Source organism: Streptomyces sp. NPDC051576, assembly GCF_040681835.1.
Lineage (GTDB): Bacteria > Actinomycetota > Actinomycetes > Streptomycetales > Streptomycetaceae > Streptomyces.
In genome coordinates, this window is the sequence record NZ_JBFAZO010000014.1 from 56,954 (window position 1) to 113,083 (window position 56,130).

Sequence of the window (56,130 nt, forward strand, 5' to 3'; positions counted from 1 at the left end):
CGACGGGTGGACCGTGCACGTCCCGGGCCACCCGGACGAGGCCGAGACCCTGCTGCGGCACGCGGTCGCCGCGGGCGACGACAAGGTGTACGTACGACTGTCCGTCCAGTCGAACACGGAGGCCCTCCCGGTCGACGGCGCCCGCTTCCGCACCGTCCGCGAGGGCAGCTGCGGTGTGGTCGTCGCCGTCGGTCCGATGCTCGACGCCGTACTGGCCGCGACAGAGGATCTCGATCTCACCGTCCTGTACGCCACGACCGTACGGCCCTTCGACGCGACCGCACTGCGTCACGCCACGCGGTCGGCCGGCACGGACGTCGTCCTCGTCGAGCCGTACCTGGCCGGCACCTCGACGACGGCCGCGAACGACGCGCTCGCCGACGCGCCGCACCGCGTGCTCGGCCTGGGCGTGGGCCGCGCCGAACTCCGGCGCTACGGCACCCTCGCGGAACACATCACCGCACACGGCCTCGACCCCCGGACGCTGCGCGAGCGGATCGTCGGCTTCGTCGGGAGCGGGCGGGTGGCTGCGACCGCGACATGAGCCTGATACCTCCGCACGGGCGCTCAACTCTCCTGCGGGCACGCCCGCTCACCCATCACCGCGTCGCCCGGGTCGCTCACGCCGACCGCGTCGGCGCGTATCAGCCCCCGTACGGCAGGTATCAGGAGCAGAGCGGTCGGCACGACGAAGCTCATCGCCCCCGCGACAAGGAGCACATGGTCGGTGCCGAGGGCCCCGGCTGCCGGGCCCGCCAGGGCCTGGCCGACCGGCATCATCGCGAGGGAGCCCGCCACGTCGTAGGCGTGGATGCGGTTGAGGACGTCCGGTGGGACCTGTGTCTGGACGGAGGTCGCCCACATCACGCCCCAGAACGACATGCCCGCCCCGGCGACTGCGGCGCCGGTCGCCATGGCCGGTACGCCGAGCCCCGCTCCGACGGTCGCCGGGAAACCGGCGAAGGCGAAGAGGGCGATCGCGCCGGCGCGCAGCATCCGGCGGGGGCGCAGTCGCAGGGCCAGCAGTCCGCCTACGACGGTGCCCGCGCCGAGGGCCGAGTTGATCAGGCCGTAGGCGCGCGGGCCGTGTTGTTGCACCACCTGGGTCGCCACGAGCGGGACGGTCGGGCCCCAGACGGCGATCATGTAGAGGCACCAGACGGCGATGACTCCCCAGAGCCAGGTGCGGGAGCTGAACTCCCGCCATCCCTCGACCAGATCGGCCTTGAAGGCTCCCGTCCCGTGCCCGGGTTCGCGGCTGCCCGGGGCGAGCGGGGGCAGTCGGAGCAGCAGCAGGCAGAGGGCGCTCACGGCGTAGGTGGCGGCGTGGGCCGCAAACACGCCTCCGGGCGAGGCGAATCCGACGAGCACGCCCGCCACGGCCGGACCCGCGAGTTGGGCGGCGGACTCTGCGGTTCGTATCGCGCCGTTCGCGCCCTGGATGTCGGAGGCGAGTCGCGGCACCGTGCTCGCCACGCCGGGCTGGAAGACCGCGCCCGCCACGCCGTTGACGAAGCCGATCGCGCAGATCTCCCAGAGCACGACATGGCCGGTGAAGAAGAGGACGGCGGCGAGGGACTGGGTGCCGAGGCGCACCAGGTCGGCGCCGATCATCAGCTTGCGGGTGCTGAAGCGGTCCGCGATCACACCGCCGAAGACGACAAGTCCCGCGAAGGCGGCGGCCGTCGAGGCCATGGCGAGGCCGACCGCGCCCGCGCCGTACCCGTGTTCCAGCAGGCCGGCGGCGAGGGCCACGGGCAGCATGGTGTCTCCGAGCCGGGCGACCGCGCGCGCCACGAAGAACAGCGCGAAGTCCCTTGACCAGACCGGCCGTTCACCGCTGCCGACGCTCCCCGTCATGCCCCACCGCCCCCTCCCCTGAAGCGCGCCTCCGGCTCCCCCGCGGATGGGAGCCGGATCCCCCTCCGTCCCGGCTCCCACTCCCGTCTCCGGATGATGCCACGCACCACTGACAACGCCCGAAGGAGTTTCGGTCAGTCGCCGGACGGAAGGCCCAACTCCGGGTAGGCCTCAAGGAGTCGGGGCGGGGCCGCCTGGCGCCAGGAGTCGGCGAGGATGTCGCGCAGTTCGTCCTCGCTCTCCAGCGCGGCGAGGCGGGCCCGGACCCAGGCGAAGCCCGCCTCGTGGTCGGCGATCCAGAACTTCCCGGGCTCGGCCAGGACCAGTTCGTCGCGCTCCTCCTTGGGGCAGCGCACGGCGATGGAGGTCTCCTCCTCGGGCACGGTGACGAACATCTTCCCGGCGACCCGGAACGTGGGCATGTTCCAGGCGACCTTCTCCGTCGTGTCCGGGAGGGAGAGGGCGATACGGCGTACGTCTTCGGCATCCGGCATGAGACGCAACATAGTGGCTGCCACTGACAATCACCTGGTGGGAGTGGCTGCCCGCACGGTCTCCCCCACGCGCTTGTAGTACAGCGTCGTAGGCCGCAGCACCCCGGCCGGGCTCGTCGCGTAGTCCGGGATCACACCGGCCCGGGTCCAGCCTGCGGAACGGTAGAGGTGCTCGGCGGGACTGTCCGTCTCGGTGTCCAGATGGAGCAGGGTGATGCCGACGGCGACGGCCGCGTCCTCGGCGACGGTCAGGAGGCGGCGGCCGAGGCCCTCTCCCCTGGCCTCCCGGTGCACCATCAGCTTGACCAGTTCGGCGCGATGGCGGCTGTTGGGCTTGGCAGGGAAGGCGAGGCTCACCGTGCCGACGACCCGGTCGCCGCTCAGGGCCGCCCACACGGCGAGTTGCCCGGCGGCCACCCCGTCGGCCCGCTCCCGCCACCAGTCGACGGCGGCCGTACGGGCGAGCGGCGCGAGGAAGCCCACCGAGGCGCCGTCATCCACGGTGTCGGTCAGCAGGTCCGCCAACTCATCGACGAGGGAGAGGAGTTGAGGCATCTCCAGCCGCGTCACCCTCACGGCAGCACCACCGCCAGCACATAGCGCGCCTCGTCCCGGCCGGAGCACCGGAACCGCGTCGGCCCCCACACCCGCAGCCGCAGACAGTCACCGGCGTCCAAGTGGTGCTCAACGTCCTGGGCCGTCACGTCGAGGGCGCCCTCCAGGACCCAGATGTGCTGTTCCAGACCGGGCACGGGCGGCCGGTCGTAGGCGATGTCGGCGCCCGACCCGAGCCGTCCCTCGACGAGTTCGCCGCGCAGCCCGGTGTGCGGGGGCGACACGGATCGTCGTACGAAACCGGAGGCGCGGTCCTCCCACACCGGTTGCTCGGCGGCTCGTACCAGTAGGGCGGGTTCGGCCTCCACCTCGCTGAGGAGTCGGGACATGGTGCGGCCGTAGACACCGCACAGGCGGTTGAGGAGGGAGGCGGTGGGGCTGATCTCGGCGCGTTCGGCGCGGGAGAGGGTGGAACGGCTCACTCCGGTGCGGTCCGCCAACTCGCCCAGGGACCAGCCGTGTTCGGCGCGCAGCTCGGCCAGGCGGGCGCCGAGCCGGGCGTCCACGGGGTCCGGGATCGTCACCAGGTCGTCGGGTTTCATATTCGGGACGGTATCCCAGATATGAAACGCGCGGGTTACGTCCGCGCGACCTCTTCCAGCGCGTCCAGGACCGGTCGGATCAGCGGGTGCTCCTCCGTGCCGCGCCGTACGGCCGCGAAGACCCGGCGGGTCGGAGCCACCCCGTCGACGGGACGGACGACCACGCCCGTCAGGTCCGTGCCGCGCAGCGCCGAGCGGGGGACGAGGGCCACGCCCGCGCCGGCCGAGGCGAGGGCTACCACGGCACGGAAGTCGTCGGAGGAGTGTTCTAGGCGGGGCTGGAATCCGGCGTTCTCGCAGGCCAGGACGGTGACCTCGTGGCAGGGGTTGCCAGGGTACGGGCCGATCCACGGGTCCTTGGCCAGTTCGGCGAGGGGGACCTCGGTGGCGTCGGCGAGGCGGTGGGCGACCGGGACGACCGCGTCGAACGGCTCGGCGTAGAGCGGCACATGGATCAGGCGGGGGTCGTCGGCGGGCGGTGCCCCGCGGTACTCGACGGCGACCGCGACATCCACCTGCCGGTCCAGCACCATCGGCAGGCTGGCGTCGCCCTCGGCGTCCTGGACGCGGAGACGGATGCCGGGCGCGAGGAGGGAGAGACGGGACACCGCGGGCGCCACGACCTCCGCGATGCCGGTCGCGAAGGCGGCGACGGTGACCGTGCCGGCCGCACCCGAGCCGTAGGCCGCGAGTTCGGCCTCGGCCCGCTCCAGTTGAGCCAGGACGACATTGGTGTGGCTGAGCAGGATCTCGCCGGCCGGAGTGAGCCGTACGCCCTTGGCGCCGCGCTCGACCAGCCGGTGGCCGGTCTCCTGCTCCAGGGCGGCGAGCTGCTGGGAGACCGCCGAGGGGGTGAGATACAGCGCGGCGGCCGCCGCCGTCACGGTGCGGTGGTCGGCCACCGCACGGAGGATGTGGAGCCGCCGCGCTTCGATCATGGGATCGATTATCGCAATATGTCCGAGCTGTTCAGCACCCTCAGGCGTCCAGCTCCGCCCGCGCCGCGACGAACGCGTCCACCGCCCGGTTCACGTCCTGGGTGGAGTGCGCGGCGGACAGTTGGACCCGGATACGGGCCTTGCCCTGCGGGACGACCGGGTACGAGAAGCCGATCACGTACACGCCCCGCTCCAGCAGCAGCTCCGCCATGCGGCCGGCCACCGCCGCGTCGCCGATCATGACGGGGGCGATGGCGTGGTCGCCGGGGAGGATGTCGAAGCCCTCCTCGGTCATCCGGCGGCGGAAGAGGGCGGTGTTCTCGGCGAGGTGGACGCGCAGGTCGTCCGCCGACTCCAGCAGGTCGAGAACCTTGAGCGAGGCCGCCGCGATCACCGGGGCGAGGGTGTTCGAGAAGAGGTACGGCCGGGAGCGCTGGCGCAGCAGGGCGACGATCTCGGCGCGGGCGGCGACATAGCCGCCGGAGGCTCCGCCGAGGGCCTTGCCGAGGGTGCCGGTGATGATGTCGACGCGGTCCATGACGCCGTGCAGTTCGGGGGTGCCCCGGCCGCCGGGGCCGACGAAGCCGACGGCGTGCGAGTCGTCGACCATGACCATCGCGTCGTAGCGGTCGGCGAGGTCGCAGATCTCGCGCAGCGGTGCGACGTAACCGTCCATCGAGAAGACGCCGTCGGTGACGATCAGCTTGCGGCGGGCGCTCGCCGATTCCTTCAACTGCCGTTCCAGATCGGCCATGTCGCGGTTCGCGTACCGGTAGCGGCGGGCCTTGGAGAGGCGGATGCCGTCGATGATCGACGCGTGGTTGAGGGCGTCCGAGATGACCGCGTCCTCCGGGCTCAACAGGGTTTCGAAGACACCGCCGTTGGCGTCGAAACAGGAGGAGTAGAGGATCGTGTCCTCCTGGCCGAGGAACGCGGAGAGGCGGGCCTCGAGTTCCTTGTGCACCTCCTGGGTTCCGCAGATGAAGCGCACGGAGGCCATGCCGTAGCCCCAGCGGTCGAGGGCCTCGTGGGCGGCCGCGACGACTTCGGGGTGGTCGGCGAGGCCGAGGTAGTTGTTGGCGCAGAAGTTGAGGACCTCACCGGGCCGGCCGCCCGCGGTGACGTTGACGGTCGCCGACTGCGGGGAGCCGATCACGCGCTCGGGCTTGTGGAGTCCGGCGGCGCGGATCTCGTCGAGGGTGGTGCGGAGGTCGTCGCGCACGGAGTCGAACATCATCAATTCCCTTACTGCAGAGTCCAGTTCCCTACTACGGAGTCCAGTTCCCGTACTACGGAGCCCAGTCCAGGATCACCTTGCCGCCGCGTCCGCTCGCCGCGTCAGCGAACGCCGCCTCGAAGTCGCGGTATCCGTACCGCCCTGTGATCACGGGCGCGAGGTCCAGGCCGCCCTCCAGCAGGACGGACATGGCGTACCAGGTCTCGAACATCTCACGGCCGTAGATGCCCTTGATGGTGAGCATCGAGGTGACGACGCGGGACCAGTCGACGGGGAACTCCTCGGCGGGCAGTCCCAGCATCGCGATCCGGCCGCCGTGCGTCATGTTGGCGATCATGTCGCGCAGGGCCTCGGGACGGCCGGACATCTCCAGCCCGATGTCGAAGCCCTCACGCAGCCCCAACTCCCGCTGCCCGTCGGCGATCTGAGCGTCTGTCACATTCAGTGCCAGACTCACGCCGATCTTGCGCGCGAGAGCGAGACGTTCCTCGCTCACATCGGTCACCACGACGTTGCGCGCACCGGCGTGCCGGGCAACTGCCGCCGCCATCAGGCCGATCGGACCCGCGCCGGTGATCAGTACGTCCTCGCCGACCAGCGGGAAGGACAGCGCGGTGTGCACGGCGTTGCCGAACGGGTCGAAGATCGCGGCGACATCGAGGTCGACGGGCACGCGGTGCACCCACACATTGGCGGCGGGCAGCGCGACGTACTCCGCGAAGGCCCCGTCACGGCCGACGCCGAGTCCGACCGTGGCACGGCACAAGTGGCGGCGTCCGGCAAGGCAGTTGCGGCACCTGCCGCACACCAGGTGGCCCTCGCCGCTCACCCGGTCACCGGCCTTGATGTCGACGACGTCCCGGCCGGTCTCCACCACCTCGCCGACGAACTCGTGCCCGAGCACGAGCGGGGTACGGATCGTCTGGCGCGCCCAGCCGTCCCAGGACCTGATGTGCAGGTCGGTGCCGCAGATCCCGGTGCGCAGCACCTTGATCAGTACGTCGCCGGGTCCGACGGCGGGCTCCGGGACGTCCGCGAGCCACAGCCCGGGCTCCGCCCTCTCCTTGACCAGCGCCTTCAACGCTACGGCTCCTGTGGGTGAGGTCCCGGGCGCGGGCACGCCGAGCGAGCCCGTTCCGGGGGTGGGGGTGGATTCTGTGAGCAATCTGCCTCACCGGGGCGCCCGGGTCCATCGAGGTTTTCTTAAGCCGTGCCGCAGCTTTCCTTCACATGAGGCCCTCTCAGCAGGGAGCGAGCCTGTCGTGGCGCCCGCGCCGGTCTCGGGTCACGATGAGGGCACCGGAGTCCGGCGCCCTTCGTCGCGCCGGGCGGGCCCGAACGGAGCGAGGTCATGCGAGAGTTCCTGGTCGAGATCACCACCACCGTCCCCGAGGGCACCAGCAAGGACGAGGTCGACCGGCGCCGCGCCGCCGAGGCCGTCCGCTCCCGCGAACTGGCCGACACCGGCCATCTGGGGCGGCTGTGGCGTCCGGTCGGCGAGCGGCGCAGCATCGGCGTCTGGCGTGCCGACGACGAGGAGCAACTCCACGAGAAGGTGCTCGGCACCCTGCCCCTGCACGCGTGGATGACCTTCGACGTCACCCCGCTGGAGCCACACCCGAACGACCCCGGCCAAGCGGAGTAACGGCCGCACCTGCCCGGCTGGGCTTTCGGCGGGTGGGCGCCGGTATCGCGCTCTCGGGGCTGCTCGTCCTCGCCCTGCGCCCGGTCACGGACTGGCGGGCCGCGTGGTGGGCGGCGGCTTCGTGGAAGCTACGGCCCGAAGTGCCGGCCGCGCCGACCACGGAGGCGCCCGCGACCAGGGCCGACCGACGCTGCGGCGCAATTGGCCAGGCCTCCCCCGGCCGGCTCAGCGGCGGCGCGTGGATGCTCGTCGGGCCGGCCGCCGTACCGTCCTCCGCGCTCTGGGCCCGGCTCGGGCCAGGCGGTCGGCATCGCGCTGCCCACGCCGGCCGGCGGGGTGGCGGCGACCCTGGCCGCCGGGGCCCACCTGCGGGTTCCCGCGCTCGGCGGCGCTGCCGACCGCCGGGCACTCCGTCGGCAGATCCTCGGCCCGCTCGCCGTCGGGCCGCCCCGGTGGTCCTCGCCGCGACCGCCGCCGTCCTGCGGACCGGCTTCCCGCAACCACGCGGTGGCGGTACGACGCTCCGTGCCGGACCAGGGACGGCGGACCGCGCCGACGAATGCCGGTCGCCGACTCAGGCGGCGCGGGCTCCGAGCCGGGCGCGGCAGTTCGCCCAACGAGGGCTCAGCCGCCCGGTGTTGTTGCACGGCTTCGCGAACATCAGCCGGCCCTCCGACTGGGCTACGACCCGGTCGGCTACGCACCGCCGAGTCCCTCCAGCCTCGGCACCAGGTCCGCCGCCGTCGACTTGATCGTCTCCAGGCCGGGCTTCCCCCACGGCCGCGGCTCCGTGTCGACGACGCACACGGTGCCCAGCACCATCCCCGTGGAGTCGATGAGCGGCGCCCCCAGATAGGAACGGATGCCGAACTCGTCGACGACCGGGTTCCCCGCGAACCGCGGATAGTCGCAGACATCCTCGAGCACCAACGCCTTACGTCGGACCACCACATGGGGGCAGAACCCATAGTCGCGCGCCAACTGCCGCCCCACCTGGGGCTTGGCGTGCTCCCCGCCCGAGACGGGCCTCGGCAGCCCCGCCCCGCCCGGGGTGTGCAGACCGGCGAAGAACTGCCGGTTCTCGTCAATGAAGTTGACCATGGCGTACGGCGCTCCGGTCAACTCGGCGAGCTGGTCCGCGAAGGCGTCGAGCACCGGGTCCGGGCGCTCCCCCAGGCCCAACCCCCGTAGCCGTCGCCTCCGTTGGGGCGCCTCCCTGTCCTCGGGCGTGAGCAGCAGACGACCGGCCGGACGCGGCGGGTCGTAGCTCATGGGCGTACTCCGTCCCTGTGGACGTATGTCATAGAGGAACTCCGTAAGAGTGTGCGGGGATCACATGTGGGCACCATGGCTCGGCGCATGTGCCGGGGCGTGCTCGATGAGATGGCGTACGAGGGTCAACAAGGTCTGCACTCCGGAACTGGAGATCCGCGCATCGCAGCGCACGACCGGGATCCCCGGGTCGAGGTCGATGGCGGCACGCACCTCCTCGGGGTCGTAGCGGTAGGAACCGTCGAACTCGTTGATCGCGACGATGAACCCGAGGCCGCGCTGCTCGAAGAAGTCGACGGCGGCGAAGCACTCCTCCAGGCGTCGGGTGTCGGCGAGGATGACCGCGCCGAGCGCGCCTTCGGACAACTCGTCCCACATGAACCAGAACCGCTCCTGTCCAGGCGTACCGAACAGATAGAGCACATGTTCCGGGTCGAGGGTGATCCGGCCGAAGTCCATCGCCACGGTCGTCTCGACCTTGTTCTCGATGCCTTCGAGATCGTCGGTCGCGGCACTGACCGTGGTGAGCAGCTCCTCCGTGCTGAGCGGCGCGATCTCGCTCACCGCTCCGACGAAGGTCGTCTTGCCGACGCCGAAGCCGCCCGCCACCAGGATCTTCAACGCGGTGGGGAAGGGATCGTGGCCGCTCTCGTAGTCAGAGCTGTCGTCGTAGTCCATCGAGCACTGCCTCCAGAAGAGACCGGTCAGTGGGGTTGTGGTGGAACTCGGGCGGCTTGGTGGTCAGCGCCCCGCCGTCGACGAGGTCCGACAGCAGCACCTTGGTGACCACCGCCGGCAGCTTCAGGTGGGCGGCGACCTCGGCCACCGAGACGGGCGCGCGGCACAGGTCGAGCGCCTGCGCGTGCTCGGGGCCGAGATAGCCGAGGGGCGTGGCGCCGGTGGCCATCACCTGCGACAGGAGGTCGAGCGCGATGGAGGGCCGGGTCCGGCCGTTGCTGACCGTGAAGGGGCGCACCAGACGTCCGGCCGCGTCGTCCAACCAAGGCCCGTCGCCGGCCGTCGCCACGCTCAAGGCCTCATCGCAGGGGATTCGACGGCATGCTGCCGGGGCGCGGTCACGAGGTAGGGGCGGACGCTCTTGACCAGCATCGCCATCTCGTAGCCGAGGACGGCCGCGTCGGCCTCGCGGCCGGCCAGCACGGCGAGGCAGGTGCCCGAGCCGGCGGTGGTGACGAAGAGCAGCGTCGCGTCGAGTTCGACGACGACCTGCCGGACGTCTCCGCCTTCACCGAAGCGGACGCCCGCGCTACGGCCGAGGGAGTACAGGCCGGAGGCCAGCGCGGCCATGTGGTCGGCACTGTCGGGGTCGAGACCGTGAACCGACTTCACGAGCCCGTCGCAGGAGAGCAGTACCGCGCTGGTGGTGTGCGGTACGCGCTGCACGAGGCCGCTCATCAGCCAGTCGAGATCGGATACATGGCCGGTCGGCGCATCGCTCGCCATGGTGGATCGACTCCTTGGGGTACGAAGGTCTGCGGGAGCGCGGGTGGGGGTCGGCATGCGGGTGGGTGTGTCCGTGGGGGTGGGGGCGTGCGTCGTCATCCGGCTGATGCGCTCCCGTCGTGCCGGGCGGTGAGATCGTGACCGGGCGCGTGCGCGTGCGCCTCGGCTATGGGTGCGGCGCCCATGTGGGGGGCGAGGGTGAAGGGGGGCAGCTCTGTGTGGTCTGCGGGGGACGGCTCCGGGGTGGATGGGTTCGGGTGGGAAGCGTTCAGGTAGATGCCGCCCGTGTGGACACCGTCGGCCTGGAGGAACTGCGCACGGGACGGCTCGGTGGACGACGGGTCCGTGAGGGGCTGCTCCGTGTGGGACGGCTCCGTGTAGGACGGCTCCGTGTGGAGCGCGCTCGTATATGCCCCGCCCACGTGAATCGCGCCTGTGTGCGGGAAGTCCGTGTGGTCCGCCTCTGTGTGGACTGACTCCGTGTGCTCTGGGTCCATGTGGTCTGAGTCCGTGTGCTCTGGGTCCATGCGGGCCGAGGCCGTGTGTGCCGCCTGCATGTGGCTCGGCTCGGCGCTCAGCAGCGGTGCCTGCGCCCCATTGGTGTGGCCCGACTCCATATGGAGCCGCTCCACATGTGGTGACACCATCTCCGGCGCCGTCTCCGCCACCTCCTCCACCGTCTCCATGTGCTGCTGTGCTTCCGCGAGGCCGATCCCCCGTTGGAACGCGGCCATCAGGCCCGGGTCGTGGCCTGCGGGGTGTTCGGAGTCCTGGCGGGGGGCCGGGCCGTCGCGGAGTTGGGGGGCGATGTGTTCCTGGGCGCGGCGCCGGGGCAGTTGGGGCGGCTTGCCCATGGTGCCGCGTACCGCTCCGCCTCGGGGGACGGGCGGTGCGCTCACGTTCTCGGCCACGGTCCGCCGGTCGTCGGGTCGGATGCCGGGTACCGCCTCGGAGGGGTTGGCCCGTTCCGCGTGGGCGCCTCGGACGGGCAGCGGCACCGGTCCGCCACCAGCGTTCGGCCCCGGCGCGACGGGCGGTGCGGATGGTGCGGGTTCCCGTCGTTGATGCCGCCCGGGTGCGGGAGCCGCAGCGCCCCGCCGGACGGCGGCCTGTTGGCCCCCCTCGGTCGCACCCTGCGGCGGCAGGAGCGGCTGCCCTCCGCCCAGGGTGTCCACGGGCTGCCCCACGGTTCCGGGAGCGCCCGGCGCCGTACCCAACAAGGCCTGTGGCACGACGAGTACGGCCTGTACCCCGCCGTAGATGTTGTTCTGCAGGCGGACGTGGATGCCGTGGCGGCGGGCGAGTTGGGAGACCACGAACAGGCCGATGCGGCCGTCGGCCAGCAGGCTGGCGACGTTGACCTGGTCGGGGTCGGTGAGCAGGGCGTTCATCCGGCTCTGTTCGCCGACGGGCATGCCGAGTCCGCGGTCCTCGACCTCGACGGCGAGTCCCGAGGTGACGAGGTTGGCGCGGAGCAGTACCTGGGTGTGCGGCGCGGAGAACACCGTGGCGTTCTCGACGAGTTCGGCCAGCAGGTGGATCACGTCGGCGACGGCGTGGCCGCGCAGGGTGCCGTCGATCGGCGGCACGAGTTTGACGCGGGAGTACTGCTCGACCTCGGCGATGGCGGAGCGCAGCACCTCGGTCATGGAGACCGGGTTGCTCCACTGTCTGCGGGAGACGGCGCCGCCGAGGACGGCGAGGTTCTCGGCGTGACGGCGGATGCGGGTGGCGAGGTGGTCGACGTGGAAGAGGCCCTTGAGCAGGTCGGGGTCCTCGATCTCGTTCTCCAGCTCGTCGAGGATGGAGATCTCGCGGTGCACGAGGGACTGCAGGCGCCGGGCGAGGTTCACGAAGACCTCGACCTTCTGTTCGCTGCCGGCCTGGCTGGAGAGCTGGGCGGCCGATACGACGGCGGTGACGGCGCCGTCGTGGGCCCGGGACAGATCGGCGGCGAGCAGGTCGAAGTCGTCGGCGTCGCCCGGGGGCCGGCTGCGCGGCTTGCGCTGGGGCGGGCCCTCGCCGCGGCGCAGCGCTTCGACCAGGTCGCGCAGGTCGGCCTCGCCGCGCGCGCTGCTGCGGCGCAGTGCGCCGATGCGGTCGCTGACAGAACCGGCCGCGCGACCGGCGGCCACGGCGGCGATCAGGATGCCCGCGCAGGTGACCGCCGTGGCGCCGGCTAGGACGCCCCACAGGGTGAGGCTGGTCCGTGCTCCGGTGGAGCGGACGGTGAACAGGACGGCCGCGCTGGCGCTGAGCGCGACCGCGACGGGCGGTAGCACGGCGAGGCGCAGGAGTTGGGGCCGTATGTGCGTATCGGGCAGCGCGGGCACGGGGCGGGCGGCCGGTCGCCCGTGCCGGCCGCCCTCACGGCGGTCTGCGCGGGCGGCCGGTGCACGGAGTTGAGACATCGGCGTCCTCGTACTGGTGCGTCGGGCCGGTTTGCTCGCGCGGGGTGCGCGATTCGGGCATACGCCATCACGGTGCCGGTCGGGAGAGCCGAAGAATTCGGCCCTGCGTCGCCCGGCGGACACTCACAGTAGTCGTCAACGCATCATGTGCGGTGGGCAGTTGACAAAGTCCCACGGGGAGCGTCCCGCTCTGGTATGAGGCCTCGCACGACAGACCGATAACCCTCTCGGCGCCACGCCGAAGAAGGACAAAGAATCGATCGCCCCTGATCGGAACCGGTCATGAACGGGCGCCGGAAGCCGGGGAGTTCGGAGCCGCCCAACCCGGGATGTTCACTCGTCCCGCGCCCCCGGCCGGACGGCGGCGGCGGTTGCCGGGGCCCTGCCCCCCCTCCACCGCGCCCCGGCACATCACAGGCCGTGTCTGCCGAAGCGCACGCATGCCGTTCGCAGAAGTACAGCAATACCTTGCCGTGTGCCGAAGCCGACCGTCAGGCGTCGAAGCGGCGGAGGGCGGCCTCGATGTGGCCGAGGTACCGGTGGATCCAGCCGATCCGCAGGTTCTGGGTGAGCGTCTTGTGGCTGACGCCCTCGATCCGGTTCCGCAGCTCGCTGAAGCGCAGGGCGCCTTCGCCGAGGACGTCGATGATCAGGAACGCCCACTTGTTGCCGACCTCGCCGGAACCGGCCGAGAACGATTCCGCCGGCCGGCGCCGACCGAGGGGCACGGTTTCGCGCCGTCAGCGCTCGTTCGCCAGGTCCAGTTCCGCCGGAGTCGCCGTCGGGTTCGGTTCCGTCCCGACCGGCTCCGGGCTCCGCCAGGGGTGGGTGATCGTCCCGCCGTAGGGCTGCCACCAGCGATCCGTCGCCAGGTCACCGCCCGGCTCGAACGGCTCGCCCGGCCTCGGTGTGGCCACGGCCTGCCCCGCCGCCTCCGCCGCGTCCGCGGTCCATTCGCCGGGCTCGGCCCACGGGTGCAGGGCCAGATTGAAGGTGCCCCAGTGGATCGGCAGCAGCACCCCGTGCGGCTGCCCGCCCTGGAGGTCGAGGTGGGCGCGCATGCCCTCCTCCGGGGTCATGTGGATGTCGGGCCAGAACTCGCTGTACGCGCCGATCTGGATCATCGTGGCGTCGAACGGGCCGTGTGCGGCACCGATGTCCTGGAAGCCCTCGAAGTAGCCGGTGTCGCCGCTGTGGTAGATCCGGTGCTCGTCGCCGGCGACCACCCAGGAGGCCCAGAGCGTGTGCTGGGTGTTGCGCAGGCCGCGACCGCAGAAGTGGCGGGCCGGGGTGGCGGTCAGGGTCAGGCCGCCGACCTTGGTCTCCTCGTGCCAGTCCAGCTCGCGCAGCCGGTCGGCGGACACGCCCCAGTGCTCCAGGTGGGCGCCGACGCCGAGCGGCACGGCGAACAGGGTGTCCGTGTCGGCCAGCGCCTTGATGGTGGGCATGTCCAGGTGGTCGTAGTGGTCGTGCGAGATGACCACGACGTCGACCGGGCCGAGCGCGGCCAGTGGCAGGGGCACCGGGTGCAGCCGCTTGGGGCCGGCGAAGGGGAACGGGGAGCAGCGCTCGCCCCAGACCGGGTCGAAGAGGACCCGGTGGCCGTCGATCTCCGCCAGCACGCTGGAGTGCCCCATCCAGGTCAGCCGCAGCCCGGTGGCGGCGGGCCTGGCCAGGTCGGCGAGGGTGGTGGCGTGCACGGGCAGCGTGCCGGCGGGGGCGCGGCGGGCGCGTGCCTCCTTGTCGAGGTAGGACTTGCCCATCTCGCGCATCGTGCCGCCGGAGGGGCGGACGTTCGTGTTGCCCCCGGGATTCTGGAAGACGCCGTCCTTGAAGTGGGGTGATCTGCGGATGCGCGCCAGGCGCTCGCCGCTCGGGTCCGCGCCGAAGGCCGCGGGCCGCAGCGCGCGGAGCCCGGGGCTCAGGGTACGGATTCCGGTCACGGTGCCTCCAGGTGGAGTCGGTCAGGCTTTCCATTATGGTCGACCCCTCTGACAACGACGGCGCATCGGCGTCACGGGGGCCGCTTTCCAAGGAAAGACCAAAGTTCCGCGCCCGGGGTTGACACCCGAAGGACCCGAGGCACGGAATTCGATCTTCCGTTGACAGGACCCGACGCCGCTTCCGATACTGACTCGCCGTTCAGTACTCGTCCTGTCGGCCCGTGCCGCGAGGAGTCCGTATGACCGCGCCCCTGATGTCGCTCACCTGGACCGACCACGTCACCGGCCGCCAGGGCTTCCTGGTCGTCGACCGGCTGGTGCGCGGTGTGTCGAGCGGCGGTCTGCGGATGCGGCCGGGCTGCACCCTGGAGGAGGTGACGGGGCTCGCCCGCGGCATGACCATGAAGGAGGCGCTGCACTACGACCCGGAGGGCCGTTACGTCCCTCTCGGCGGTGCGAAGGGGGGCATCGACTGCGACCCACAGGATCCGGTGTCGTACGGCCTCCTCGTGCGCTATCTGCGGGCCATGCGGCCGTACATCGAGAGCTTCTGGACGACGGGTGAGGACCTCGGGCTCAGCCAGGACCTGGTCGACCGGGCCGCCGCGGAGGCGGGGCTGGTGTCGTCGATCCAGGCCGTGTATCCGCTGCTCGACGACGAGGCGACGGCGCGGCGGCGGCTCGCGGACGCCTTCGCGGTCGAGGTGGACGGCATCGGTCTCGACGAGTTGGTCGGCGGCTGCGGGGTCGCGGAGTCGGTGCTCGCGGCGCTGGACCGGGCGGGGGTGCCGTACGCGGGGACACGGGTCGCCGTGCAGGGGCTCGGCACCATGGGCGGGGCCACGGCACGGTTCCTCACGCGCGCGGGGCTGATGGTCGTGGCCGTGGCCGACATCAAGGGCACGATCGCCAACCCGGCCGGGCTCGACGTGGACGCGCTGCTCGCGGCGCGGGACGCCTACGGCACCGTGGACCGCCGCGTGCTGCGCCCCGACGACCGTGAACTCCCCGGCGAGGACTGGCTGTCCGTCGCGGCCGAGGTGCTGGTTCCGGCGGCCGTGTCGTACGCGATCGACACCACGAACCAGCGGGGGATCACCGCCCGCTGGGTCGTCGAGGCGGCCAACATGCCCGTGCTGCCGGAGGCCGAGGAGGCGCTGGCCGAGCGCGGGGTCACCGTTCTCCCGGACGTGGTTGTGAACTCCGGGACGAACGCCTGGTGGTGGTGGACCCTCTTCGGCGACATCGGCGCGGACGCGGACGAGGCGTTCGCCCACACGCGGCGGTCGATGCGCGCCCTGATCGACCGGATGCTGGCCCGCGCGGAGGCCGACGGCACGACACCGCGGGCCGCCGCGCACGCCATCGTCGCGGACCGGCTGCCGGTCATCGCGGAGCGGTTCGGCTGGTACCGGTGAGGCACGGAGCGACGCCTTCGCGGGCCACGGATTAGGGTGATCGGGTGGCGAGAGTGCGGTTGAGCGTGGCGGAGCGGCGGGCGGAGTTGTTGCGGGCCGCCGTGGAGCAGATCGAGGCGCGGGGCGTGGCGGCGGTCAGGATCGCCGACGTCGCCTCGGCGCTCGGGGTGAGCAACGCGCTGGTGCTCTATCACTTCTCGACCAAGGAGAAACTGGTCGCCGCCGCGTTCGCCTTCGCCGCGGAGGACGACCTCGCGCATCTGCGCAAGCTGCTCGGCCGCCGGACGACCGCGCTACGGCGGCTGCGGTCCGCGGTGCGCTGGTACGCGCCGACCGGGCAGGCCAAGGGCTGGCGGCTGTGGATCGAGGGCTGGGCGGCGGCCCTGCGCGAACCCGCCCTCCTGGACGTCACTCGCGATCTCGACCGGCAGTGGAAGCAGGCGCTCGCGGAGGTCGTCGCCGAGGGAGTCGCCGCCGGCGAGTTCCGCTGCCCGGACCCGAACGGCACCGCCCTGCGCCTCACGGCCCTCCTCGACGGCCTCGCCGTACAACTGACGGCGTACGCGGGAGCGGTGCCGCGGGCGCGGGCCCTGGAGTGGGTGGACGAGGCACTCGCTCGCGAACTGGGTTTGGAACGGGCGGCGTTGACCGCCACGTCTTGAGTCGGGCGGCTGCGCGGTCGGGGTGACGGATCAGGGCTCGGCATACGCCGACACCCGCCCCGATAGAACGGCCCGCACGCGCGCGTGCGGGCCCAACCCCTCCCCCTCAGGCCACCGACTCGATCCGCATCTTGATGTCGTTCGGTGACAGCGCTCCCTTGGCCTCCACATGGTCGCCCGAGGACTCGCCGCGCAGTCGCCGCCCGATCCATGGCACCAGGTATTCGCGGGCCCAGTGCACGTCGTCGCGCCGGATGTCGAGCGGGCCGCGCGGTGGCAGCGGGGGCCAGGGCTGGTCCGGATCGGCCGGGACCTCCACGCCGAGGACCTGCCCGGCGCGGAGCGCCACGCGCGTGTGCCCCTCGGGAGAGAGGTGGAGCCGGTCGCCGTCCCAGGCCCGCCGGTCCTGGACCGTCTTCAGGGACCACAGGTCGAGCACCGGGCAGCCGTACCGGTCGGCGATGGCCCGCACATGGCCGTTGTACGTGGCGATCTTGCCGCGCAGATGCTTGAGCACGGGCACGCCACGGGTGTCGAAGCCGGTCGTCACCATGACGGTGCCGACGGCGGCGGTGAGGTCGGCGACCGCGCGTTCGAAGCGCTCGGCGACCTCGTCGGGGTCGGTGCCGGGACGGATGATGTCGTTGCCGCCCGCACAGAAGGAGACCAGGTCGGGGCCGATCTCCTTGGCGCGGGTGAGCTGGTCGGCCACGATCTGGTCGAGGAGTTTCCCGCGCACGGCGAGGTTGGTGTACTCGAAGTCGCCCTCGGGCCGCCGATCCGCGAGCAGTACCGCGAACCTGTCGGCCCAGCCGACCATCGCCCCGTCGGGCCCGGGGTCGCCGACGCCCTCGGTGAAGCTGTCCCCCACCGCCACGTACGACCCGATCACTGATCTGCTGTCACTCTTCGAATCGTCTGCCACGGCAACCATAATTCACCCTGGACTGTGACCTACGCGATCGTATTTACGGGTTGACGGTCGGTGAGATAAGCCACTTGTAAAGGGTTGTCCAAAGTCGGAATAAGTCTCTGATCAGGGGCGTTGACTACGGAACCGCCGCGCCCCTGACCAGGCGTCAGCACCGAACTCAGCCGACGGTGACTCCGTGCGAGCGGAGGTAGGCGACCGGGTCCACGTCCGAGCCGTAGTACGGCGTGGTCCGGATCTCGAAGTGCAGGTGCGGGCCGGTGACGTTCCCGGTCGCGCCGGAGAGGCCGATCTGCTGCCCCTCGGTCACGGTCTGGCCGGCCGAGACGGACAACTGCGACATGTGGGCGTACTGCGAGTACTCGCCGTCCGCGTGCCGGATCACGACCTCGTTGCCGTACGCGCCGTCGTAGGCCGCCGAGACGACCGTGCCCGCGGCGATCGCCTTGACGGTGGTGCCGGTCGGGACCACGAAGTCGACGCCCGTGTGGTAGCCGCTGGACCACATGCTGCCCGCGACGTGATAGCCGGTGCCGATGGTGGCACCGGTCACGGGAAGCGCGTAGCCGGTGGAGGTGCTCTTCGACGAAGAAGCCGAAGACGCCGAAGAAGAAGACGAAGAGGCGCTCGTCTTCGACGAGTTCGACGAGTTCGACGAGCTGGACGACTCGGTCTTGCCCGTCCCGCTCGTCGTGGCCTTCTGGCCGAGGGTGAGCTTCAAGCCCGGGTGGATCAGCGACGGATCGCCGCCGATGGCCTCGCGGTTGTCCTGGTAGAGCTTCTTCCAGCCGCCGGTGACGTTCTGGTCCTCGGCGATCTTCGCGAGCCAGTCGCCCGACCGCACCGAATACGTCTTGACGCCCGCCGACTTCGAGGCGGTCTTCTCGACGACCGTCTTCTCGGACGCCGGAACTGACTGAACCGCCTTTTCCGGAGCGGAAGTCGTGGTCGCGGCATGGGCGCCGGTGGCTCCCATGAGCGGAAGGGCGAGCGCTGCGCCGCCCGTTCCGGCTACGGCCATCGAGCGGGTGAGGCGCTGGGACTTCGGGCGGCGGTGCTTACCCTTCGCGGGCATGACGAATTCCTCTCCGGCGCCTGCGAGGTGAGCTGTCGGGTGCGGGCTGGAGATGCCCGGCCGCGCGCTGGTCGCGGCTTTACCCCAAGCCCGTTCCGGAGACCGGAACAGGCGTCCTACCTGTGGGTCCCCCGCTCCTGCCGCATTCGGGTGGGTGTGTGCGGAGTCCGGTCGGCGGCAGGATTGGGCGTCCGTCCGGATTGGTGGCGAACGTAAGCGAGGAAGACGCAAAGGGACAAGCAGGAGGTTCCACGGATTTGCGTTTCTTGTGGCCTCCTGTGGGAATTAACAGTCACCCTCCGTGAATTCCCACCGGACTCCCGCCTCAATTCCCCTGGAAAAGCACGCCAATTACGTGAACATGACGAACGACGTACGGTCACGAATATGACTCTGCTCACGTACCTTCTCCTCAGCTTCCTTTATTCCAGAGCGAGTTGGACTAAGGCTGCAATTAGGACAGAAGGTTCAGATGCGACGCAGTCGGAGAACCGTCGCATCAAGGTCACCGTGCAGCCCGGTGCGCAGTCCGTGGTGCAACAGGACCGCACCTCGGTGGACTTCGCCCGTTTCGAGACATTCGTACGACGCTGTCGGGTCGAGCCCACGCAGTCGGAGGGCAGGTACGGGCTCGCCGTAGTGCTGCGCCTGGAGGAGGGCAAGGACGACGGACTCCTCGCCGCGCACGTACTGCACCGCGCTCAGTCCACCCTGCGGCGGGCGCAGCCGGTGGAGGTCGCCGTGCTGGACGAGCGGGCGGATCTCCTTGTAGAGGTCCACCCACTGGCGGGCCTCGGCGAGTTCCTCCTCGGTCCACTCCGAGAGGTCGCCGCCCACGCCGAGCACTCCGGACATGGCACTCACGAACCGGAAGCGCAGACTGCTGACCCGGTCGTTGAGCTGGGTGTTCGGGCTGTCGGTGACCCAGGCCGCCATCACGCGCGCGGGATGGATCTGACTGAAGCCGTGCTGGATGGCGAGCCGGTCGAGCGGGTCGGTGTTGTCCGAGGTCCACACCTGGTCGGTGCGGCTCATGATGCCGAGGTCGATCCGGCCGCCGCCGCCCGAGCAGGACTCGAAGGCCACCTTGGGGTGGGCCGCCCGCAGCCGGTCCAACAGGCCGTACAGGGCGCGCACATGGTCGACCCAGAGGCGCTGCGGATAAGCGTCGCCGGGCCAGCCGGCGTCGGTGAAGCAGCGGTTGAAGTCCCACTTCACATAGTCGATGGGGGCGCTGCTCAGGAGCGTGTCGAGGCGCTCCCAGAGGTACTCCTGGACATCCTCGCGTGCCAGGTTCAGCACGAGCTGATTGCGGAACTCCGTCCGCTTTCGTCCCGGTTGGAACTGCACCCAGTCGGGGTGCGCGCGGTACAGGTCGCTGTCCGGATTGACCATTTCGGGCTCGACCCAGATGCCGAACTGCATGCCGAGGCCGTGCACGTAGTCGGCGAGCGGCTTGACACCGCCGGGGAAGCGGTCCGGGTTCGGCGTCCAGTCGCCGAGTCCGGCGCGGTCGCTGGTGCGCTTCCCGAACCAGCCGTCGTCGACCACGAACAGTTCGACCCCGGCCGCCGCGGCGCGCCGCGCGAGGACGCCCTGCTGCTCCTCGGAGATGTCGAACTGGGTGGCCTCCCAGGAGTTGTAGAGCACCGGCCGGTCCTGGTCCGCGTCCGGGATGACGTACGTCCGCTGGTACGTGTGCCAGGTGCGGCTGGCGCCGCCGTAGCCGCCGTCGCTCCACAGGCCGGCGAAGACGGGGGTCGTGAAGGACTCACCGGGCTCCAGGAGCAGCAGTCCGGAGTCGTCGTACCCGGCGCCGCCGCCGATCTGCACGCGCGCGTCCGGGAGTTGGGCCACGGCGATCCGCCAGGACCCCGACCAACCGAGGGCACAGCCGTAGACCTCGCCGCGCTCCTCGGTCGCGTCGGTGTCGAGGGCGACCCAGGGCAGGTGCTGGTGTCCGGTGTGGCCGCGGCGGCTGCCGATGACCTTCTCGCCGTAGGTGAGCTCGGAGCGCGTCAGCCGGGACTCGGCGGCCCAGCGCCCGTGCAACTGCGACAGCCGCCAACCGTCGCGCTCGGGCAGGGTCCACACGGCGGAGTCGGCGCGCAGCAGCTCCAAGGGCTCGGACCCGTCGTTGCCGAGGGTCGTCCAGCGTTCTACGACGTCGTCGCGCATCCGGTAGTGCAGGGTGATCGCGAGGCCGGTGTCCCGGAAGCGGAGCCGGAGTTCGTCGCCCTCGGTGTCGTACCGCTCGAAGGTCCACTCCGTGCCGCGGCGCTCGGGGGTGCGCACGGACAGGGCGGGCCGGGCGAAGCGGGGGCCGCCCTCGACGGGGTACTCCTCGCGTCCGTCGAGCGGCGACTCGAAGGAGGAGGCCGCGGGCAGCGGGCGGGCGGCGAGTTCCTCGGCGTCGGCGAGGGCGATTGCCGGGCCCCAGTGCAGGTGGAGCAGCTCGTCGTGCTCGGTGAGATGGACGGCGTAACTGCTCGTGGGGCCCGACAGCACCCACGTACGGCCGTTCTCGGCGATCTCCAGCATCAGGTCCCTCACAGATTCGAACAAGTCCACTCAAGCACCAACATCATCAATGGCGCGGACCTGCGAGGCAACGCCTGTGGACAACTCGTTGCCTGTGGAATCTCCCGTCGCGAGTTCGGATCAACGGTGCCGGCCCGGGCCGTTCAGCACTCCACTGAAGCCGGCCGGCAGCGAGGGATTGTCCGCCTCGGCGGCAGGCTCCCGCCGCCGACGGGCTGGGTGGGCCGAACGCCGCGACCGCCGAAACCCCCGAAGTTACGGAGGGATTCGAACTCGTGAAGAACCCGGAACGGGAAATCCCCGAGATCCGCCAGTGGGAAGTGGGATGGCATGTGTCCGACGGGACACATGGTCGTGGGCCTGCACGCCAGAACTCGGACGCCCCTTCGGCTCCGGCCGGAGTGGCGGGCCGATCGCCCCGACGCCAGGCTGACGTCAGGGAGCGGCACACGGCACGGACACACATACAAAGGGACTGGTTCCACATGCAGATCGATCTGACCGGACGCACCGCCCTGGTGACGGGCTCGACGCAGGGCATCGGCGCGGCGATCGCCGCCGGACTCGCGCGCTCCGGCGCCCGGGTGGGGGTGAACGGCCGGGACGAGGGGCGGGTCGCGGAGGCCGTGGCCCGGCTGACGGCGGAGGTGCCCGGCGCCTCCTTCGTGCCGGTGGCCGCCGACGTGGCGAACGAGGAGGGCGCGGAGCGTGTCGTAGAGGTGCTGCCGGACGTCGACATCCTCGTCAACAACCTCGGCGTCTTCGGCTCCGCCGACCCGCTGGAGATCAGCGACGCGGAGTGGCGGCGTTATTTCGAGGTGAACGTACTGGCCGCCGTACGGCTGACCCGGATGTACCTGCCGGGGATGACCGGGCGCGGCTGGGGCCGGATCCAGTACATCGCCAGCGACTCGGCGATCGTGATCCCGGCCGAGATGATCCACTACGGCATGTCCAAGACCGCGCTCCTCGCCGTCGGCCGCGGCTTCGCGAAGCAGGCGGCGGGCACCGGGGTGACGGTCAACTCGGTCATCGCCGGGCCGACCCACACCGGCGGTGTCGAGGACTTCGTCTACGAACTCGTCGACCGCGACCTGCCCTGGGACGAGGCGCAGCGCGAGTTCATGCGGAAGCACCGGCCGCAGTCCCTGCTGCAACGGCTGATCGAGCCCGAGGAGATCGCCAACATGGTCGTCTACCTCGGCTCGGACCAGGCGTCGGCCACGACCGGCGGCGCCCTGCGGGTCGACGGAGGATACGTCGACTCGATCCTGCCCTGACGGCATGGTCCGCGCCTCCCACCTCCCACCTCCCACCTCCCACCTCCCACCAGGAAGAAGACCCTGGTCAGCGCCGTAACGGCCGACCAGGGGCGGGATGTATGTCGTATCGTCGACAGCGTGCCCGCCGGTGAGCCGCGTCGTCGGGCCGAGTGGGAGGAGCCCTCGTGACGCAGCAGATCCCGTCGACCGAGCCGGAGTTGTCCGGAGTGCGTAATTTCCGGGACGTGGGCGGACTTCCGACGGTGGACGGACGGCGGGTGCGGCAGGGTGTGCTGTTCCGCAGCGGCCATCTCGCGCACGCGACCGATGAGGACGCCGTGTTCCTCGGCTCGCTGGGCCTGCACACGATCTTCGACTTCCGCAACGCGTCGGACCAGAAGCTGGAGGGTCCCGACGTCGAACTGCCCGGTGTGCGCAATGTGAACCTGCCGCTGAGCGACCCGGCGGACGGCTCCGAGTTCTGGAAGATGGTCCGCGACGGCGAGATCGAGCAGCTGCGCGGCATCCTCGGCGACGGCAAGGGCGCGCACCGGATGATCACGTCGTACCGCACGATCGTCAAGGAGCGCACCGCCGAGCACTCCCAGGTGCTGCACGCGCTCGCGGAGGACAGTGTTCCCGCGCTGATGCACTGCGCCGCGGGCAAGGACCGCGCGGGCCTGTCGATAGCCGTGACGCTGCTCGCCGTGGGCGTGGAGCGCGAGGCGATCCTGGCCGACTACCTGGAGTCGAACGCCAAGCACCGCCGCTACAAGGTGCGCCGCAGCGGCTCCGCCGCCACGGCCTACTCCCCCGAGGTGATGGAACTCCTCAGCCCCCTCTTCGACGCCCGCGCCGAGTATCTGACGGCGGCCTTCGAGACCGTCGAGGAGACCTGGGGCGGCGTGGACGCCTACCTGGAGCAGGGGTTGGGGATCACCCCGGAGACCCGGGAGCGGCTGCGCGGACGGCTGCTCGACTGAACTCGCCGCTGCGGCAGGCTACTTGGCGCCCACCGAGAACAGCAGGTAGATGAAGGCCGCGAAGACGTGACCGACGGCGATGTAGATGATGAGCCGGATCCACAGGGCGCGGGGGAACTTCTCTTCCATGTCCATCATGGTGTGTCTCCGGTGATCGGGCCCAGGCACAGGGCGGCCGTGGGGCTCTGCAACAGGGTGTGGACGAACAGGACCTCGACGCCGGTCGCGTCGGCTGCGGCGAGCCGGTGCGGGGTCAGCGAGTCGAAGTGGGCGCTGTCGCCGGGCGCGAGGATGTGCGCGGTGTCACCGAGGCGCAGCCGCAGCCGCCCCTCGATGACGTACAGCCACTCCTCGCCGGGGTGCACGCGCACGATGTCGCCCTGGGAGCCGTGCGGGATGCGGACGCGCAGCGACTGCATCCCGCGGCCGGGGGCGCCGGCCTGCCAGTACGTCCAGCCGCCCGCGCGGGTCGGTTCCATGTCGGCGGCGCGCACGACGGCGTCCCGGTCGATGGCCGTCTCGCCGAGCAGATCCGAGACTGTCGTACCGTAGATACGGGCCAGTGCGAGCAGCATCGGCAGTGAGGGCTGGCGCTGCCCGGTCTCCAGACGGGAGAGGTGGGCGGGCGAGAGTCCGGCCGAGCGGGCGGCGGCCTCCAGGGTGAGGGAGGCGCGGCGGCGCAGGGCGCGGAGCTGGGGTGCGACGGTGGCCGGCAGGTCGTCGGCCGGCCCGGTCGGCGGTTCCGGCGCTGTCTCGGAAGAGCTGCTCATGCCCTCCATTCAGCCGGACTTTTGCCCCTGCGGCAAACTTCTTGCCTCAGGGGCAAAAACACCCCGGCGCGCCCGGCGGACCTCCCTACCGGTTGGCCACCGCCTGCTTCACGAGCGTCTTGCTGAAGTCCCACATCAGCCCGCCGCCGCTGTGCGCGTCGTCCATCACGGCCGTGAAGGCGTCCACGAACCGGTCCACCTCGCGTTCGCCGACGATCAGCGGCGGGATCAGCTTGATGACCTCCAGGTGGTCGCCGGAGACCTGGGTGAGGATGCGGTGCCGCTGGAGCAGCGGTACGACCACCATCTGCGCGAACAGGCCCTTGCGCGCGGCCTGGAGCATGGTCCAACGGCTGCGCAGCTTCAGGGACTTGGGCTTCCCGAACTCGATGCCGATCATCAGGCCCCGGCCGCGGACGTCGGCGAGCAGCTCGTACTTGTCGACCAGCGCGGCGAGCCGGGTCCGCAACTGGTCCCCCGTCGCACGGGCGTTGGCGACGACCTGCTCGTTCTCCATGACGGACAGCACGGCGAGACCGGCGGCCATGGCCTGTGCGTTGGATCCGAAGCTCGCCGAGTGGACCAGGACGCGGTCCATGGACGAGTAGACCTTCTTGAAGATCCAGTCCTTGCCGAGGGTGGCGCCGACCGGCACATAGCCGCCGGACAGCGCCTTGGCCACGCAGACCAGGTCCGGTTCCACGCCGTCCTCGTGCTGGTAGGCGTAGAAGTCGCCGGTCCGGCCCAGGCCGGTCTGCACCTCGTCGGCGATGAGCAACGCCTTGTGCCGGTGCAGGAGTTCCTGCGCGGCGCGCAGATAGCCGGGCGGGGCCTCGTGGACGCCCTTGCCCTGGATCGGCTCGACGACCAGGGCGGCTACGTCGCCCTTCTTCAACTCCCTTTCCAGGGCGTCGAGATCGCCGAGGGGTACCGCGGTGTCGGGCAGCAGCGGCGCGAAGCCGTCCCGGAAGCCGTCCTCGCCGTTGACCGACAGCGAGCCGGTGGTCAGGCCGTGGAAGGCGTGGTCGCAGTACAGGACGCGGGGTTTCCCGGTCGCGTACCGGGCGAACTTCAGCGCGGTCTCGACCGCCTCCGTACCGCTGTTGCCGAAGAACACCCGGTCCAGGTGCGGGCTGTGGGTGAGCAGTCGCTCGGCGAGCAGGCCGGGCAGCGGCTGGCAGTCGAACCGGGTGAGGTCGGCGAGCTGGGCGTCGAGGACGTCGTGCAGCGCCTTGCGGACCACGGGGTGGTGGCGGCCCAGGCCCATCACCCCGAACCCGGCGAGCATGTCCAGGTAGTCGTTGCCCTCCGCGTCCCAGAAGTAGGCGCCCTCGCCCCGCTCGTAGACCTTGTCGAAGCCGATGGTGTGCAGCATGCGCGGGAGCTGGTGGTTGAGGTACTTGGCGTGCAGCTCGTAGCGCTCGGCTCCCCGCCCGGCCAACAGCGCGTTGAGGTCGAACTCCTCGGTCATTCGGGTTTCTCCTTGGCTGCGTGGTCGGTCATGTCCTTGACCGCCAGGCTTGCGCTGATCCGTCCGGCGACCTCGACGGGTGTGAGGCCGATGTCGGCGAGCACCTCGCCGCGTTTGGCGTGCGCGAGGAACTGCTCCGGGATGCCGAACCGCCGTACGGGCACGTCGACTTCGGCGTCACCGAGGGCCAGTGCCACGGCGGCGCCGACGCCGGAGGCGCGGCTGTTGTCCTCCACGACGGCGACGAGGCGGTGTTCGGCGGCGAGACCCGGGAGTGCCGGGTCGACGGGTTTGACCCAACGGGGGTCCACGACCGTGCAGTTGATGCCGCGCGCTTCGAGGAGTTCGGCGGCCTGCAGGCAGACGGGCGCCATCACTCCTACGGCAACGAGTAGCACCTCGGGGGTCGTTGGGCCTCGGTGGAGGACGTCGAGGCCACCCACGCGGTCGATCGCGGGGATCTCCGGTCCGACCGACTCCTTCGGGAAGCGGACGAGGGTCGGAGCGTCGTCGACGGCGACGGCTTCCCTCAGCTGGGCGCGGAGTTGGTCGGCGTCGCGCGGGGCGGCGATCCTGAGGCCGGGCACGACCTGGAGGATGGACATGTCCCACATGCCGTTGTGGGAGGCTCCGTCGACACCGGTGACGCCGGCCCGGTCGAGCACGAACGTCACCCCGCAGCGGTGGAGCGCGACATCCATGAGGAGTTGATCGAAGGCGCGGTTGAGGAAGGTGGCGTAGACGGCGACGACGGGGTGCAGTCCGCCGGTGGCGAGGCCCGCCGCCGACACGGCCGCGTGCTGCTCGGCGATGCCGACGTCCCACACCCGGTCCGGGAAGCGCGCGGCGAACTTGCCGAGGCCGACCGGATGCAGCATGGCCGCCGTGATGGCCACGACGTCGTCGCGCTCCTCCCCGATCCGCAGGATCTCGTCGCCGAACACGCTGGTCCAGGAAGGGCCGTTGGAGGGCGCGAGAGGCGCGCAGGTGAGCGGGTCCATCACGCCGACGGTGTGGAAGTGGTCCTCCTCGTGGGCGAGGGCGGGTTCGTAGCCGCGGCCCTTCTCCGTGAGGCAGTGGACCAGGACCGGGCCGTGGAAGCGTTTCGCGCGGCGCAGCGCCGACTCGACGGCACCGATGTCGTGTCCGTCGATCGGGCCGACGTACTTGAGGCCCAGGTCCTCGAACATGCCCTGCGGGGCGAACGCGTCCTTGAAGCCCTTCTTCGCGCCGTGCAGCGACTCGTAGACGGTGTTGCCGACGACCGGGGTGCGCAGCAGGACGTCCTTGCCCCAGGCGAGGACCTTCTCGTAGCTGTCGGTCGTGCGCAGGGTCGCCAGGTGGTTGGCGAGGCCGCCGATGGTCGGCGAGTAGGACCGCTCGTTGTCGTTGACCACGATGATCAGCGGCCGGTCCTTGGCGGCGGCGATGTTGTTCAGCGCCTCCCAGGCCATGCCGCCGGTGAGGGCGCCGTCGCCGATGACCGCGACGACATGGCCCTTCTCACCCTGCACCTGGCGGGCCTTGGCGAGTCCGTCGGCCCAGCCGAGAGCGGTGGAGGCGTGGCTGTTCTCGATGACGTCGTGCTCGGACTCCTCGCGCGAGGGGTAGCCGGACAGGCCGCCTTTGCCGCGCAGCTTCGAGAAGTCCTGACGGCCCGTCAGCATCTTGTGCACATAGCTCTGGTGGCCGGTGTCCCACAGGATGCGGTCGGTCGGTGACTCGAAGACCCGGTGGAGCGCGATGGTGAGTTCCACCACGCCCAGGTTGGGCCCGAGGTGACCGCCGGTCCTGGCCACCGCGTGGACCAGGAACTCCCTTATCTCTTCGGACAGTTCGCCGAGTTCCGCCTCGGACAGCGCCTTCAGGTCGCGTGGTTGACGGATGCTCTCCAGAATCGTCACGTCGGGCCCCCTTCGGTCCGTGCTGGTTCAGCTCACGGTGACGGCCGGCTCCCCCGCCGCGACGCCGTCCTGCTCCATCTGCTCGGCGATCTTCATCGCTTCCTCGATGAGGGTCTCCACGATCTTCGACTCGGGGACGGTCTTGATGACCTCGCCCTTGACGAAGATCTGGCCCTTGCCGTTGCCGGAGGCGACCCCGAGGTCGGCCTCGCGGGCCTCGCCGGGTCCGTTGACGACGCAGCCCATGACCGCGACGCGCAGCGGGACCTCCATGCCTTCCAGACCCGCCGTGACCTCGTCGGCGAGCTTGTAGACGTCCACCTGGGCGCGCCCGCAGGACGGGCACGACACGATCTCCAGGCGACGGGGCCTGAGGCCCAGCGACTCCAGGATCTGGTTGCCGACCTTGACCTCCTCCACCGGGGGCGCGGACAACGACACCCGGATGGTGTCGCCGATGCCCTCGCTGAGCAGCGCCCCGAAGGCGACCGCCGACTTGATCGTGCCCTGGAAGGCGGGCCCGGCCTCGGTGACCCCGAGATGCAGCGGGTAGTCGCTCTGCGCGGCCAACTGCCGGTAGGCGTTGACCATCACCACGGGGTCGTTGTGCTTGACGGAGATCTTGATGTCCCGGAAGCCGTGCTCCTCGAAGAGGGACGCCTCCCACAGGGCCGACTCGACGAGCGCCTCGGGCGTCGCCTTGCCGTACTTCTGGAGCAGACGCCGGTCCAGGGAACCGGCGTTGACCCCGATCCGGATCGGCGTGCCGTGGTCCTTCGCGGCCCGCGCGATCTCCTTGACCTTGTCGTCGAACTGCTTGATGTTGCCGGGGTTGACGCGAACCGCCGCACAGCCGGCCTCAATTGCGGCGAAGACGTATTTCGGCTGGAAGTGGATGTCCGCGATCACCGGGATCTGCGACTTGCGCGCGATGGTCGCCAGCGCGTCCGCGTCGTCCTGCGTGGGGCAGGCCACGCGGACGATCTGGCAGCCGGACGCGGTGAGTTCGGCGATCTGCTGGAGGGTGGCTCCGATGTCCGACGTACGGGTCGTCGTCATCGACTGGACCGAGACGGGCGCACCGCCCCCGACCGGTACCGGTCCGACCTGGATGCGTCGCGACACACGTCGCTCGGCGATCGGCCGGACCGGCATCTCGGGGACGCCGAGGGATACGGCGGTCATGGCGTCAGTCGCGGTTTCCCGCGACGGTCTCGCGCATGGCCCGCAGGGACTCCTTGAGGGAGCCCATCGTGGCGAGGACGGCGGTGGGTTCGTAGCCGCAGTGCGCCATGCAGTTGGCGCAGCGCGGGTCCTTGCCGCGGCCGTACTTGTCCCAGTCGGTGTCCTCGATCAGCTCCCGGTACGTCGGGACGTACCCGTCGCTCATCAGGTAGCAGGGGCGCTGCCAGCCGAAGAGCGAGTAGTTCGGGATCGCCCAGGCCGTGCACGGGAAGTCGACCTTGCCCTCCAGGAAGTCCAGGAAGAGCGGGGAGTGGTTGAGCCGCCACCTGCGGCGGTTGCCGCCCGCGAAGGCCTTCTTGAACAGCTCGTGCGTCTGCGCGACGCCCAGGAAGTGCTCCTGGTCGGGTGCCTTCTCGTAGGCGTAGGCGGGCGAGATCATCATCTCGTCGACCTTGATGTCGTCGTTGAGGAAGTTGAGCACCTCGATGATGGTCTGCGGGGTGTCCGTGTTGAAGAAGGTGGAATTGGTGGTGACCCGGAAGCCGCGCTTCTTGGCCTCCTTCATCGCCTCCACCGCCTCGTCGAACACCCCCTCCTTCGCGACGGACTCGTCGTGCCGCTCGCGCAGCCCGTCGATGTGCACCGCGAAGGCGAAATACGGCGAGGGCTTGAACTTGTCCAGCTTCTTGCGCAGCAGCATGGCGTTGGTGCAGAGGAAGACGTACTTCTTCTTCGCCACCAACTGCCGGACAATTTCGTCGATCTGAGGGTGCATCAGGGGCTCGCCGCCCGCGATGGACACCATCGGCGCACCGGATTCGAGCACCGCCCCGACGGCCTGCGCCACCGGCATGCGCTGCTTCAGCACACCCGCCGGGTGCTGGATCTTGCCGCAGCCCTCGCATTTCAGATTGCACGCGAAGAGAGGTTCCAGCTCCACGATCAGGGGGAACTTGTCCCGCTTGCGGAGCTTCTGTTCAGCCAAATATGTAGCGACCTTGATGGACTGGCGCAGCGGCATGGCCATCTGGCTCACCTCCGGGGGAGCAGCAAAGAACGGTGCCATTCGACAAAAGCGGGAAGAACGGATCGAAGAACGCGGAAAGCCGATATTCCACCGCGCACCGTGCCGATCCGGACGAGTTCATGTTCAGGAGCGTCCACGACCACCCGTACGGCCGCAACCGGGCGCACGCCCGTACGCACGGCGCTCAGCAGCGTGGCCGCCGATTCCATGTCGACCGCGATTGCGCCGGTCGTGAGCAGCTCCGACCGTTCCTGTCCGCGGACGACATGATCGGAACCGGCCAGGGGGCCGGTGTGGACGGTGCGTCCGGGCAGGGCCCGCACGAGTTCCTTGACGAGCAGCTCGGTGCCGACGCACGGAACGGTTCCGCGCGGGTCCCGGGTCTCCTCGGCGACCACCAGGTCGCCGGGGTGCATACCGGGGGCGAGTCCGGCGCAGAAGCCCGTGGCCAGTACGGCGGCCCCGGACAGCGCCGGATCGGCGAGACGCCGGGTGACGGCCCGCTCGGCCGCCCCCGGCCCCATGCCCGTCCGCAGGACGGTGACCGGCCCGTCGGCGCCGGAGCGGTCGCCGGCGCGCAGGGCGAGGTGCTCGATGCCGAGTGCGCAGGCGATCACCAGCGGCGGTGCGGCGGGCTGTGTGCTCATCAGCCCCCCTTGACCTGAGAACGCGGGGTCTGCGGGAGCGGGGTCTGGCTGAACGGTTCTCCGTGCACATAGCGCCCGAGCGCGGTGAGCGGGAACACCTGCCGGTAGAGGTGGTAGTTGATGGAGAAGTCCCACGGAAAGCCCGTGCCGGTGAAGTAGGGCTCGTCCCAGGAGCCGTCCTCCCGCTGGGTCGTCGCGAGCCATTCGATGCCGCGCTCGACGGCCTTGGAGTCCTTCTCCCCCGCCGCCAGCAGGGCCATCAGCGCCCAGGCCGTCTGCGAGGCGGTCGAGGCGCCGCGACCGCTCCACTCCTTGGCGTACTTGTAGGAGCGCAGGTCCTCGCCCCAGCCGCCGTCGTCGTTCTGCACGGTCTCCAGCCAGGTCACCGCGCGCCGGATCGCCGGGTGCGAGCCGGGGAGGCCGGCGGCGGCGAGGGCGGGCACCACGGACCCTGTGCCGTATACGTAGTTGACGCCCCAGCGGCCGAACCACGAGCCGTCCGGCTCCTGTTCGGCCAGCAGCCACTCGATGCCGCGCCGGGTGCGCGGGTCGTGGGCCAGGCCCTCGACGGCGAGCATCTCGACGACGTGCGCGGTGACATCGGCCGACGGCGGGTCGATGACCTCACCGAAGTCGCAGAACGGCAGCCGGTTGGGGAACGGGCTGGTGTTGTCGACGTCGAAGGCGCCCCAACCGCCGTTCTTCGACTGCATTCCGAGGTTCCAGCGGACCGCGCGTCCGGCGGCCCGGTCCAGGCGCTCCGGGTCGTGATGCCTGACCCGGCGCAGCGCGAGCACGACCTCGGCGGTGTCGTCGATGTCGGGGTAGTTGTCGTTGTGGAACTCGAACGCCCAGCCGCCGGGCGGCAGTTGGGGTCGTTTGACGGCCCAGTCGCCGGGGCGGACGATCTCCTCCCCGAGCATCCAGTCGGCCGCCTTGACCAGTTGGGGGTGGTCGGCGGGCACGCCCGCGTCGGCGAGCGCGATGGTCGCGAGGCAGGTGTCCCACACCGGGGACTGGCAGGCCTCGATCATCCGGGCCCCGTCCTCGCGCCAGACCACGAACCGGTCCAGCGACTCCAACCCCGCGCGCATCACCGGGTGTTCGAGGTCGTAGCCCAGCAGGTGCAGGGCGATCACCGAGTACACGGCCGGCGGCTGGATACCGCCCCAGCAGCCGTCGTTCTCCTGCCGCTCGATGATCCAGCGCGCGGCCGTGTTCATCGCCGACCTGCGCAGCTTGCGCGGGGCGACCTTGCGGTAGAGGTGCAGCGCCTTGTCGAGCCGCTGGAAGGCGCCGTCCCAACTCGCCACCGGGGCAAGCGGCTTGACCGGGTTCGGGTTGTCCGGGTCGGTGTGGAGTTCGTCGAGCGGAAAGGGCGCGGGCCGTACCGGTCGCTTCGCGGAGACGACGGTGAGCGGCACGATGGTCTGCCGGGCCCAGCATCCGAAGTCGTAGATGTTGAGCGGTACCCAGGTGGGGAAGTAGATGAGTTCCGGCGGGAGTTCGGGCAGGTCGTCCCATTTCCACCAGCCGAACAGGGCGAGCCAGATCCGGGTGAAGACGCGGGCGGCGGCGATACCGCCCCGTTCGCGGACCCAGGCGGACGCCTTCGCCATGTGCGGGGCGTCCGGCGCGTCACCGGCCAGCCGGAGGGCGACGTACCCCTCGATGGTGGTGGAGAGTTCGCCGGGCCCGCCGTAGAAGCTGGCCCAGGTGCCGTCCGCGCGCTGCTCGCCGCGGATGAAGAGTGCGGCGGCGTGGGTCGTCGACTCGTCGCGGATGCCCAGGAACTGACGGAGCAGCAGGTCCTCGGCGTCCATCGTGACGTTCGTTTCGAGGTCGCCCTTCCACCAGCCCTGGGCGTCCTGCCGGGAGAGCAGGAAGTCGGTGGCGCGTTGTACGGCGAGTGCGGCGGCGTCGTGCACCCCGGCCGCCACGGGGGTGTTGATGTCGGTTTCGCTGGCCGCGGCAGCGCGGGGAGGCATGGCCCCGGTGCTTCCGTCGGTCGTCGCTGTCATGGCTTCCCCTTCGTGCAGTGGCATGTCTCTGCTGTGGGTCCGCCGTCGGCCGGTGCTCGTATCTCCGCAGCACCGGCCGGCGACTACGCGAGGGCTATTCGACCGATAGTGATCATCTCTTTCGTACGACGACGAAGTCGGCGAGCGCCGTGAACTGGGCCCGAACCCGGTCGGGCATGTCGATGGCGTCGAGGGCCTCGATGGCGATGGTGTGCTGACGGCGTGCCTCTTCGGCGGTCCACTCGCGGCCGCCGGCCTCCTCGATCAACGCGGCGCGAGCCGCGAACTCCTCCTCGGAGAAGTTCTCGAAGTCGCTGCTCTTGGCGTCGGCGGCGAGCATCTCGCCGAGCCGCTCGGAGGCGGGTCCGCCCGCCGCGAGCGCCGCCACCACGGGCAGGGACTTCTTGCGCTGGCGCAGATCGCTCCAGGTCTGCTTCCCGGTGGACTCCGGGTCGCCCCAGATGCCGAGGAGGTCGTCGACGGCCTGGAAGGCCAGGCCGAGGTGGTAGCCGTACTTCTCCAGGACGTCGGCGGTGCGGTCGTCCGCGCCGCCGAGCACGGCCCCGACGGAGGAGGCGCAGGCGAGCAGGGCGCCGGTCTTGTTGCCCTCCATCTCCAGGCACTCCTCGACGCTGACGCGGTCGCGGTGCTCGTAGGAGATGTCCTGCGCCTGGCCGTCGATGAGGGCGCGGGTCGCGGTGGTGAGGCGGCGGGTGGCGCGGCCGGCCTCGACGGTGCCGAGTTCCAGCAGGACCTCGTTGGCGAGCGCGAACAGGGCGTCGCCGACGAGGATGGCCTGGGAGGGGCCGTGCACCTTCCAGACGGTGTCGCGGTGGCGGCGCTGCTCGTCGCCGTCCATCAGGTCGTCGTGCAGCAGCGAGAAGTTGTGGACCAGTTCGACGGCGACGGCGCCGGGGATGCCGATCTCGGGGGCGGCGCCGGTGACCTCGGCGGAGAGCACGGCGAGCGCGGGGCGTACGGCCTTGCCGCCGTCGCCGTCGGCCGGGTTGCCCTCGGCGTCGATCCAGCCGAAGTGGTAGGCGGAGACGGTGTCCATGGGGGGTGCCAGGCGGTCCACGGCCGCGCGCAGTACCGGTGTGGCAAGGGTCCGGCCGCGCTCCAGGAGCGCGGACACGTCCACCGCGGTCCTCGCAGCGGCCGTCTCGGCCGGGGGCACAGTGGGCACAGTCTCTCCTCTTGTCGCGGTACCGGGGGTGCGGGGGCCCGCCGCGTGCTGATCGAGCATCACGCCGCCTCCTCGAACTCGAAGAGCTGACGGGGGCGGGGCCGGCCCAGGGCGGCGAGTGCGGCGTCCGCCGCGCTCACCCCGCTGCGGACCGCACTCTCCATGGTCGCGGGCCACCCTGTGGCGGTCCACGCTCCGGCCAGATACAGACCGGGGGCCTTGGTGCGGGCGCCGGGCCGCAGCCGTCCGACGCCGGGGGCGGGAGCGAACGTCGCCGTGCGCTCCCTGGTCACGAAGAAGTCCTTCACCTCGGCGCCGCGCGCACCGGGCAGCAGCCGCTCCAGCTCGGGAAGATAGCGCTCCCGCAGTACGGCCACGGTCTCGTCGATCTCGTCGTGCGCGGCGGACTGGGACAGCGCCAGATACTGGCCGTCCTTCAGCCCGGAGGCGTCGGTCCGGTCGAACACCCACTGCACGGGGGTGCCCAGCGCCGCGAAGAAGGGCCGGGCGAGCACCTTGCGGTCGTAGACGACATGGACGTTGAGGATCGGAGCGGTGTCGATGGCGAGCAGCCGCTCGGGGGCGTCGAGCGCGCCGCCGGGCAGCAGATCGTGGGCCTCGCGCTGGGGTACGGCGAGGACGACGGCGTCGGCCTGAAGGGTCTCGCCGGGAACCTGAACGCTCCAACGCCCGTTTTCGTCAGTGGAGACGGAGGTGACGCGTGTACGGACTTCGGTGCGCACGCCCGCGGAGTCGAGCGCCTTGCGGGCGAGCCGGTCGTGCAGTTCGCCCAGCGGGACATGGGCCCACCCGATGTCGGCCGCGCCCGGGTCGGAGAGCAGACCGGTCTTGAACACCATCGCGGCCAGCGCCAGCGAGGAATCGCCCGCGACCGCGTTGAGGGTGGCGACCCCCACCAGGTCCCACAGTGCCTCGACGGCACGCGCCGACTGACCGTGCGCGGCCAGCCAGGTGCCGAAGTCCTGGGCGTCCAGGGCAGGATCGGCGAGGTCGAGCGCCTTGAGCGCGAGCGCGGCACGTCCGACCTTGGCGCGCTCGGCGAGCGAGAGATGCGGGTAGGTCGCGAGGCTGCGCCCCAGATGCAGGGGCACCGGCAGCGCGTCGCGTCGCAGCCTGCCGAGTCTGCGGCCCTCGGGGCGGTCGATGTCGAGCACGGGCACGTCGAGACGATCCTGCAGCGGAGCCAGCGCCGCGCCCTCGATGCGGTCGAGGAACCAGCGGTAGGCGGTGCAGCAGCGCAGATACACATGCTGTCCGTTGTCGACGGTGAGGTCGCCGCGCTGGAAGGAGAAGGCGAGTCCGCCCAGGCGCGGGCGGCCTTCGAGGAGGGTGACGCGGACTCCGGCGTCGGCGAGCGCGAGCGCGGTGGTGATGCCGGCGAGCCCGCCGCCGATCACGACGGCATGGCGTCCGGCGCCTCCCGTCGGTTTGCCGGAGGGCGGCCCGTCGGACCGCGTCCCGTCGCTCATCGTGCACTCCCCCTCGCGTGCCCGCGGTGGCACCGGATCCGGCCGCGGCAGGTCGTCGCAGTCAGGGACGCCGCTTCGCACCGGAGGGTTGCGTGCCGCATTTCTCCGGCGACATCACCTTGGCCCACTTTGTCCATCAGGCGCGCCTCCTGAGGGTCCGCCGCGTGACGTGCCGGGTGTCCAGGCCGGACAGGCCGCGTACGGCGACGTAGGCCTTCTCGCGTCCGGGGAGCGAGACCCGGCCGCGCAGCACGGCCTCCGGCTCGCGCTCGATGCGGTCGAGGAGGCGACGGTAGATGCCGGCCATGGCGGCGACACAGGCGCCGCTGCGGCGGTCGAGCATGGGGAGCAGCCGGTAGCCCTCGGCGAAAAGGGTGCGGGCCCGGCGCACCTCGAAGTGCACGAGACCCGCGAAGTCGGAGCCCTCCGGCGGGGTCGGCCCGTCGAATCCGGCCGAGCAGCCGAATTTCGCGAGGTCGTCGGCGGGCAGATAGGTACGGCCACCCTCGGCGTCCTCGCGGACGTCTCTCAGGATGTTGGTGAGCTGGAGCGCGAGCCCCAGCGTGTCGGCGTACTCCGAAGCGCGCTCGGAACCGCGCGCCCCCGCCTCCGTGCCGAACACGCCGAGCGAGAGCCGCCCGATGGCGCCCGCGACACACCGGCAGTAGACCTTCAGGTCGTCCCAGGTCTCGTAGGTCTCGCCCTGGACGTCCATCAGGACGCCGTCGATCAGCTCGTCCAGGCCGCCGAGCGGGATCGGGAAGGCCTCGGCCGCGTGCGCGAGGGCGACCGCGACCGGGTCGGTGTCGTCCTCCTCCACCTTGCCCTCGCGGACCCGGGTGAGCAGCGCCCGGGTGTCCTCCAGCCGCGCCGACTTGACGTCGGTCGCCAGCGTGCCGTCGCCGATGTCGTCGACACGCCGGGAGAACGCGTACAACGCGGACATGGCACGGCGCTTGGGCGTCGGCAGCAGTCTGATGCCGTACGCGAAGTTGCGTGCCTGCTGTCCGGTGACGGCCTCGCAGTAGCTGTAGGCGGCGAGTACCGGCGCGGACATGTGCGGTGCAGACTCCACGGTCCGGATCACCCCTCTCCTCGCAGAGTCACGCCCACCTCACGCAGCAACTGGAACCTGCCGGGTTTGGGTGGGCCGGGAAGTACGTCGTATTCGGCGGCGGCGATCGCGCGGATCGCCGCCCTTCCCCCCGCCACGAATCCCGCGAGCAGCAGCTTCAGTCTGCCGTGGACGCTACCCACCAAGGGGGCGCCTTCATTCAGGAGATCGCGGGCGCGTTCTGCTTCGTATGCGACCAGTGCGCGCACCGATGCGCCCGCGGAGGGCGTGGCGAGATCCGCTTCCTGGACGTGAAAGCGCTTCATGTCCTGGGCGGGCAGGTAGATGCGGTCGCGGCCGAGGTCCTCGGTCACGTCCTGAATGTGTTCGACGATCTGCAGTGCGGTACAGATCGCGTCGGAGAGCCGGACCCGCTCGGGGGTCTCGGTGCCGGTGACGCCGAGGACGAGGCGGCCGACCGGGTTGGCGGAGAGTTCGCAGTAGGCGAGGAGATCGTCGTAGGACTCGTAGCGCGTGACGAGCTGGTCCTGGCGGTTCGCGGCGATCAGGGCGAGGAAGGGCTCGGGGGTCAGCGCGCGGCGGCGGACGGTCGGCTGGAGGCGGCGCAGCAGCGGGTGGCCCGGGGTGCCGTCGAAGACGCGGCGCAGGTCGGCCTCGAAGGCGTCGAGCAGGACGAGGCGGTCCTCGGCGTCCTCGGGCGACACCCCGAGCAGCCTGGCGTCGGCGCCGCCGGGGGCCAGGTCGCCGTCGCCGATGTCGTCGACGAGGCGGGCGAAGCCGTAGACCGCCATGAGGTCGGTGCGCCAGGCCTTGGGCAGGAAGAACGGCGCCACGGGGAAGTTCTCACCCGCGGCCTTGTCGAGTGTGCCGCGCTCCGGATCACCGGGGGCGGCGGCGCCGCTTCCCGTCACCGCTCGCTGCCAGGGGCGGGGACGGCACATGCTTCGGTGAGCTGGGGAGTTTCCGTAGCCATTGCCGTCACATCTCCCGTTCTACACTGCCGACCCAATACACACTATTTCGGACACGCCGCCCAGTCGTCCGCACCGTTACCCGGATTAGGGTGTCGCGCATTATCGCCCCACTTGCCGCTATTCGGCACCGGTACAGCTTACGTTGTACAACGCAGCGAGCTTCCTCGGGGTGTCCTGCACATCACAACAACACACCGATTGGCGTCAAGATTCCTTGGGCCGGGCCGAGTTGACGTTTCCTTTGCAGACGCGGGGCCCCGCCGGAGCAGTTCCGGCGGGGCCCTGAGAAGCATTCTGGGCTTTTGTACCCGTGTGGGAGTGGACTACTTGCCCGTGAACTTCTCGTACTCCTTGAGTACCTCGTCGGTGGGGCCGTCCATCCGCAGCTCGCCGCGTTCCAGCCACAGCACCCGGTCGCAGGTGTCGCGGATCGACTTGTTGTTGTGGCTGACCAGAAACACCGTGCCCGCGGACTTGCGCAGTTCGCGGATGCGCTCCTCGGAGCGGACCTGGAACTTGCGGTCGCCGGTGGCCAGCGCCTCGTCGATCATCAGGACGTCGTGGTCCTTGGCGGCGGCGATGGAGAAGCGCAGCCGGGCCGCCATGCCGGAGGAGTAGGTGCGCATCGGGAGGGTGATGAAGTCGCCCTTCTCGTTGATCCCGGAGAAGTCGACGATCTCCTGGTAGCGCTCCCTGACCTGCTCGCGGCTCATGCCCATGGCGAGCCCGCCCAGGATGACGTTCCGCTCGCCGGTGAGGTCGTTCATCAGGGCCGCGTTCACCCCGAGCAGCGAGGGCTGGCCGTTGGTGTAGACCCTGCCCTTCTCGGCCGGGAGCAGACCGGCGATGGCCCGCAGCAGGGTCGACTTGCCGGAGCCGTTGGAGCCGATCAGACCGACGGCCTCGCCGCGGTAGGCGACGAACGAGACACCCTTGACGGCGTGCACCTTGCGCACCCCGCGCTCCTCGCCGCGCTTGACTATGCGGCTGAGGGCGGAGGTGGCGCTGCCCTTGCCGGTCTTGGCGCCGTGCACCCGGTAGACGATGTGCAGCTCGTCCGCCACGACGGTGGGGATCTGGTCCTCGGGGGTCTGTCCAGGGTTCTGCTCAGCCACGGCCGTACCTCTCCTCCGCCTGCCAGAAGTACACGAAGCCGCCGACGAACAGGACCACTGCCCAGAAGACGGCGATGGCCCACACGTGCGGCGGCAGGTTCGATGCGCCGTAGCCGTCGATGAGCGCGAAGCGCATCAGGTCCATGTAGATGGCGGCCGGGTTCACCTGAAGCACGCGGACGACCGCCTCGGAGCGGCCCTCCATCATCGCGCTGATGGAGAACATGACGCCCGACGTGTACATCCAGGTGCGCAGGATGAACGGCATCAGCTGGGCCAGGTCCGGCGTCTTGGCGCCCATCCGCGCCACGATCAGCGCGAGCCCGGTGTTGAAGAGGAACTGCAGCAGCAGGACCGGGAGGATCAGCAGCCAGGACAGGCTCGGGTAGCTGCCGAAGCCGATGACGATGAGGAACAGCACGGTCATCGAGAACAGCAGCTGCTGGAGCTGTTGCAGCGCGAACGAGATCGGCAGCGATGCGCGCGGGAAGTGCAGCGCGCGCACCAGGCCGAGGTTGCCGGAGATCGCGCGCACGCCCGCCATGACCGAGCTCTGCGTGAAGGTGAACACGAAGACGCCCGTGACCAGGAACGGGATGTACACGTCCCGCGACATGCCCCGGCTGGCCTTCAGGATGACGCCGAAGATGAAGAAGTACACGGCCGCGTTCAGCAGCGGTGTGGCCACCTGCCAGAGCTGGCCGAGCTTCGCCTGGCTGTACTGGGCCGTCAGCTTCGCCTGGGAGAAGGCGAGGACGAAGTGCCGGCGTCCCCAGAGCTGCCGGACGTACTCGGCGAGTCCGGGGCGGGCACCGCTCACGGTCAGCCCGTACTTGGCGGCGAGCTGCCCCGCCGTGAGGCCTGCGTCGGGCGACGGGCGCGGGCTCACCGCGATTCCGCCGTCATGCGTTGTCTCACTCAAGAGTGGAAGCCTTCATCTGAGGATGCGTCTTACGATCGTCTTGCGTTCGTCTTACGGAATTGTGCTACAGGACGCGACACGTCTCCGCCGCCGGACAGGTTTCCAGGGGGCGGTCGCGCGCCCGACGCGCGACCCCGCACCTGTCGGACCTGTCAGATCACGGGGGGACGACCCAGCCGGGTCAGCCGCCACACGGTACGCCACCTGATGGGCCGGCGCGGTCCGCACGGAGTGGTCCAGCCCTCCCTGAAGCCGCCGAACCAGGCCTGGAGCGCCGGGCGCGAGGGGCGGCGCAGGAGGGTGAGCAGCAGCCACACCCCGAGGTAGACGGGGACGAGGGGCGCGGGGAGGTTGCGGCGGGCCAGCCAGACCCGGTTGCGGGCGACCATCCGGTGGTAGACCGCGTGCCGGGAGGGGGCGGTCGTCGGGTGGTACAGCACCATGTCGGACCGGTAGTCGATCATCCAGCCCGCGTCGAGGGCACGCCAGGCGAGGTCGGTCTCCTCATGGGCGTAGAAGAACTCGTCCGGGAGTCCGCCGACCTCGGCGAAGACCTTGGTGCGTACGGCGTTGGCGCCGCCGAGGAAGGTGGTGACCCGGGAGGAGCGCATCGGGTCGGAGGCGCGCAGCCGCGGTACGTGGCGGCGCTGGGTGAGGCCGGTCTCCGGGTCGGCGATGCGGAAGCTGATGATGCCGAGTTCGGGGTCGGCGGCGAAGGCCTGCCGGCACAGCTCGGCGGTGTCGTGCTGGGCGAGGAGGCCGTCGTCGTCGAGGAACATCACTATGTCGACATCGCGACCGGCGGGTCCGAAGGCCTCCAGGCCGACGTTGCGGCCGCCGGGGATGCCGAGGTTCTCGGGCAGTTCCAGGGTCCGTACGCCCTCGGGGACGTCCGGTACGGGCGAGCCGTTGCCGACCACGACCGCCTCGACCCGGTCGCCGTCCTGCTTGGCGACCGAGTCGAGCAGGGCACGGAGTTCGTCGGGCCGGTTGCCCATGGTGATGATCACCGCGCCGACCTTCATGCCGCTCACTTCAGCCTGCTCGACGCGAGGATCGACACCAGGTGCAGCAGGGTCTGGAGCAGCGCGATGCCGGCCAGTACGGCGACGCCGAGCCGCGAGAAGTACAGGTCGCCGCGGGCCTGGTCCACGATCGCCAGGACCAGGATCAATAGGGAAGCCTCGATGCCGAGGATCAGCCGGTGGAACTTGAAGGCGGCGGCGGCCCGGCGGGCCAGCGCCATCCCGGAGGAGCGCATCTCGGCGGCGGCCTCCTTGACCGGCTCCTTGCCGGTCTGGTGCCGGGCGACCCCGACCAGGTCGGTCTCGGCCTTGATCAGGATCGCGCCGAGCGCGGCCAGCGTCCCGAGGAAGGCCCACAGCCAGTCGATACGGCCGCTGCCCCACAGGTCGGCGGCGCGCAGCCCGAAGCCGACGAGCACGGCGGCGTCGGTGAGGTAGGCGCCGACGCGGTCCAGATAGACCCCGGCGAGCGAGTACTGCTTGCGCCAGCGGGCGATCTCGCCGTCGACGCAGTCCAGCAGCAGATACATCTGGACGCACACCACGCCGAGCACGGCGCCCGTGATCCCCGGCACCAGCAGCGCCGGGGCGGCGAGCACGCCGAAGACGGTCATCAGGTACGTGAGCTGGTTGGGCGAGACCCTGGTGTTCACCAGGTAGCGGTCCACCCGCAGGGACACCTCACGCATGTAGAGGCGTCCCATCCAGTGCTCACCGCTGCGCCGGTCCTTCACCCCTGCGGGGTGGACGACAGGACGGAGTTCAGCTACCGATGGCCTTGACATAGTCGGCGTAGATGTCCTTGATCTGGTCGGTTTTCAGGTCGAGGTGTTCGAGGATCGTGTAGCGGCCGGGCCGGGTCTCCGGAGCGAACTCCACGGCGCGGACGAACTCGTCCACCGTGAAGCCGATCTCCTCCGGCAGCACCGGCAGTCCGTGCCGGCGCAGTACCTCGGCCATGTACGCCGATTCCTCATGGGCTCCGCGCAGGTACATCGCGAAGGCCGCGCCCAGTCCGCACTGTTCGCCGTGGGCGGCGGCGCGTTTGGGGAAGAGCAGGTCGAAGGCGTGGTTGATCTCGTGGCAGGCGCCGGAGGACGGGCGCGAGTCACCCGACACCGACATGGCGATACCGCTGAGGACGAGCGCCTCGGCGAGCACCTGGAGGAAGGCGTTGTCGCCGACCCCGCCCGGGTGCCGCAGTACCGCCTCGCCGGCCTGCCGGGCCATGGCGGCGGCCAGCCCGTCGATCTGCTCGCCCTTGACGCGGTTCGCCAGCTCCCAGTCCGCGATCGCGGAAATGTTGGAGATCGCGTCCCCGATGCCCGCCCGCACGAAGCGGACCGGTGCCTCGCGGATAACGTCCAGGTCGATGACGACGGCGATCGGGTTCGGCACGCCGTAGGAGCCGCGGCCCGCGTCGTTGTCGAGGGTGGCGACCGGCGAGCACAGACCGTCGTGCGCGAGGTTCGTCGGTACGGCGACCAGCGGCAGGCCGATGCGCGCGGCGGCGAACTTGGCGCAGTCGATGATCTTGCCGCCGCCGAGGCCCACGACCGCGTCGTAGTGACCGGCCTTCATGTCGCCGGCCAGCCGGATCGCGTCGTCGAGGGTGCCGCCGCCGACCTCGTACCAGGTGGCGCCCGGCAGGCTCGGTTCGAGGCGGGCGCGCAGCCGGGCACCGGAGCCGCCGCTGACCGCGACGGCGAGCCGGCCGGAGTGCGAGATGCGCTGGTCGGCGAGGACGCAGGCCAGGTCGTCGAGGGCGCCCGGGCGGATGTCGACGACGACCGGCGAGGGGATGAGCCGGGTCAGTACAGGCACGCGATCTCCCGTCCCTTGGCCAGATCGTCGTGGTTGTCGATCTCGACCCACTTGACGTCGCCGATCGGGGCCACGTCGATCCGGAAGCCGCGGTTCACGAGTTCCTGGTAGCCGTGCTCGTAGAACTGCTGCGGGTCGGTCTCCCACACCGTCTTGAGCGCGTCGGCCAGTTCGGACATGGCGTCCCCCTCGATGAGGGTGACGCCGATGTACTCGCCCGTGGCCTCGGCGGGGTCCATCAGCTTGGTGATCTTCGTCATGCCCTGGGCGGGGTCGACGACGACCTTCATCTCCTCGTCCGCCAGGGACTTGACGGTGTCGAGGGCAAGGATGATCTTCTTGCCGTCGCCGCGGGCGGCGAGCAGGGTGTGTTCGACGGAGACCGGGTGGACGGTGTCGCCGTTGGCGAGGATCACGCCGTCCTTGAGGGCGTCACGTCCGCACCACAGGGAGTAGGCGTTGTTCCACTCCTCGGCCTTGTCGTTGTCGATGAGGGTGAGCTTGAGGCCGTACTTCTGCTCCAGGGCCGCCTTGCGCTCGTACACGGCTTCCTTGCGGTAGCCGACGATGATCGCGACCTCGGTCAGACCGATCTCGGCGAAGTTGCCGAGGGTGAGGTCCAGGACCGTCGGTTCGCCCTCTATGCCCGCGGGCCCCACCGGCACCAGCGCCTTGGGAAGGCTGTCGGTGTAGGGGCGCAGACGCCGTCCGGCGCCAGCCGCCAGCACGAGGCCGATCATGCGGGTTCTCCTTCATCGTGTACGGCGGGCGCCCCTGCGGACACCCAGAAGCGGATGCTCTCGACGAGCACCAGCAGGGCCACGGCCACGGCCAGGACCGTGAGCGCGACCGTGAACTGCGACGCGGTGAGCGCGGCGGCGAGAACGGTGACGAGCAGCGTCCGCCCCTCGTGCCCCCCTGTGGCGCGCACCAGCCAGGCCGGGGGCGCCCCGGCGTTGCCGCGGATGCGGTACACCGTGTCGTAGTGATGGTAGGCGACGGCGGCCACCAGGCCGAAAGCCGCGGGAAGTGCTCCGTTCACCTCCGCTTCAGCCGCGAGGATGAGGACCGTGCAGTATTCGGCCGCCCGGAAGAACGGGGGGATCAGCCAGTCGAGGGCGCCCTTGAGGGGACGGGCGACGGCTTCGGAGGACAGCAGCACATAGACCGCGGCACACAGGACGAGCGGCCAGCCGGGTCCCTCGAACCAGGCGGCGAGGAGCAGCACGGCGGTGCCCGCGAGGGCCCAGAAGAACGCCGGGATCCTGGACGTGCCGGGCAGGACGCGGGCCAGCGGCCGGGCGAGCGGCCCGCTGTCCGCCAGGTCCGCCAGCGCCTGTGCGGCCCGGTCCGTCCGCCTCGCCTTCCGGGTCAGCGAGCGCAGCACCCGGCCCGCCGTCGTGTACGTCGCCGCGAAGGCGCAGCCGACGAGGAGGACGTAGAAGGTGATCCGGGGGGTCGCCACCGCGGTGAGGACGGCGATCATCGCCCATCGTTCGCCGATGGGCAGCACTATCATCCGGCGCACCCAGACCGTCCAGCCGACGCTGTCGAGCTTGTCGGAGAGGGCGGCGGTGGGACTGGTGTTGGCGGTGGCGTCGTGGTTGGCCTCGTTGAAGGAGAAGTCGACGACGTGCCGGCAGGTCTGCAGGATCATCGCGCCGAGCGCGAGCGCCCATACGTCGTCGCCGCCCTTGGCCGCGCCGAGCGCGAGGCCCGCGTAGTAGGCGTACTCCTTGGCGCGGTCGAAGGTGGCGTCGAGCCAGGCGCCGAGCGTCGAGTATTGGAGGGAGTAGCGGGCGAGCTGGCCGTCGGTGCAGTCCAGGACGAAGGACGCGATCAGCAGGACGCCGGCCGCGACGAACCCGGCGCGGGTGCCGGTGGCCGCGCAGCCCGCCGCGATGATCGCGGTGAGCAGCGAGGCGGTGGTGACCTGGTTCGGGGTGAGGCCGCGGCGGGCGCACCAGCGGGCGAGGTAGCGCGAGTACGGGCTGATGAAGTGGGTGGTGAAGAAGCCGTCGCGGGACTTCACGGCCGACCTCAGACGTACGGCCTCGTCGTCGACGGCGGCGACGGCCTGGCGTGCCTCGTTGCGGGCCTGCGGGTCGGCGGGGACGGTGGCGACGAGGCTGCCCAGTTCGGGGCGGTGCACTTCGGAGCCGTCGGCGTCGAGAGCGGTGACGATGCGGTCGGCGAGGCTGTCGAGGAGGGTCGTACCGCCGCTCGCCGAGTTCTCGCGGGCGACCGCGCGGGTCAGCGCCTGGCGGCCGGCCGGCTGGGCGGTGACGGCGCCCGGTACCGCGGCGAGCGGGAAGCGGGGGTCGGTGAGGCCGAGGCGCAGCGCGTGCAGATGGCCCACGAAGCGGGCGTCGACGACGGCGACCCGCCGGTCGCCGGGGACGGCCGCAAGCAGCGTCTCCGCCTCGGTGGCGTCGGCGGCGGTCCGGACGTCGAAGCCGAGCGACCGCAGATCGCCCTCGATCGACGATCCGGGGACCGGCTGACCGGTGAGGATGGCGGTCGGCAACCGAACTCACTCCCTGGTGCCGACGCGTGGGCGCCGGTCATGTGCATGGTGGTGGCGCCCTGCGGGTGGCACCCGGGCGGCATGTCGGCAGAGGCTATCGGATGCTCTCAAGCCCGTGTTCACCGGCCGTTCATGGGCTGATCAACAGGGTCTGGCAGCGCCTCCGCCGAGATCATCATCAGGGATTCGGGCCCCGCCCGACAAACCGCACCGGCCAGAGCGGGCATCACCGGACATTGCGGAGGCACGCCCGGGGAGCGGGTCGCCGCGGAGCCGGGGTGCACGGCCCGGAGCGGGATGCGGGGCTGGCCGCCTACCACCCCGAGCGCACTTAGGCTGCCCTGACCTGCGATTTGTTTGCGCAGGTCAGGGCACATGACAACGGTGTTCAGTGCCGCGTTGCCCGATACCCCCCACCCGTAGTTCACTGGGGTCCCGGACAGCGATCAGGAGGGCGGCTCCCATGGGGGCAGGGCACGACCACGGGCATACGCACACCGCTCCCGTCACCGGTACGGCGGCGGCCGCGTACCGGGGCAGGCTGCGCGTCGCGCTGGGGATCACGCTCACCGTGATGGTGGTCGAGGTCGTCGGCGGGCTGCTCGCGGACTCCCTCGCGCTCATCGCGGACGCGGCCCACATGGCGACGGACGCGCTGGGTCTCGGCATGGCGCTGCTCGCCATCCACTTCGCGAACCGCCCGGCGTCCGGCAACCGCACCTTCGGCTACGCCCGCGCGGAGATCCTCGCCGCGCTCGCCAACTGCCTGCTGCTGCTCGTCGTCGGCGGATACGTCCTGTACGAGGCGATCCAGCGGTTCGTCACACCGGCCGACACCCACGGCGGGCTGACCATCGTGTTCGGTCTGATCGGCCTGTTCGCGAACATGATCTCCCTCACGCTGCTGGTGCGCGGGCAGAAGGAGAGCCTGAACGTGCGCGGCGCGTTCCTGGAGGTGGCCGCCGACGCGCTGGGCTCCCTCGCGGTGATCATCTCGGCCGTCGTGATCCTGACCACGGGCTGGCGGGCGGCCGACCCGATCGCCTCGCTCGCCATCGGCCTGATGATCGTGCCGCGCACGCTGAAGCTGCTGCGCGAGACCCTGGACGTACTGCTGGAGTCGGCCCCCAAGGACGTCGACATGCAGGAAGTGCGCTCGCACATCCTGGCACTCGACGGGGTCGAGGACATCCACGATCTGCACGCCTGGACGATCACCTCGGGCATGCCGGTGCTCTCCGCGCACGTAGTCGTCCGCTCGGACGTGCTGAACGCCATCGGCAACGAGAAGATGCTCCACGAACTCCAGGGCTGCCTCGGCGACCACTTCGACGTCGAGCACTGCACCTTCCAACTGGAGCCCCGCGGACACGCGGAACACGAGGCGAAGCTCTGCCACTGAGCCTGCCGTGCGGGTCCCTGCCGAAGCTTCGGCGCTGACGGATATCGACCGAATTCGACGGAACGCAGCCCTCCGGCGCGCGCCCGCGTCCTCACTCCCACAGCCCGGCCCCCCGGCGGTTCCGCCATCGCCGCGCCGGGCACGATGAACTGCCGGGAGTGCCGGATTCGTACGGCAGACTTGGCTTTGAAGACCGATGTGAAGGATGGGTATGCCGATCACACCTGCCACCGCGACGCACAGCTCGTCGAACGGCACCGCTGAAGCGATCTTGCTCGAACTGGTCGACGAGAACGGCGTGACGATCGGCACCGCGGAGAAGCTCGCCGCCCATCAGCCACCGGGGCAGCTCCACCGCGCCTTCTCCGTCTTCCTCTTCGACGAGCAGGGCCGGCTGCTGCTCCAGCAGCGGGCGCTCGGCAAGTACCACTCCCCCGGTGTGTGGTCCAACACCTGCTGCGGTCACCCCTACCCCGGCGAGGCGCCCTTCGCGGCGGCGGCCCGGCGGACGTACGAGGAGCTGGGGGTGTCCCCGTCGCTGCTCGCCGAGGCGGGCACGGTCCGCTACAACCACCCGGACCCGGACTCCGGCCTGGTGGAGCAGGAGTACAACCACCTCTTCGTCGGGATGGTGCAGTCCCCGCTGCGGCCGGACCCGGAGGAGGTGGACACGACCGCGTTCGTGACCCCCGCCGAGCTGGCGGAGCGGCACGCGAAGGACACCTTCTCGTCCTGGTTCATGACCGTGCTGGACGCCGCCCGTCCCGCGGTCCGGGAGCTGACGGGTCCCTCCGCGGGCTGGTGAGCGGCGGTCCTACGGCACCTGCGCGAGGGTGAGCGGCAGGGCGGCCCAGATCACCTTGCCGCCGCTCGCCGTGTGCTCGACGTCGCACACGCCGCCCGCCTCCCGGGTCACCTCGCGCACCAGCAGCAGTCCCCGGCCGCCGGTCTCGTCGTGGTCGGCGACCAGGGCGGTCGGGCGGTAGGGGTGGTTGTCCTCGACGGACACCCGCAGCCACTCGGCACCGACGGCGACCTCCACGGCGAGGGTCGGCGACAGCAGCGCCGCGTGCTTGACCGCGTTGGTGACCAGCTCGGAGACGATCAGCAGCAGCCCCTGGAGCAGGTCGTCCGAGAGGGGCACGCCCTGGCGGTACAGCAGGTCCCGTACGGCGTGTCGCGCCTGCGGGACCGAGGCGTCGACGGCGGCGGCGGTGAACCGCCAGACCCCCTCGTACGGCAGCGGATCCGGCGGGGCGGGGGCCAGGGGATCATCCCCGCCGCCTTCTGGGCGTGGGCCGGACCCGCGCCCATGGTCGTCCATCGTCCGGTCGCCACCCTTGCGCTCGATTGTCACCACACGACGAGTGTTGGCATCGGCCCGCTCCACTCCGGACGGCTGAACAGAAGTCAGCGGTTATCGGCGTCTTCCGATCGTTTCCGCGCAACCTGGTTGACTGTGGGACCGCTCCTGTCCCGATCGTGCCGACTTCGCGATCTCTTCGGGTTGTACGTAGCATCCGGCGCATGGAGCCCCGTCTGCTGCACGACGTCACCGACGCGGTCGCCACCGTCGTCGTCCACCACCCCGGCAAGCGCAACGCGATGACGGCCGCGATGTGGCGCGCGCTGCCACCGCTGCTCGACACGCTGGCCGCGGATCCTGCCGTACGGGCACTCGTGCTGACCGGTGAGGGCGGGACGTTCTGCGCCGGGGCCGACATCTCCACGCTGCGGGAGTCGGCGAGCGAGGCGCAGGGCCTCTCGGTGCTCGCGGAGGAGGCGCTCGCGGCGTTCCCGAAGCCGACGCTGGCTGCGATCCGGGGTCATTGTGTGGGCGGCGGCGCGCAGTTGGCGGCGGCCTGCGATCTGCGGTTCGCCGAGCAGGGGGCACTGTTCGGGGTGACTCCGGCGAAGCTCGGAATCGTGTATCCGGCGTCCTCCACCCGGCGGTTGGTGTCACTGGTGGGCCCCGGGGCCGCCAAGTACCTCCTGTTCTCGGGTGAGTTGATCGACGGGGAGCGGGCGCTGCGCACCGGGTTCCTCGACGAGCTGCTGCCCGAGGGGGAACTCACCAAGCGGGTCACGGAGTTCACCCGGGTACTGGCCGCCCGCTCGCAGTTGACACAGGCCTCGGCGAAGGAGTTCGCGGACGGGCGCACGGACCGGGACGGTCACTGGGCGGAGCAGGCGCGCGGCAGCGGCGACAGGGCGGAGGGCGTCGCAGCGTTCCTGGAGCGCCGGCCGCCTCGGTTCACCTGGACCGCGTCGGGGTGAAACGTCGGCGCCCGGCACTGGAGCCCGTACCGACCAGTCGGTAACGTGGTCGTCATGACTACTGCCGCCGTCGATCCCCGTGCCGGGCGCCGCTGTCACAACGCGCTCAACTCCCTGCACGCCACGCTCTACTTCTCGCCCGACCTGGGAAGGGAACTGGCCGCTCTCGGAGTCGAGGACTCCCGGGCCGTCAACTTCGCGGTGCGGACGGCCGCGATGGGGGCGGTCGGGCCGGGGACGGTGACGGCGGCCTTCTACAACTACAAGTACGAGCTCGTGGCCCGGCATGTGCCCGCCGTGTGGGAGACCGCCTCCCCGGAGCAGGTCCTGCACGCACGCGCGCGTGCCGTCGACGCGACCCTGCGCCGGCTGCTGGGCGACGACGTGGTGGAGTCGCGGGAGATGGCGGAGGCGGCGCGGCTGGCCCTGCGGGCCGCCGAGGCGTGCGGCCGCTCCGCCCGGCCCCTGTACGCCGCCCACGCGGATCTGGCCGTCCCCGAGGAGCCGCATCTGGCGTACTTCCATGCGGCCACACTGCTGCGCGAACACCGGGGCGACGGTCACCTCGCCGTACTGATGTCCGCCGGACTCGACGGTCTGGAGGCCGTGGTCACCCACACCGCGACCGGCAAGGGCATGACCCCGAAGTGGGTGTTCGGCACGCGCGGGTGGAACCAGGAGGACTGGGACGCCGCCTCGGGACGACTGCGCGAGCGCGGACTGCTCGACGGGGACGGCGAGTTGACGGAGGCGGGTGTCGCGCTGCGCGCGGACATCGAGGCGGAGACCGACCGGCTGGACCGGGCGCCGTACGAACACCTGGGCGCCGAAGGGGTCGTACGACTGACCGAACTGGCGACCGGGTTCGCGCGGCGGGCGCTCGCGGCCGGGGCGTTTCCGGCGGATCTGCTCGGGAAGCGGTAGGGGCGCCGGACCCGCAGGACAGCGCCCTGATCCCCGGTTGTCAGTGTGACCTGCCACAATTGCCGCGCAACCTCAGTGGAGAAGGCGGTACGGGCGTGACGACACCCCTCGTAGGGTCCATCGAAGGCAGGATCGCCGAGGAGCTCGGCGTACGGGAGCGGCAGGTGAAGGCCGCCGTCGAGCTGCTCGACGGCGGTTCGACGGTGCCCTTCATCGCCCGCTACCGCAAGGAAGCGACCGAGATGCTCGACGACGCGCAGTTGCGCACGTTGGAGGAGCGACTGCGGTATCTGCGGGAGCTGGAAGAGCGGCGGACCGCGATCCTCGAATCGGTGCGCGAGCAGGGGAAGCTCACCGAGGAGCTGGAGGCGCAGATCCGTGCCGCCGAGACCAAGGCGCGCCTTGAGGACATCTACCTGCCGTACAAGCCCAAGCGGCGCACCAAGGCGCAGATCGCGCGCGAGGCGGGTCTTGAGCCGCTCGCGGAGGGGCTGTTGGGCGACCCGTCCGTGGAACCGCTGGCCGCGGCCGCCGCGTTCGTCGACGCCGACAAGGGTGTCGCCGATCCGCAGGCCGCCCTCGACGGGGCCCGGGCGATCCTCACGGAGCGGTTCTCGGAGGACGCCGACCTGATCGGCGAACTGCGCGAGCGGATGTGGGCGCGCGGGCGCCTCGCCGCGAAGGTGCGGGACGGCAAGGAGGAGGCGGGCGCCAAGTTCGCCGACTACTTCGACTTCGCGGAGCCGTTCACCGCGCTGCCCTCGCACCGCATCCTGGCGATGCTGCGAGGCGAGAAGGAGGACGTCCTCGATCTCGTCCTGGAGCCCGAGGAGCCGTCCGAGCAGCCCGGCCCGTCCTCGTACGAGGGGATGGTCGCCCATCGCTTCCAGATCCACGACCGGGGCCGCCCCGGCGACAAGTGGCTTCAGGACACGGTCCGTTGGGCCTGGCGCACCCGCATTCTCGTGCACCTCGGCATCGACCTGCGGCTGCGGCTGCGTACGGCCGCCGAGGACGAGGCGGTCAACGTATTCGCCTCGAACCTGCGGGACCTGCTGCTCGCCGCACCGGCCGGCACGCGCTCGACACTCGGCCTGGACCCCGGTTTCCGTACGGGGGTGAAGGTGGCCGTCGTCGACGCGACCGGCAAGGTCGTGGCCACGGACGTGATCTACCCGCACGTCCCGGCCAACAAGTGGGACGAGGCTCTCGCCAAGCTGGCCCGGTTGGCCGCGCAGCACTCGGTCGAGCTGATCGCGATCGGCAACGGCACGGCGTCCCGCGAGACCGACAAGCTCGCCGGTGAACTCATCACCAAGCACCCGGAGTTGAAGCTCACCAAAGTGATGGTGTCCGAGGCCGGCGCGTCCGTGTACTCGGCCTCGGCGTTCGCCTCGCAGGAACTGCCCGACATGGACGTGTCGTTGCGCGGCGCCGTCTCCATCGCGCGCCGACTCCAGGACCCCCTGGCCGAGTTGGTGAAGATCGACCCCAAGTCGATCGGTGTCGGCCAGTACCAGCACGACCTGTCCGAGGTGAAGCTGTCGCGTTCGCTGGACGCGGTGGTCGAGGACTGTGTGAACGGCGTGGGCGTGGACGTCAACACGGCCTCCGCGCCGCTGCTTTCACGCGTCTCCGGCATCACCTCCGGTCTCGCGGAGAACATCGTGTCGCACCGTGACGCCAACGGCCCGTTCAAGTCGCGTACACAGCTCAAGAACGTGGCACGGCTCGGCCCGAAGGCCTACGAGCAGTGCGCCGGCTTCCTGCGCATCCGGGGCGGCGACGACCCGCTCGACGCGTCCAGCGTGCACCCCGAGGCGTATCCCGTGGTGCGGCGGATGGTGAAGACAGCGGGCAGCGAGGTTGCCTCGCTGATCGGCAACACGTCGGTGCTGCGCTCGCTGAAGCCGACCGAGTTCGTGGACGAGACGTTCGGTCTGCCGACCGTGACCGACATCCTGAAGGAGTTGGAGAAGCCGGGGCGTGACCCGCGGCCCGCGTTCAAGACGGCCACGTTCAAGGACGGCGTCGAGAAGATCTCCGACCTGGCGCCCGGGATGGTCCTGGAGGGTGTCGTCACCAACGTCGCCGCGTTCGGGGCGTTCATCGACGTCGGTGTCCACCAGGACGGTCTCGCGCATGTCTCCGCCCTGTCGAAGACGTTCGTCAAGGACCCGCGTGATGTGGTGAAGCCGGGTGACATCGTCAAGGTGAAGGTCCTCGACGTCGACATCCCGCGCAAGCGGATCTCGCTGACGCTGCGGCTGGATGACGAGGCTCAGGCCTCCGGCGGGGAGCGGCGAGAGCAGGGGGGCGAGCGCCGGCAGCGGGGTGGTGGGCGTCCGCCTCAGCAACGTCAGCAGCAGCGGCAGGGGGGTGGCGGCCAGGGCGGCGGATCGCGGCAGGCGGCTCCGCCGGCGAACAGTGCGATGGCCGATGCTCTGCGCAAGGCCGGGTTGCTTGATCCAAAGAAGGGGCGTCAGTAAAAGGGCGTGGGGAGCTGCGGGTTCGTTGTGGCTGGGCGCGCAGTTCCCCGCGCCCCTTACGGGGCACGGCTCGCGGCACGATGAAAATCGGTGGACGTCGATCATCTCGCCGACAGACTAGGGCGATGATCGCACCGGACTTCAAAGCCGACCTCCGCGTCTTTCTGCAGGACGCCCGTGACACCTTGCTGTGGAAGCTCGAAGGGCTGTCGGAGTACGACATCCGGCGCCCGATGACCCCGACCGGCACCAACCTGCTGGGGTTGGTGAAGCATCTGGCCGGTGCCGAGGCGTTCTACTTCGGCACGGTGTTCGGGCGGCCGGTGGACGGGCCGGCGTTGTGGATCGCGGGCGACGCCGAGCCGAACGCCGATCTGTGGGCGACCCCCGACGAGACGCGAGAGCGGATCGTCGGGGACTACCGGCGGGTGTGCGCCCACTCGGACGCGACCATCGAGGCGCTGCCCCTGGACGCGATCGGCCGTATACCGGGCGAGCGGGTGACCGAACTGACCCTGCACCGCACGCTCGTGCACATGACCTACGAGACGTCCCGGCATGCCGGGCACGCCGACATCGTGCGGGAACTCGTCGACGGGAGCGTGGGCCAGCGGGCCGGGGGCACCAACATGGCCCCCGGCGACGCGGCGTGGTGGGCGGGACACCGGGACCGGGTGGAGCGTGCCGCCAGGGAGGCCGAGCGCACGCTCTAACGCTGTTCGGTCACCTTGCCGTCCGCCACCTCCAGGCGGCGGGTCACCTGAACCGCGTCCAGCATGCGGCGGTCGTGGGTGACGAGGAGGAGCGTGCCCTCGTAGGCGTCGAGGGCCGACTCGAGTTGTTCGATGGCGGGCAGGTCGAGGTGGTTCGTCGGCTCGTCCAGAACCAGGAGGTTCACCCCCCGGCCCTGGAGCAGCGCCAGCGCCGAGCGGGTGCGCTCACCCGGTGAGAGGGTCCCGGCCGGGCGCATCACGTGGTGCGCCTTCAGGCCGAACTTGGCCAGCAGCGTGCGGACTTCGGCGGGTTCGGTGTCCGGGACGGCCGCGCAGAACGCTTCGAGCAGGGACTCCGTGCCGTGGAACAGGAGGCGGGCCTGGTCGACCTCGCCCACCAGGACGCCGGAGCCGAGCGCCGCGTGTCCGGCGTCCAACGGGATACGGCCCAGCAACGCGCCGAGGAGGGTCGACTTGCCCGCGCCGTTCGCGCCGGTGACCGCGACCCGGTCCGCCCAGTCGATCTGCAGGGACACCGGGCCGAAGGTGAAGTCGCCGCGCCGGACCTCGGCGTCCCGGAGGGTCGCGACGACCGCGCCGGAGCGGGGCGCTGACGCGATCTCCATGCGCAGCTCCCACTCCTTGCGGGGCTCCTCTACGACGTCGAGGCGTTCGATCATGCGCTGGGTCTGCCGGGCCTTCGCGGCCTGCTTCTCGCTGGCCTCGCTGCGGAACTTGCGGCCGATCTTGTCGTTGTCGTTGTTCGCCTTGCGGCGGGCGTTCTTGACACCCTTGTCCATCCAGCCGCGCTGCATCTGGGCACGGTCCTGGAGGGCCGACCGTTTGTCGGCGTACTCCTCGAACTCGTCGCGGGCGTGCCGGCGCGCCACGTCCCGCTCCTCCAGATAGGCCTCGTAACCGCCGCCGTAGAGGTTGATCTGCCCCTGGGCCAGGTCGAGTTCGAGGACCTTGGTGACCGTCCGGGTGAGGAACTCGCGGTCGTGGCTGACGACTACCGTGCCGGCGCGGAGGCCGGAGACGAAGCGTTCGAGGCGCTCCAGGCCGTCGAGGTCCAGGTCGTTGGTGGGCTCGTCGAGGAGGAAGACGTCGTAGCGGGAGAGGAGGAGGGAGGCGAGGCCCGCGCGGGCGGCCTGGCCGCCGGACAGGGACGTCATCGGCTGGTCGAGGTCCACGGCGAGACCCAGCGAGTCCGTCACCTCCTCGGCCCGCTCGTCCAGGTCGGCGCCGCCGAGGTCGAGCCAGCGCTCCAGGCTCGCCGAGTAGGCGTCGTCGGCGCCGGGTGCACCGTCCACCAGTGCCTGGGTGGCCTCGTCCATCGTGCGTTGTGCCTCGGCGACGCCGGTGCGGCGGGCCAGGAACTCGCGCACGCTCTCGCCGGGGCGTCGTTCCGGCTCCTGCGGGAGGTGGCCTACGGTGGCGGCCGGCGGGGAAAGGCGCAACTCGCCCTCCTCCGGTGCGAGCAGCCCGGCGAGCATCCTGAGCAGGGTGGACTTGCCCGCGCCGTTGGCACCGACAAGACCGATCACATCGCCGGGGGCGACGACGAGGTCGAGCCCGGTGAAGAGGGCGCGGTCGCCGTGTCCGGCGGCGAGATTCTTGGCGACGAGGGTGGCAGTCATCAGACCGCCGATCCTAATGGCTCGCTTTCGTGCCCCGCGCCTCGGTTTCTCCGCGCGCCATCGCCTCCACCAGCACGCTCCCCGTGGTCCGGGCCACGACGAAGGACTCGCCCTTCACCGCTTTCGCGTCCAGGGGGATGCGGTGGTGGCCTGGTTCCAGGACGCCGTCAAAGACGTCCTGGGTGTGGCTGCGGTAGAGACGGTCGAGTCGGTACGCGGTGAGGCGCACCCGGCACGGCGAGCTGACCTCGATGCCCGCCTCGCCGTCGGCCGCGACCAGCCGGGTCAGGCGGTGCTGCTCGGCGGGACGGCGGTCCAGGGCGTGTTCGATCTGGGCGACGAGGAGGGGAACGATCGGGGCGAGGCCGTCGACATGGGCCACGTCCACCCCGGCGCGGTCGAACGCGGCGCGTACGGCGGCGCGTTGGTCCGGGGTGACGGCCCGGCCGAAGGCGACGGCACCGTAGCCGCGGAGTTCGTCGGCGGGGACGTGGGTCGCGTCGCCGGTGATGTCGGCGCCGATGCCGATGGCCCGGAGGGCCGCGGCGAGCTTGGCGAGGACGGCGACGCGGGCGCCGATCAACAGGACGCGGCGTCGGGCGGCCGGGGGCTCGGTGCCGTCGATCAGGGAGTCGAGGGCCGCACGGTACTCGGCTCCGGCGAAGCGGAAGGGCCCTATGCCGTGGTAGCCGTTGCGCTCCAGGTCGGCGTGTTCCTCGGTCTGCCAGGCGAAGTCCCGCCAGATGTAGTCGGCGCCGTCCCGCTGGATGACGGCGGTGACTGCGCCGCAGGCCAGGTCCTCGCACTCGGGGCAGCCGTAGATGACGTAGCGTCCGCCCTCCAGCGGTGCGTCCGTCTCCAGGAGCAGGCTGCGGACCTGGGCGGTGAAGATCGCGGGCGGGACGTCGGAGGCGAGCGGGGAGACGGCGTCCAGGTCGGTGAGCTGGAACAGCAGCGGGCGGCCGTCGACGATGAAGTCGACGAAGTCGCGGTGCACCTGGTAGCCGCCGTCCGCGAGGACTTCACCGGCGCGCATCGCCGGTGCCAGGCCGAAGGCCGCGTATTCGGCAGACATGTTGTGAGTATCCCCACAGTGATGGGGATGTGAGCACTGCATGACATATTCCGCTACGGTCCGCGCATGGAGAGCGGTGTGCGGGGCGATGTGATCGTGGTCGGCGGGGGCGTCATCGGGTTGACGACGGCCGTCGTGCTGGCGGAGCGCGGGATCCGGGTCCGGGTGTGGACGCGGGAGCCCGTCGAGCTGACGACCTCGGCGGTCGCGGGCGCGCTGTGGTGGCCGTACCGGATCGAGCCGGAGGCGCTCGTCGGTGAGTGGGCGCTCCAATCGCTGGTCGTCTACGAGGAGTTGGCGACGCGGCCCGAGGAGACCGGCGTACGCATGGTCGAGGGCGTACAGGGCGAGACCCGGCTGGACGAGCTGGGGCCGTGGGCGGCCCGGGTGCCGGGGCTGCGGTCGGCGCGGGCCGAGGAGTACGCGGGCCGCGGGCTGTGGGCACGGTTGCCGCTGATCGACATGTCGACCCATCTGCCGTGGCTGCGGGAGCGGTTCCTGCGGGCGGGCGGGACCGTCGAGGAGCAGTCGGTGACGGACCTCTCGGAGGTACCGGCGGCCGTCGTGGTCAACTGCACCGGGCTGGACTCCCTGGACCTCGTGCCCGACCGCTCGGTGCGGCCGGTGCGCGGTCAGTTGGTCGTCGTGGAGAACCCGGGCATCACCACCTGGCTGACGTCCGTCGACCACTCCGCCGACACGTCCACCTACTTCTTCCCGCAGCCGGGCGGCCTGATCCTGGGCGGCACGGCCGAGGAGGACGCCTGGTCGATGACCCCCGACCCCGCGACCGCCGAGGCGATCATCGCCCGCTGCGCGGCGATCCGCCCGGAGATCGCCGGGGCGCGGGTCCTGGAACACCGGGTAGGGCTACGGCCGAGCCGGCCCGCGGTACGGCTGGAGCGTCAAGTACTGCGTGGCGGGCGGGTGTTGGTGCACAACTACGGCCATGGCGGGGCGGGGATCACCGTGGCGTGGGGCTGCGCCGAGGAAGCGGCGGAGCTGGTGGGGGCGGGGTGGGGCTGAGGCACACGGGACGGCGGCACTCGGCAGTACCGCCGCCCCACTCGGAGCCGGGTGATCAGTTGCCAGGTACCCGCTGTGCGGAACGCGGGGCCCGGACGCCGTCCAGGGTCGTGGACGTGGGTGTCGTG

The 56,130-nt window shown here is 70.8% G+C and carries 54 protein-coding genes and 1 riboswitch (2 of these 55 only partly in view); of the genes, 13 read left to right on the forward strand and 41 right to left on the reverse strand.

Annotated features, from left to right (window positions below):
* Window positions 1–544, forward strand: partial view of a transketolase gene (locus AB0M63_RS37425; protein ID WP_366022495.1) — the 3' portion only. It extends 380 nt beyond the left edge of the window; the window shows 544 of its 924 coding nt (coding positions 381–924); its start codon lies beyond the left edge, outside the window; it ends in the stop codon at window positions 542–544.
* 23 nt (window positions 545–567) lie between these two features.
* Here AB0M63_RS37425 and AB0M63_RS37430 read toward each other — a convergent pair whose 3' ends face one another.
* The 7 genes from AB0M63_RS37430 to tdh form a co-directional block, all read right to left on the reverse strand.
* On the reverse strand, window positions 568–1,860 hold the full coding sequence (locus tag AB0M63_RS37430) for an MFS transporter (protein WP_366022496.1): 1,293 nt from the start codon (window positions 1,858–1,860) through the stop codon (window positions 568–570).
* Between the two features lie 134 nt (window positions 1,861–1,994).
* Entirely contained in the window at window positions 1,995–2,354 is a 360-nt protein-coding gene (locus AB0M63_RS37435) for an MmcQ/YjbR family DNA-binding protein (RefSeq protein WP_366022497.1), read from the reverse strand.
* Window positions 2,355–2,384: 30 nt separating this feature from the next.
* Window positions 2,385–2,930: a GNAT family N-acetyltransferase gene (locus AB0M63_RS37440; RefSeq protein WP_366022498.1), complete on the reverse strand. Its 546-nt coding sequence runs from the start codon at window positions 2,928–2,930 to the stop codon at window positions 2,385–2,387.
* Entirely contained in the window at window positions 2,927–3,511 is a 585-nt protein-coding gene (locus AB0M63_RS37445) for an XRE family transcriptional regulator (protein WP_366022499.1), read from the reverse strand. Before AB0M63_RS37445 ends, AB0M63_RS37440 begins: the two co-directional genes overlap by 4 nt.
* Window positions 3,512–3,546: 35 nt before the next feature.
* The gene (locus AB0M63_RS37450; RefSeq protein WP_366022500.1) at window positions 3,547–4,449 is read right to left on the reverse strand and encodes a LysR family transcriptional regulator; all 903 of its coding nucleotides are present in this window, start codon (window positions 4,447–4,449) and stop codon (window positions 3,547–3,549) included.
* A gap of 40 nt (window positions 4,450–4,489) precedes the next feature.
* Complete coding sequence (locus AB0M63_RS37455) at window positions 4,490–5,683, reverse strand: glycine C-acetyltransferase (RefSeq protein WP_366022501.1); 1,194 nt, start codon at window positions 5,681–5,683, stop codon at window positions 4,490–4,492.
* A gap of 55 nt (window positions 5,684–5,738) precedes the next feature.
* Window positions 5,739–6,767, reverse strand: coding sequence for an L-threonine 3-dehydrogenase (gene tdh, locus AB0M63_RS37460; protein ID WP_366022502.1), 1,029 nt, complete (start codon window positions 6,765–6,767; stop codon window positions 5,739–5,741).
* A 270-nt stretch (window positions 6,768–7,037) separates the two neighbouring features.
* On the opposite strand from tdh, the gene AB0M63_RS37465 reads away from it, so the two are divergent.
* Window positions 7,038–7,331 carry a muconolactone Delta-isomerase family protein gene (locus tag AB0M63_RS37465; protein ID WP_366022503.1) on the forward strand — a complete coding sequence of 98 codons (294 nt, stop codon included), beginning with the start codon at window positions 7,038–7,040 and terminating at the stop codon, window positions 7,329–7,331.
* Between the two features lie 696 nt (window positions 7,332–8,027).
* Here AB0M63_RS37465 and AB0M63_RS37470 read toward each other — a convergent pair.
* From AB0M63_RS37470 to AB0M63_RS37500, 7 genes are all read right to left on the reverse strand, one after another.
* The gene (locus AB0M63_RS37470; protein WP_355920061.1) at window positions 8,028–8,603 is read right to left on the reverse strand and encodes a GAF domain-containing protein; all 576 of its coding nucleotides are present in this window, start codon (window positions 8,601–8,603) and stop codon (window positions 8,028–8,030) included.
* 60 nt (window positions 8,604–8,663) lie between these two features.
* On the reverse strand, window positions 8,664–9,281 hold the full coding sequence (locus AB0M63_RS37475) for an ATP/GTP-binding protein (protein WP_355920057.1): 618 nt from the start codon (window positions 9,279–9,281) through the stop codon (window positions 8,664–8,666).
* Entirely contained in the window at window positions 9,259–9,630 is a 372-nt protein-coding gene (locus tag AB0M63_RS37480; protein ID WP_355920263.1) for a DUF742 domain-containing protein, read from the reverse strand. The genes AB0M63_RS37475 and AB0M63_RS37480 overlap by 23 nt, the downstream gene beginning before the upstream one ends.
* Window positions 9,631–9,632: 2 nt before the next feature.
* Window positions 9,633–10,067: a roadblock/LC7 domain-containing protein gene (locus AB0M63_RS37485; protein WP_355920055.1), complete on the reverse strand. Its 435-nt coding sequence runs from the start codon at window positions 10,065–10,067 to the stop codon at window positions 9,633–9,635.
* Between the two features lie 95 nt (window positions 10,068–10,162).
* Window positions 10,163–12,478: an ATP-binding protein gene (locus tag AB0M63_RS37490; protein WP_366022504.1), complete on the reverse strand. Its 2,316-nt coding sequence runs from the start codon at window positions 12,476–12,478 to the stop codon at window positions 10,163–10,165.
* Between the two features lie 491 nt (window positions 12,479–12,969).
* Window positions 12,970–13,206, reverse strand: coding sequence for a winged helix-turn-helix transcriptional regulator (locus tag AB0M63_RS37495; RefSeq protein ID WP_355920049.1), 237 nt, complete (start codon window positions 13,204–13,206; stop codon window positions 12,970–12,972).
* 12 nt (window positions 13,207–13,218) lie between these two features.
* Window positions 13,219–14,421: an MBL fold metallo-hydrolase gene (locus AB0M63_RS37500; RefSeq protein WP_355920046.1), complete on the reverse strand. Its 1,203-nt coding sequence runs from the start codon at window positions 14,419–14,421 to the stop codon at window positions 13,219–13,221.
* Window positions 14,422–14,660: 239 nt separating this feature from the next.
* Here AB0M63_RS37500 and AB0M63_RS37505 point away from each other — a divergent pair, with 239 nt between their 5' ends.
* Window positions 14,661–15,839, forward strand: coding sequence for a Glu/Leu/Phe/Val dehydrogenase dimerization domain-containing protein (locus AB0M63_RS37505; RefSeq protein WP_366022505.1), 1,179 nt, complete (start codon window positions 14,661–14,663; stop codon window positions 15,837–15,839).
* A gap of 44 nt (window positions 15,840–15,883) precedes the next feature.
* Window positions 15,884–16,501, forward strand: a complete 618-nt coding sequence (locus AB0M63_RS37510) for a TetR/AcrR family transcriptional regulator (RefSeq protein WP_355920043.1) — start codon at window positions 15,884–15,886, stop codon at window positions 16,499–16,501.
* Window positions 16,502–16,607: 106 nt separating this feature from the next.
* Here AB0M63_RS37510 and AB0M63_RS37515 read toward each other — a convergent pair whose 3' ends face one another.
* From AB0M63_RS37515 to AB0M63_RS37525, 3 genes are all read right to left on the reverse strand, one after another.
* Window positions 16,608–17,393: an SGNH/GDSL hydrolase family protein gene (locus tag AB0M63_RS37515; protein ID WP_366022657.1), complete on the reverse strand. Its 786-nt coding sequence runs from the start codon at window positions 17,391–17,393 to the stop codon at window positions 16,608–16,610.
* Window positions 17,394–17,592: 199 nt separating this feature from the next.
* Window positions 17,593–18,507 carry a LysM peptidoglycan-binding domain-containing M23 family metallopeptidase gene (locus AB0M63_RS37520; protein WP_366022506.1) on the reverse strand — a complete coding sequence of 305 codons (915 nt, stop codon included), beginning with the start codon at window positions 18,505–18,507 and terminating at the stop codon, window positions 17,593–17,595.
* 4 nt (window positions 18,508–18,511) lie between these two features.
* Window positions 18,512–18,674, reverse strand: a riboswitch (cyclic di-AMP (ydaO/yuaA leader).
* A 301-nt stretch (window positions 18,675–18,975) separates the two neighbouring features.
* Window positions 18,976–21,048: an alpha-galactosidase gene (locus tag AB0M63_RS37525; protein ID WP_366022658.1), complete on the reverse strand. Its 2,073-nt coding sequence runs from the start codon at window positions 21,046–21,048 to the stop codon at window positions 18,976–18,978.
* Between the two features lie 485 nt (window positions 21,049–21,533).
* On the opposite strand from AB0M63_RS37525, the gene AB0M63_RS37530 reads away from it, so the two are divergent.
* Window positions 21,534–22,328, forward strand: coding sequence for an SDR family oxidoreductase (locus AB0M63_RS37530; protein WP_366022507.1), 795 nt, complete (start codon window positions 21,534–21,536; stop codon window positions 22,326–22,328).
* A 167-nt stretch (window positions 22,329–22,495) separates the two neighbouring features.
* Window positions 22,496–23,293 carry a tyrosine-protein phosphatase gene (locus tag AB0M63_RS37535; RefSeq protein WP_366022508.1) on the forward strand — a complete coding sequence of 266 codons (798 nt, stop codon included), beginning with the start codon at window positions 22,496–22,498 and terminating at the stop codon, window positions 23,291–23,293.
* An 18-nt stretch (window positions 23,294–23,311) separates the two neighbouring features.
* On the opposite strand, the gene AB0M63_RS37540 is transcribed toward AB0M63_RS37535, so the two are convergent.
* From AB0M63_RS37540 to AB0M63_RS37635, 20 genes are all read right to left on the reverse strand, one after another.
* Window positions 23,312–23,431, reverse strand: coding sequence for a DUF6126 family protein (locus AB0M63_RS37540; protein ID WP_355920031.1), 120 nt, complete (start codon window positions 23,429–23,431; stop codon window positions 23,312–23,314).
* On the reverse strand, window positions 23,428–24,063 hold the full coding sequence (locus AB0M63_RS37545; protein WP_355920028.1) for an XRE family transcriptional regulator: 636 nt from the start codon (window positions 24,061–24,063) through the stop codon (window positions 23,428–23,430). The genes AB0M63_RS37540 and AB0M63_RS37545 overlap by 4 nt, the downstream gene beginning before the upstream one ends.
* Before the next feature lie 85 nt (window positions 24,064–24,148).
* Window positions 24,149–25,534, reverse strand: a complete 1,386-nt coding sequence (locus tag AB0M63_RS37550) for an aspartate aminotransferase family protein (RefSeq protein WP_355920025.1) — start codon at window positions 25,532–25,534, stop codon at window positions 24,149–24,151.
* Window positions 25,531–27,438: a 1-deoxy-D-xylulose-5-phosphate synthase gene (dxs, locus tag AB0M63_RS37555; RefSeq protein ID WP_355920022.1), complete on the reverse strand. Its 1,908-nt coding sequence runs from the start codon at window positions 27,436–27,438 to the stop codon at window positions 25,531–25,533. The genes AB0M63_RS37550 and dxs overlap by 4 nt, the downstream gene beginning before the upstream one ends.
* Window positions 27,439–27,465: 27 nt before the next feature.
* The gene (gene ispG / locus AB0M63_RS37560) at window positions 27,466–28,623 is read right to left on the reverse strand and encodes a flavodoxin-dependent (E)-4-hydroxy-3-methylbut-2-enyl-diphosphate synthase (protein WP_366022509.1); all 1,158 of its coding nucleotides are present in this window, start codon (window positions 28,621–28,623) and stop codon (window positions 27,466–27,468) included.
* 4 nt (window positions 28,624–28,627) lie between these two features.
* Entirely contained in the window at window positions 28,628–29,650 is a 1,023-nt protein-coding gene (gene hpnH / locus AB0M63_RS37565; RefSeq protein WP_355919530.1) for an adenosyl-hopene transferase HpnH, read from the reverse strand.
* Window positions 29,651–29,655: 5 nt separating this feature from the next.
* A complete protein-coding gene (locus AB0M63_RS37570; protein WP_355919533.1) occupies window positions 29,656–30,297 on the reverse strand; it encodes a 1-hydroxy-2-methyl-2-butenyl 4-diphosphate reductase in 642 nt (213 codons plus the stop codon).
* Entirely contained in the window at window positions 30,297–32,318 is a 2,022-nt protein-coding gene (gene shc / locus AB0M63_RS37575; protein ID WP_355919536.1) for a squalene--hopene cyclase, read from the reverse strand. The genes AB0M63_RS37570 and shc overlap by 1 nt, the downstream gene beginning before the upstream one ends.
* Window positions 32,319–32,430: 112 nt before the next feature.
* Window positions 32,431–33,564, reverse strand: a complete 1,134-nt coding sequence (locus tag AB0M63_RS37580) for a polyprenyl synthetase family protein (RefSeq protein WP_366022510.1) — start codon at window positions 33,562–33,564, stop codon at window positions 32,431–32,433.
* Complete coding sequence (hpnE, locus tag AB0M63_RS37585; RefSeq protein ID WP_366022511.1) at window positions 33,564–34,994, reverse strand: hydroxysqualene dehydroxylase HpnE; 1,431 nt, start codon at window positions 34,992–34,994, stop codon at window positions 33,564–33,566. The genes AB0M63_RS37580 and hpnE overlap by 1 nt, the downstream gene beginning before the upstream one ends.
* Window positions 34,991–35,131 carry a DUF6380 family protein gene (locus AB0M63_RS37590; RefSeq protein WP_355919545.1) on the reverse strand — a complete coding sequence of 47 codons (141 nt, stop codon included), beginning with the start codon at window positions 35,129–35,131 and terminating at the stop codon, window positions 34,991–34,993. The genes hpnE and AB0M63_RS37590 overlap by 4 nt, the downstream gene beginning before the upstream one ends.
* Window positions 35,131–36,081 (reverse strand): presqualene diphosphate synthase HpnD, encoded by a 951-nt coding sequence (gene hpnD, locus AB0M63_RS37595; RefSeq protein ID WP_355919548.1) that lies wholly within the window; start codon window positions 36,079–36,081, stop codon window positions 35,131–35,133. Before hpnD ends, AB0M63_RS37590 begins: the two co-directional genes overlap by 1 nt.
* Entirely contained in the window at window positions 36,078–36,980 is a 903-nt protein-coding gene (gene hpnC, locus AB0M63_RS37600; protein WP_366022512.1) for a squalene synthase HpnC, read from the reverse strand. Before hpnC ends, hpnD begins: the two co-directional genes overlap by 4 nt.
* A 386-nt stretch (window positions 36,981–37,366) precedes the next feature.
* Window positions 37,367–38,158 (reverse strand): ABC transporter ATP-binding protein, encoded by a 792-nt coding sequence (locus AB0M63_RS37605; RefSeq protein ID WP_355919554.1) that lies wholly within the window; start codon window positions 38,156–38,158, stop codon window positions 37,367–37,369.
* Window positions 38,151–39,080 (reverse strand): ABC transporter permease, encoded by a 930-nt coding sequence (locus AB0M63_RS37610; RefSeq protein ID WP_355919557.1) that lies wholly within the window; start codon window positions 39,078–39,080, stop codon window positions 38,151–38,153. The genes AB0M63_RS37605 and AB0M63_RS37610 overlap by 8 nt, the downstream gene beginning before the upstream one ends.
* 152 nt (window positions 39,081–39,232) lie before the next feature.
* Window positions 39,233–40,105, reverse strand: a complete 873-nt coding sequence (locus AB0M63_RS37615; RefSeq protein ID WP_366022659.1) for a glycosyltransferase — start codon at window positions 40,103–40,105, stop codon at window positions 39,233–39,235.
* A gap of 5 nt (window positions 40,106–40,110) precedes the next feature.
* Window positions 40,111–40,890, reverse strand: coding sequence for a CDP-alcohol phosphatidyltransferase family protein (locus tag AB0M63_RS37620; protein WP_366022513.1), 780 nt, complete (start codon window positions 40,888–40,890; stop codon window positions 40,111–40,113).
* Window positions 40,868–41,929 (reverse strand): iron-containing alcohol dehydrogenase family protein, encoded by a 1,062-nt coding sequence (locus AB0M63_RS37625; protein WP_366022514.1) that lies wholly within the window; start codon window positions 41,927–41,929, stop codon window positions 40,868–40,870. Before AB0M63_RS37625 ends, AB0M63_RS37620 begins: the two co-directional genes overlap by 23 nt.
* Window positions 41,917–42,669, reverse strand: coding sequence for a phosphocholine cytidylyltransferase family protein (locus AB0M63_RS37630; protein ID WP_355919566.1), 753 nt, complete (start codon window positions 42,667–42,669; stop codon window positions 41,917–41,919). Before AB0M63_RS37630 ends, AB0M63_RS37625 begins: the two co-directional genes overlap by 13 nt.
* Window positions 42,666–44,456, reverse strand: a complete 1,791-nt coding sequence (locus tag AB0M63_RS37635) for a DUF5941 domain-containing protein (protein ID WP_366022515.1) — start codon at window positions 44,454–44,456, stop codon at window positions 42,666–42,668. Before AB0M63_RS37635 ends, AB0M63_RS37630 begins: the two co-directional genes overlap by 4 nt.
* Window positions 44,457–44,919: 463 nt before the next feature.
* On the opposite strand from AB0M63_RS37635, the gene AB0M63_RS37640 reads away from it, so the two are divergent.
* Both AB0M63_RS37640 and idi read left to right on the forward strand, forming a co-directional pair.
* Complete coding sequence (locus AB0M63_RS37640) at window positions 44,920–45,858, forward strand: cation diffusion facilitator family transporter (protein WP_366022516.1); 939 nt, start codon at window positions 44,920–44,922, stop codon at window positions 45,856–45,858.
* Window positions 45,859–46,069: 211 nt separating this feature from the next.
* On the forward strand, window positions 46,070–46,663 hold the full coding sequence (idi, locus tag AB0M63_RS37645) for an isopentenyl-diphosphate Delta-isomerase (protein ID WP_355919575.1): 594 nt from the start codon (window positions 46,070–46,072) through the stop codon (window positions 46,661–46,663).
* 9 nt (window positions 46,664–46,672) lie between these two features.
* Here the strand turns inward: idi and AB0M63_RS37650 are convergent, their stop codons facing one another.
* The gene (locus tag AB0M63_RS37650) at window positions 46,673–47,182 is read right to left on the reverse strand and encodes an ATP-binding protein (RefSeq protein WP_355919773.1); all 510 of its coding nucleotides are present in this window, start codon (window positions 47,180–47,182) and stop codon (window positions 46,673–46,675) included.
* A 203-nt stretch (window positions 47,183–47,385) separates the two neighbouring features.
* On the opposite strand from AB0M63_RS37650, the gene AB0M63_RS37655 reads away from it, so the two are divergent.
* The 4 genes from AB0M63_RS37655 to AB0M63_RS37670 all read left to right on the forward strand — a co-directional run bounded on the left by AB0M63_RS37655 (window position 47,386) and on the right by AB0M63_RS37670 (window position 52,261).
* Entirely contained in the window at window positions 47,386–48,135 is a 750-nt protein-coding gene (locus AB0M63_RS37655; RefSeq protein WP_366022517.1) for an enoyl-CoA hydratase-related protein, read from the forward strand.
* 54 nt (window positions 48,136–48,189) lie between these two features.
* Window positions 48,190–49,059: a hypothetical protein gene (locus AB0M63_RS37660; protein ID WP_355919581.1), complete on the forward strand. Its 870-nt coding sequence runs from the start codon at window positions 48,190–48,192 to the stop codon at window positions 49,057–49,059.
* 95 nt (window positions 49,060–49,154) lie between these two features.
* Complete coding sequence (locus tag AB0M63_RS37665) at window positions 49,155–51,548, forward strand: Tex family protein (RefSeq protein ID WP_366022518.1); 2,394 nt, start codon at window positions 49,155–49,157, stop codon at window positions 51,546–51,548.
* Window positions 51,549–51,673: 125 nt separating this feature from the next.
* On the forward strand, window positions 51,674–52,261 hold the full coding sequence (locus AB0M63_RS37670) for a DinB family protein (protein WP_366022519.1): 588 nt from the start codon (window positions 51,674–51,676) through the stop codon (window positions 52,259–52,261).
* On the opposite strand, the gene AB0M63_RS37675 is transcribed toward AB0M63_RS37670, so the two are convergent.
* Window positions 52,258–53,901, reverse strand: a complete 1,644-nt coding sequence (locus AB0M63_RS37675) for an ABC-F family ATP-binding cassette domain-containing protein (RefSeq protein WP_366022520.1) — start codon at window positions 53,899–53,901, stop codon at window positions 52,258–52,260. The genes AB0M63_RS37670 and AB0M63_RS37675 overlap by 4 nt on opposite strands.
* A gap of 13 nt (window positions 53,902–53,914) precedes the next feature.
* Entirely contained in the window at window positions 53,915–54,976 is a 1,062-nt protein-coding gene (locus AB0M63_RS37680; protein WP_355919592.1) for an oxidoreductase, read from the reverse strand.
* A 66-nt stretch (window positions 54,977–55,042) separates the two neighbouring features.
* Here AB0M63_RS37680 and AB0M63_RS37685 point away from each other — a divergent pair, with 66 nt between their 5' ends.
* Entirely contained in the window at window positions 55,043–56,002 is a 960-nt protein-coding gene (locus AB0M63_RS37685; RefSeq protein ID WP_366022521.1) for an FAD-dependent oxidoreductase, read from the forward strand.
* Window positions 56,003–56,057: 55 nt separating this feature from the next.
* Here AB0M63_RS37685 and AB0M63_RS37690 read toward each other — a convergent pair whose 3' ends face one another.
* A protein-coding gene (locus tag AB0M63_RS37690; protein WP_366022522.1) for a Xaa-Pro dipeptidyl-peptidase crosses the window boundary here: on the reverse strand, window positions 56,058–56,130 show its end. Its footprint extends 1,877 nt past the window's final position; only the last 73 of its 1,950 coding nucleotides appear in the window; its start codon lies beyond the right edge, outside the window; it ends in the stop codon at window positions 56,058–56,060.

What these genes read in the sequence shown, in the direction of transcription:
- AB0M63_RS37540 (WP_355920031.1), bottom strand. Translation starts at nt 23,431, where the DNA reads ATGATGGACATGGAAGAGAAGTTCCCCCGCGCCCTGTGGATCCGGCTC.
- AB0M63_RS37530 (WP_366022507.1), top strand. Translation starts at nt 21,534, where the DNA reads ATGCAGATCGATCTGACCGGACGCACCGCCCTGGTGACGGGCTCGACG.
- AB0M63_RS37485 (WP_355920055.1), bottom strand. Translation starts at nt 10,067, where the DNA reads ATGGCGAGCGATGCGCCGACCGGCCATGTATCCGATCTCGACTGGCTG.
- AB0M63_RS37465 (WP_366022503.1), top strand. Translation starts at nt 7,038, where the DNA reads ATGCGAGAGTTCCTGGTCGAGATCACCACCACCGTCCCCGAGGGCACC.
- AB0M63_RS37520 (WP_366022506.1), bottom strand. Translation starts at nt 18,507, where the DNA reads ATGCCCGCGAAGGGTAAGCACCGCCGCCCGAAGTCCCAGCGCCTCACC.
- AB0M63_RS37650 (WP_355919773.1), bottom strand. Translation starts at nt 47,182, where the DNA reads ATGGACGACCATGGGCGCGGGTCCGGCCCACGCCCAGAAGGCGGCGGG.
- AB0M63_RS37670 (WP_366022519.1), top strand. Translation starts at nt 51,674, where the DNA reads ATGATCGCACCGGACTTCAAAGCCGACCTCCGCGTCTTTCTGCAGGAC.
- hpnH (WP_355919530.1), bottom strand. Translation starts at nt 29,650, where the DNA reads ATGGCCATGCCGCTGCGCCAGTCCATCAAGGTCGCTACATATTTGGCT.
- AB0M63_RS37475 (WP_355920057.1), bottom strand. Translation starts at nt 9,281, where the DNA reads ATGGACTACGACGACAGCTCTGACTACGAGAGCGGCCACGATCCCTTC.
- AB0M63_RS37490 (WP_366022504.1), bottom strand. Translation starts at nt 12,478, where the DNA reads ATGTCTCAACTCCGTGCACCGGCCGCCCGCGCAGACCGCCGTGAGGGC.
- AB0M63_RS37455 (WP_366022501.1), bottom strand. Translation starts at nt 5,683, where the DNA reads ATGTTCGACTCCGTGCGCGACGACCTCCGCACCACCCTCGACGAGATC.
- shc (WP_355919536.1), bottom strand. Translation starts at nt 32,318, where the DNA reads ATGACAGCGACGACCGACGGAAGCACCGGGGCCATGCCTCCCCGCGCT.
- hpnE (WP_366022511.1), bottom strand. Translation starts at nt 34,994, where the DNA reads ATGAGCGACGGGACGCGGTCCGACGGGCCGCCCTCCGGCAAACCGACG.
- ispG (WP_366022509.1), bottom strand. Translation starts at nt 28,623, where the DNA reads ATGACCGCCGTATCCCTCGGCGTCCCCGAGATGCCGGTCCGGCCGATC.
- AB0M63_RS37675 (WP_366022520.1), bottom strand. Translation starts at nt 53,901, where the DNA reads ATGACTGCCACCCTCGTCGCCAAGAATCTCGCCGCCGGACACGGCGAC.
- AB0M63_RS37450 (WP_366022500.1), bottom strand. Translation starts at nt 4,449, where the DNA reads ATGATCGAAGCGCGGCGGCTCCACATCCTCCGTGCGGTGGCCGACCAC.
- AB0M63_RS37615 (WP_366022659.1), bottom strand. Translation starts at nt 40,105, where the DNA reads ATGAAGGTCGGCGCGGTGATCATCACCATGGGCAACCGGCCCGACGAA.
- AB0M63_RS37590 (WP_355919545.1), bottom strand. Translation starts at nt 35,131, where the DNA reads ATGGACAAAGTGGGCCAAGGTGATGTCGCCGGAGAAATGCGGCACGCA.
- AB0M63_RS37505 (WP_366022505.1), top strand. Translation starts at nt 14,661, where the DNA reads ATGACCGCGCCCCTGATGTCGCTCACCTGGACCGACCACGTCACCGGC.
- AB0M63_RS37640 (WP_366022516.1), top strand. Translation starts at nt 44,920, where the DNA reads ATGGGGGCAGGGCACGACCACGGGCATACGCACACCGCTCCCGTCACC.
- AB0M63_RS37525 (WP_366022658.1), bottom strand. Translation starts at nt 21,048, where the DNA reads ATGCTGGAGATCGCCGAGAACGGCCGTACGTGGGTGCTGTCGGGCCCC.
- AB0M63_RS37470 (WP_355920061.1), bottom strand. Translation starts at nt 8,603, where the DNA reads ATGAGCTACGACCCGCCGCGTCCGGCCGGTCGTCTGCTGCTCACGCCC.
- AB0M63_RS37680 (WP_355919592.1), bottom strand. Translation starts at nt 54,976, where the DNA reads ATGTCTGCCGAATACGCGGCCTTCGGCCTGGCACCGGCGATGCGCGCC.
- AB0M63_RS37580 (WP_366022510.1), bottom strand. Translation starts at nt 33,564, where the DNA reads ATGCTCGATCAGCACGCGGCGGGCCCCCGCACCCCCGGTACCGCGACA.
- AB0M63_RS37660 (WP_355919581.1), top strand. Translation starts at nt 48,190, where the DNA reads ATGACTACTGCCGCCGTCGATCCCCGTGCCGGGCGCCGCTGTCACAAC.
- idi (WP_355919575.1), top strand. Translation starts at nt 46,070, where the DNA reads ATGCCGATCACACCTGCCACCGCGACGCACAGCTCGTCGAACGGCACC.
- AB0M63_RS37655 (WP_366022517.1), top strand. Translation starts at nt 47,386, where the DNA reads ATGGAGCCCCGTCTGCTGCACGACGTCACCGACGCGGTCGCCACCGTC.
- AB0M63_RS37545 (WP_355920028.1), bottom strand. Translation starts at nt 24,063, where the DNA reads ATGAGCAGCTCTTCCGAGACAGCGCCGGAACCGCCGACCGGGCCGGCC.
- AB0M63_RS37630 (WP_355919566.1), bottom strand. Translation starts at nt 42,669, where the DNA reads ATGATCGGCCTCGTGCTGGCGGCTGGCGCCGGACGGCGTCTGCGCCCC.
- AB0M63_RS37570 (WP_355919533.1), bottom strand. Translation starts at nt 30,297, where the DNA reads ATGAGCACACAGCCCGCCGCACCGCCGCTGGTGATCGCCTGCGCACTC.
- AB0M63_RS37430 (WP_366022496.1), bottom strand. Translation starts at nt 1,860, where the DNA reads ATGACGGGGAGCGTCGGCAGCGGTGAACGGCCGGTCTGGTCAAGGGAC.
- AB0M63_RS37445 (WP_366022499.1), bottom strand. Translation starts at nt 3,511, where the DNA reads ATGAAACCCGACGACCTGGTGACGATCCCGGACCCCGTGGACGCCCGG.
- AB0M63_RS37620 (WP_366022513.1), bottom strand. Translation starts at nt 40,890, where the DNA reads ATGTCAAGGCCATCGGTAGCTGAACTCCGTCCTGTCGTCCACCCCGCA.
- AB0M63_RS37550 (WP_355920025.1), bottom strand. Translation starts at nt 25,534, where the DNA reads ATGACCGAGGAGTTCGACCTCAACGCGCTGTTGGCCGGGCGGGGAGCC.
- AB0M63_RS37435 (WP_366022497.1), bottom strand. Translation starts at nt 2,354, where the DNA reads ATGCCGGATGCCGAAGACGTACGCCGTATCGCCCTCTCCCTCCCGGAC.
- AB0M63_RS37685 (WP_366022521.1), top strand. Translation starts at nt 55,043, where the DNA reads ATGGAGAGCGGTGTGCGGGGCGATGTGATCGTGGTCGGCGGGGGCGTC.